Below are 53778 nucleotides of genomic sequence, written 5' to 3' on the forward strand. Positions count from 1 at the left end.
GTATCAGCCATTGAACCGCTGACTGACACACCGCATTCGCGAGCAAGCCCGCTCCCACAGAATCTTGCCAGCATTCATTAGCGTGCAATCCGTCAGGTCATGACGGCTTGTCGCGCCCCCCGCAGCTTCCCGGACTACCTTTAATGCGTTCCCACTCACGCATTTCCAAAGGAGCCCAAACCATGGCCGCAAAGAAGATCCTGATGCTGGTCGGCGACTACGTCGAAGATTATGAAGTCATGGTGCCGTTCCAGGCCTTGCAGATGATCGGCCACACCGTGCACGCGGTGTGCCCGGACAAAAGCGCCGGGCAGACGGTGCGCACGGCGATCCACGACTTTGAAGGCGACCAGACCTACAGTGAAAAACCCGGACATCTGTTTGCCCTCAATCATGACTTCTCTGGGGTCGAGGCCGCAGATTATGACGCGCTGCTGGTGCCGGGCGGACGTGCGCCGGAATACCTGCGATTGAATGAAAAAGTCCTGCAACTGGTGCGCGATTTCGATCTGGCCGGTAAGCCGATTGCCGCGGTGTGCCACGGCGCCCAGTTGCTGGCGGCGGCGGGGATCCTCGACGGCCGCGAGTGCAGTGCCTACCCGGCCTGCGCCCCGGAAGTGCGGCTGGCGGGCGGGACCTACATCGACATCCCGGTGACCGAAGGCCATGTCCAGGGCAACCTGGCGACCGCGCCGGCCTGGCCGGCGCATCCGAACTGGTTGGCGGGGTTCCTGACCCTGCTGGGCACGGCCATCACGCTCTAGCCAAGCGGCGAACGGGACTGGCAGGGCGGGTACAGCGGGTCTTTACTGTCGGGGCATGCCTTGTACGTCAGGAGGGAAATCATGTCCGGATGGTATGAAATCAGCAAAAACAGCACCGGTCAGTTCCGGTTTGTGCTCAAGGCCGCCAACGCCGAGACCATCTTGACCAGCGAGCTGTACGCCACCCGCAGCGGTGTCGACGGCGGCATCGCTGCGGTGCAGAAAAACAGCCCGCTGGCCGAGCGCTATGAACTCAAGGACACCCGGGACGGCCACCCGTATTTCAACCTCAAGGCCGCCAACCACGAGGTGATCGGCAGCAGCGAAACCTACTCGTCCGAAGTCGCACGGGAGAAGGGCATCGCCAGCGTCAAGGCCAATGGGGCGACGACGATTATCAAGGACAAGACTTTGGTTGCGCTTTGAACTGCCAAGTCCACACAGGTCGTTTTTGTGGCGAGGGAGCTTGCTCCCGCTGGACCGCGAAGCGGTCCCCTTCGATTTCAGAAGTTTGCAAAATGACGGCTGCTTCGCAGCCGAGCGGGAGCAAGCTCCCTCGCCACATGGACCGTGTCGGCTTGAAGGTTGAGCCTCTCTCTGCAGGGGCCATGTTGGCTTGAAGGGTGAGGGCCCTGTCGGCCTGAAAGCTGAAGTTAAACCTCCACCGGCACCGACAACTTCACATCACCCAGCGGATGGCTCTTGGCGTCGAAGAACCGCAGTTGCACGGCAAGTCCCTCGAACACCTTGGCGTAATGGCGCTTTTGATGCTGGATGAACGCCGCGCTGCGGGGATAGATGGAGATCGCCACGGTCTTGGGGGCGGCCTGGCGCAGGGCATGGACGATGTGCCGGTCCTGCTCGCCGAGGGCATGGCCGAACAGGCACAGGTTGTCGCCGTGGTGCAGCAACTGCTCGTAGCAGAACGACAGGTAATCAGAGCTGCGGATGGTCTTGAGTTTGTCCTCGCTGGGACCCTCATTGACGAACAGCGGCACATCGTCGAGGGTCTTCAAGGTGTTGTTGATCGCGAAATTGCCCAGCAGCGTGCCTTCGGTAGACGTGAGCTTGCGCGCCGTGCCGTCCTGGTTGCGCACCAGGTGCAGGCCACCGTGCAGGTACAACAGGCGTGGTTTATCGGTCGCCACCTGGCTCAGGTCGAAACTGTGGTCGTTGCCATCGAACAGGTCCGTGATGGTCCCGGGCGCGTGCTGGATCGCCCAGTAATTGAGCAAGTCGTAGTTGGTGGTGAACACCGTGGAATAACTGCTCAGTTCCTGATGGAGCGTCGCCAGGGTTTGCAACTGAATCAGTCGCCACGGAATATGCACCGCATGCACGGTGTTGATCAGCGCTTCCTTGATGGCGTAGTAGCGATTGCGCGGGGCGGCAGAGCTGACGGCCAGGGCCTTGTTGACCCGGCTGGTGGTCTTCAACGCACCGAGCACCTGTTCGAAACTGCGGGTCTGCATCGCGTCGAACACACTCAGTTCCGACGGGCTCAGGGGTTTTTCCTCGACGGTGCGGGCGTTCTCGAACAGCGAGTCATAGCCGAAATCGTCCCACACCGCGCGACTGGCGCCGTTGCCCACCAGCAGCCCGCTGAAGGCAATGCTGGCGCGCAGGGTCGGCCAATCTTCGAGATGGGCGTCGTATTCCTGGAAATCGGTCATGGCAAGGGTCTTCTCAAAACGTGGCTTCTTGAACGTGGCTTTTCAAAACGTGGTTTTTCAAAAGTGGCAAAGGGGCAGGGCGCGACTTTATCACGACCCAGTCTTGAGCCAGATCAAGATGCGTCGTGACTAACCGGTCAATCCTGTAGCTCCGTGCCGACCCGGCCTCTTTCAGGAGCGTGTATCCATGAGCAGCACTTTCTTCATCCCCGCCGTGAATATCATGGGGCTGGGTTGCCTCGACGAGGCCATGACCGCCATTCGCAACTACGGTTTTCGCAAGGCGCTGATCGTCACCGACGCGGGGCTGGCCAAGGCCGGGGTTGCCGGCAAGGTGGCCGGGTTGCTGGCAGCGCAGGACGTCGACTCGGTGATTTTCGACGGCGCCAAGCCTAACCCGAGTATTGCCAATGTCGAGCTTGGGCTGGGGTTGCTCAAGGAGAGCCGGTGCGATTTCATCGTGTCGCTGGGCGGCGGTTCGCCCCACGATTGCGCCAAGGGTATTGCCCTGTGCGCCACCAATGGCGGGCACATCCGTGACTACGAAGGCGTTGACCGTTCCAGCAAGCCGCAATTGCCGCTGATCGCCATCAACACCACGGCCGGCACCGCCAGCGAGATGACCCGTTTTTGCATCATCACCGACGAAACCCGGCACGTGAAAATGGCAATTGTCGATCGCAACGTGACGCCGCTGATGTCGGTGAATGACCCGGCCCTGATGGTGGCGATGCCCAAAGGCCTGACGGCTGCCACCGGGATGGACGCGCTGACCCACGCCATCGAGGCCTACGTGTCCACTGCCGCCAACCCGATCACCGATGCCTGCGCCCTTAAGGCCGTCACCTTGATCAGCAACAACTTGCGGCTGGCAGTGCGCGATGGCAGTGACTTGGCGGCGCGCGAGAACATGGCCTACGCGCAGTTTCTTGCCGGGATGGCGTTCAACAATGCTTCGCTGGGCTTCGTGCATGCAATGGCCCATCAGTTGGGTGGTTTCTATGATCTGCCCCACGGCGTGTGCAACGCGGTGCTGCTGCCCCACGTACAGAGTTTCAACGCGTCGGTGTGCGCGGCCCGCCTGGCCGATGTGGGCCGGGCCATGGCGGTCGACACGTTCGGTTCCAGCCCCGAGGAGGGCGCCCAGGCCGCCATTGCGGCGATTCGCAGCCTGGCCCAGGACGTGGACATCCCGCCCGGCCTGCGCGAATTGGGCGTACGCCTCAACGACGTGCCAGTACTGGCCGCCAACGCCCTGAAGGACGCCTGCGGCCTGACCAACCCACGGGCAGCGGATCAGCGGCAGATCGAGGAAATTTTCCGCAGTGCGTTCTAGGGTTTGTACCAAAAGTCGCCGAGCGGCGATCAGGCAAGGTGAAAACAGGCGAGGAACGGCCGGGGTCGCGCCCGACCTGACTGGTTGTCAATGAGCATTCCGAGCCTGTTTTCAACGCAGCATGATCGCAGGTATTGAATGCGACGATCACGCCGTAACCGAGTCCACCTGCGACGCAGCGGCGCCAAAGTCCCGGGCGATATCCGGCAAGGCGGGCAGATAAATGATCATGCCCAACTGTGCCAGGAACACCGTGGAGCAGGTGACGATCAGGGTGGTACGGTTATTCATCAAGTGGCTCGTATCAAGTGCGGATGTCCCGTCCGTGGGTCAGCAGCAGGTCGGTGACTTTCTGGCAGAAATCGCGGATCACGTCCGGCTCCATGTCGGCACGCAGGGTGATGCGGATCGCCGCCTGGCCTTGCGGCACCACGGGAAAGAACACCGCAGAGGTGAAGTATCCCCGCTCGGCCAGTTCGACGGCCACGCTGTTGGCCAAGGTGGCTTCACCGCAGCGCACCAGACGGATCGCCATGGCATTGCCCTGCTGCTCGGTTCGTACGAGGCTGTCGAAGAGCCGGATATTAGCTTGCAGGCGCTCTTGCAGGGCGATGAATTCCCGGCTTCGGTGCAGGCGGATCGAGGCCATGCCGGCGCCGATGGCTGCGGCGTTCAAGCTCTGGGACCAGTTGCTCGGCCCGCCGTAGCGTTGCACCAGGGCTTTGTGCCGTTCGCAGCCAAACATGATCAGCCCGCCACTGGCGCCGAAGGACTTGGCCAGGGACGCCACGATCAGGCTGCGTTCGTCCATGGCGTGCAGGCGTGGGCGAACCAGGCCGGCGCCGCGCTCGCCGACCGCAGACAGCGCGTGGGAATCATCCAGATAAAGGAACAGGCCGTAACGCTGCTTGAGGTAGAGCAAGCTGTCCAGATCCGCCAAACCGCCCATGCTGTAGGCGCTGTCGGCCACGTACGCTACGTCGCGCTGGTGTCTGCACAGGTCTTCGATGAAGTCCATGTCGTTGTGGGGGCAGGTGATGACCCGGGTTTCATCCGCGCAGCTGGCCTTGATGTGGTTCATCGAGTAATGGGCGTGTTTGTCGAACACCATCACAGGCGCTCGATTCTCGGTGAAAGCGCCACTGGCCAGCAGCGGCAGCACCCCAGCGCTCGCAGCGCTGCACGACAGGGCGCTGAGGCAGCTGGCGCCAAACAGCTCCGAAAGCTGGGTTTCGTATTGGTCCAGGATCGCCAGTTTGCAGCGGTTCTTCGAGTTGGCGACACGCAGGGTCCCGGTTTCCCACACGGCGGTCATGGCACCGTCCAGCAGCGCGGGATGATAATCCAGGCCCAGGTAGGACGTGCTGCAGAAGTGGTGGAGGGTCCGGCCATATTGGTCGAGCAGGACGTTAGGAGTCTTGACCTCGACATTGAGGCCTGAGATTTTCCCGGCTTCTGCGCTCTGCCAGTCCGGGTCGGCGAGGGAAATGACTTTGCGATAGTGGGTGAAGTGATGGGCCGGCGGTGCAGTCTGGTTCATGGGCGATTACATTCCTTGGTGGGTGGTGCTGTCCGTGGGGTGTCGCGATAGTTGCGTGTCCAGACTTTACAGATCTTCCTGCACGACTTTGAATCGTCCGTTTCCGGCATGTTTGAGTGTTACTGGAGAATTCTGCGTAGGACTTTGCCTAAGGGCCTGGGCGGCGAATCCCTAGAGGGCGTCGGAGCCCTAAACACTCTGCGCCGCGCCCCAGCTGCGGGGCGGGTTTGTCATTTTTGGAGGTTGTTCAATGCTCTCCGGTCTCAATCACCTGACCCTTGCCGTTACCGATCTGGACCGAAGCCTGGTTTTCTATCGCGAGCTGTTGCAGCTTCGCCTTGAGGCCAGGTGGGACCGTGGGGCTTACTTGTCGCTGCCCGGATTGTGGCTGTGCCTGTCGCTCGACCCGTCGCGCAAGACCGAGCCGGCGACGGACTACACCCATTACGCCTTCAGCATCAGCGCCGAGCACTTTCCGACGCTGGTGGAGCAGTTGGGCGCAGCGCAGGTGAAGTCATGGAGGGACAACCGCAGCGAAGGGGATTCGTTCTATTTTCTCGACCCGGACGGGCACAAGCTCGAAGTACATGCGGGCGATCTGGCGTCGCGGCTCAAGGCCTGCCGGCAGGTGCCCTATGCGGGGATGGAATTTTTTACGCAGGCGTGAAAGGGTAGCGCTGTGCCGTCAATGTGACCCAGTGCACCTTCAAGTATCAGGTAACAGTCGGATCGCTACGCTATCCTCATTCCTACTGCGGGTACGCCTCGCTTGCGCATCCAGTGCAGCACGCGATCGCCTGCTTCGTTCAAGGCTGTATTACCGGGATAACTCCAGCCCCATGGACATTCGAAGTTCCGCGCCGCTGGCCAGTTACATTGACCTCATGTTGGACGCGGTGTGCGCTGTCGACGGCGAGGGGCGTTTCGTGTTCGTCAGTGCCGCCTGCGAGCGCATTTTCGGTTATACCCCGCAGGAGCTGATCGGCCGGCAGATGATCGACCTGGTGCACCCGGCCGACCGCCAGCGGACCCTGGAGGCGGCGCGGGAGATCATGGGCGGTGAGCCCAAGCTCAATTTCGAGAACCGCTACCTGCGCAAGGACGGGGCGGTGGTGCACATTCTCTGGTCCGCGCGCTGGTCGCCGGCGGATCAATTGCGCATCGCCGTGGCCCGGGACATCACCGAACGCAAGCTGGCCGAGTCCCGGCAGGCGGCGTTGTATGCGATTTCCGAGGCGGCCCATGCCGCGGCGGACCTGCTGGCCCTGTTCAAGCGCATCCACCTGATCATTGGCGAGTGGCTGCCGGCGCTGAATTTCTCCATCGCGCTGTACGACGAACAGTGCGCCGAACTCAATTTCGCTTATCACGTCGATGATCTGGAGCGGCAGCCCGAGCTGCCGGGCACTGTCACCGGGCGTTTGTGCGCCGAGGTGATCCGCAGTGGCCAGCCGATCCTGTTGACGGCGGGTTGCAGCTCGTTGCCGCCGGGGTTCGGTGATCTGGTGGCGCAGCCGAATTCGCCTTGCTGGCTGGGCGTGCCGCTGAACTCCCAGAACGGCACGATCGGCGCGCTGATCGTCAAGAGCGCGCCCGACAACGTGCGCTATACCGAGCAGGACAAGGAACTGCTGCAATACGTCTGTGCCCAGATCACCATCGCCATCGAGCGCCAGCAATTGCACGCGCGGTTGCAGCACATGGCGCAATACGACCAACTCACCCAGGTGCCCAACCGCGAATTGCTGCGCGAGCGGTTCAAGGCAGCCCTGGCGACTGCCCGCGCCGCGGCAGGGCGAATGGCGTTGTTGTATATCGACCTGGACCGTTTCAAGCAGATCAACGACACCTACGGCCACGGTGTTGGCGACATGCTGCTACAAGCGGTGGCGAATCGTCTCAAGGGCTGTATACGCGACACCGACACCGTCGCGCGCATCGGTGGGGACGAGTTCGTGGTCCTGCTCCATAGTATCCAGACCCTGGACGACGCCCAGCGTGTCCAGCAAAAAATCCGTCACGCTTTGTCCCAGCCGTTGCGGCTGGACGGGCACTGCCTGAGCATCGAACCGAGCATAGGCGTGGCCTGTTTCCCCGATCATGGCACTGAAGACGTGGCGCTGTTCCGACATGCCGATGAAGCGATGTACGCCGCCAAACGCCACAATCACCGGGCGTTCGGCATCTGATAGCGCGCCACCGTTCGTCGTGGCATCGGTGGTTTTTTCAAACCTTTCAAGCCCGATTCCTTTCGAATATCAGGCGGACCCCACTCGCCGGAAACATTGCCAGTGATCGAACCAAGGTATCTGGAGCGGGTCGCAGACAGTGGGAGAACCACCCTCAAGACCGTCTTTATAGTCAACCAGGTGGTTCAGATTCAACGGTGAGAAACCACCGCCATTTATCGAGGAGGGCGCGACCATGAGCCGTATAGCCACCTTTTTCCACACCACCAGCCTTGTCGTATTGATGGGGCTGGGCGCTAACAGCGCCTGGGCCCAATCGCCCGTCGAATTCATCAACGATGCGTCGGCCAAGGGCATGGCCGACATCGAGGCCAGTCGCATGGCCCACGGCAAAGCCGAATCCAGGGAGGTCAAGGACTACACCATCATGGTGATCAACGACCGCACCACCGCCAATCAGCATCTGGCCAAGATCGCCAAGAAGCTCGACTTGCCGGTCGCGCCCCGGGAGGAAGTGGCTGACAAGGCCAAGAGTCTGATTCCACAGGTGCAGGAGGGCGAGTCGTTCGAGGCCGCGTATGCCGCCAGCCAGGTCAAGGCCACCGAGGAAGCGATCGCGCAGATCCAGCAGGAGGCGCAGACCACCGAGGTGCCGGAGATCAAGGCCTTTGCCGACGAAACCCTGCCTAAGTTGCAAACCCATCTCGAGATGGCCAGGGCACTCCAGGCCAGTCGCTGATTCGCGGCACTTCATACCTTCAGGCCGGGGGTGTTTGCTCCCCGGCTCATCTTGCCCGCCGAAAAGGAGAACCTCGATGTCCACACGCCGAGAACCCAACCAATACGCGATGCAGAACCCGTTGACCCAATATCCGCGCCCACCGTTTCCCGACCAACCGCAGTCACCACCTGGCATTGACCAGGACATGGTGCCCAAGCCGGATCACGGCGAAAAAACCTATCAAGGCTTCGGCCGCCTGGAAGGGCGCAAGGCGCTGATTACCGGAGGGGACTCGGGCATTGGTCGCGCCGCCGCCATCGCCTACGCCCGGGAAGGGGCCGATGTGGCAATCAACTACTTGCCCAGTGAAGAGCGCGATGCGCGCCAGGTGATCGAGCTGATCGAAGCAGAGGGTCGCAAAGCCATCGCCATCCCAGGCGACCTCAAGGACGAAGCGTTCTGCATCCAACTGGTGAAAAGTGCGCATGAGCAACTCGGCGGTCTGGATATCCTGGTGAATGTGGCCGGCAAGCAAGAGGCACAGAAAGACATCGCCGACATCACCACCGCCCAGTTCGACGACACCATGAAAACCAACATCTACGCGATGTTCTGGCTCTGCAAGACCGCGGTGCCGCTGATGCCGGCGGGGGCGACGATCATCAACACCGCGTCGATCCAGTCCTACGATCCGTCCGCGACGCTGCTGGACTACGCCACCACCAAGGCAGCCATCGTTGCGTTCACCAAAGCGCTGGCCGGGCAGGTCGTCAGCAAAGGCATCCGGGTCAACGCCGTGGCACCGGGGCCGATCTGGACCGTGCTGCAACCCAGCGGCGGACAACCGCAGGAGAAAATTCCGACCTTTGGTTCCCAGGTGCCGATGAAGCGCCCCGGTCAACCGGCCGAATGCGCACCGCTCTATGTGCTGCTGGCTTCGCAGGAATCCAGCTACATCACCGGTGAGGTGTTCGGTGTGACGGGAGGCAATCCGTTGCCTTGATGGCGGCAGGTTGAAGCGGGTGGTGCACGCACACCACCCGCGCTCCGCTCAACACTGGTTCAGGTCAATCTTGCTTTTCTTCTCAAGGCCTTCCAGTGTCTGGGCCTCGTCTTGCCCCATGGCCTGGTAATGCTTGCGCAGGGCTTCCAGTTGCTTGAGGTCCAGCGACTCGAGCCCGAGCATCGCGTTCTGCGCTTCCTTACTGGCGCGCAATAATTCATCGATCTTCAGATGCAGGATATCGGTGTCGCGGTTTTGCGTGTTCTGGATCAGGAACACCATCAGGAAGGTAATGATCGTCGTGGATGTATTGATGATCAGCTGCCAGGTGTCGTTGAACTGGAAATAAGGGCCGCTGGCGGCCCAGAGCACCAGCAACACGAGGGCCCCCAAAAATGTCTTGGGGCTACCTGCCCAAAGAGCCAGTTTCTGAGCGATTTTTGCGAAGGTCATTGCTGTGTTTCCTTATGGGATGCACCTGTCTGGTGTGACAGCAACGAAGCGGTGAAAATTCTGCTTACATTCTCACTTCACCGCCGGTCGCACGCTTCATCGTGCAAGCCCAAAGTTCATCGCAACCATTGCCCCAGCCGCAGGTCACTCCTTAAAGCCCTCAGCTGGAGTACACCATGAACCTCACACGCACCTTCTGCCTCGCTTGTTGCCTGCTCGCCCTGCAAGGCTGCTTCGACAACTCGGGCAACGAGACCAAGGACAACACCGATGGCGCCAAGTCCTCGGTGCAGATGAAAGAGTCCGGGGCGGAGAAAAAATAGCAGCCTGTCTATTTGTTCACCGACCTTGTGGGAGCGGGCTTGCTCGCGAAAGCGATCATTGAGCAGCATCCGTGTTGCTGACCCACCGCCTTCGCGAGCAAGCTCGCTCCCACAGTTGATGTCTGTGTTACGCAGATTCAGCGTTGACGCAGGTCTATTGTGGGAGCGAGCCTGCTCGCGATAGCGGTGTGTCAGTCAACACCCTTGCTGCAGCACTTTCAATGCCGCCGAAGCCAGAAACCCTGACCGGCTTTTCTCCTCAGGATGGCGCAGCACATACTCATCGATTCGGTTCAGTAGGTAGCCTGGCAACGTGATATTGAGTTTCTGCGCCTTACCCAGATATTTGGTCACATCAATGTCCACCAGCGCCCAGGCGCAACCGGCATATTGTGGATTGGCCGCATGCAACGTGACGGTACTGGCCGGAGGAATCGGCGAGCCGTCCTCAGCCAAAATTTCAAAGTGCCCCTCAATGGCTTCACGCGCCATTGCCATGGCGTCGTCCAAGTCGTCGCCAGCAGAAAAGCAACCGGGAATGTCAGGTACTTCAACACCCCATGCGTGGTTTTCATCACCCATCGAGATTGCAATCGGGTACAGCATGTTCATCGTCCTCCGGGGGAGCAGGGCAACGGGCTGGTAGGAGTAGAGCCTGTTGCAAAATACTGATGGCGGTTTTCTTGAGCAGGTCCTTCTTTGGGTGAGGGACGGTCACCAGTCCCGGTTTGGTGGGGTGTTTGAAGTGATGATGGCTACCTCGGACCCGCACCAGATACCAACCGTCCGCAATAATCTGGATTATCAAGAATCGACTATTCACTACACCTCCGTGTGGCGTGCATGGTGGTTACTATACCTGCTGAAATTAAATGATCAACACTATAACCACCAGGACGGCACTGGTGGTGGGTGAGTTGATGCACGCAAGTGTAGAAGCCGCGCCCGATAAGGCCTGCGGGGGAGAGGGGGTGAGTTATTTCGGGATGTGATGAGGGGGATGCTGACTAAAACTGGGGACATGAAAACCGGTCACGATGGACCGGCTCTATCTGAGTGTTGATGGGGGGCGGTCCATCGTCACGTATCAGGCAACGTCCGCCAGCAGGCTCTCGTAGGGGATTCGCAATCCATCGTGAAGGCGTTTAATCATCGCCAGGCTCAGTTTGCGTTTGCGGTTCAGCACTTCAGATACACGCCCGCTTGAACCGAGGAACGGTTCCAAGTCGCGCGCGGTCAAGCCTTGCTGATCCATTCGGAATTTGATGGCCTCAATTGGGTCGGAAGGCGGCATTGGGTAGTGCTCGTCCTCATATTTTTCGATTAGCAAAGCAAGGATTTCCAGCTCATCACCTTCAGCCGAACCGACGTCAGCACCCCAGAGTTGCTCGATGCGCGCAAAGGCTGCATTCAGGTCGTCTTGGCTGCGAATGGGTTTGATGTTCATCATACGGTCTCCGCATTGATTTGGTCGTATTGGGAATGGGGTTCCGACGAACCGGACAAACCCGAGCTGGCGCTGATAGTCGATTGCCAGAATGATTCGGTATTTGTTACCGCCAATGTTGAATACAACCCTACTGCTTTTGAGAATGCTGGCTGTTCTGAGTTCTGCCTTAATCTCTTGAGGCGTGTGATAGGTTGCTTTCTCCATGTGTCGATACCATTCAACCAGTGGAATCTGAGAGTCGGCATAAGCCGGATTACTTTCCCAAAATTCCCGCAAGGTACCTCTCGCAATAATCCGCACCTATTACCTCCCATTTTGGGAGGAGTCTAGTCTGAGCATCCCACCATTGCAAATGGTGCTTAGTGGAAAGGCGGGTGAGGTGGCGGTGAAAAAAGGTCTCTCGACCCCTAGTACCCCATGCTGGTGCGCTATCTCCAATGGCGAAGAATTACATTGGAAAACGCCACATTCGATTTTCCGAGTCTGGAATGTGATGGCGACAGAATGATGCTACGTGGCGAGGAAGCTTGCTCCCGCTGGGCTGCGTAGCAGCCTCTGTATCACCCGGTTCGCTTGGCCCCAAGCGCCATTCCAATCAGCTTATCCACAGGCACTAAGTCTGCTGCACAAACGTCAGCCGCACTGCAAACCCAATCAAAAGACTCCCAAACAACCATTGCTGAACACGCTGGGCCGAAGGCGAGCGCTGAAGCCAGCGCCCGAGTGCGACACCTGCCAGCGCGTAGGCGCAATCAAACAACAAACCCACGCCGACCAACACCACGCCCAGGGTCGCAAACTGTTCCAGCACCGGTCCGCCCTTTGGATCGATGAACTGCGGCAGCAACACCGAGCAAAACAGCAATGCCTTGGGATTGAGCAGATTGGTCAGCAGCCCACGTCGAATCGCCTGGTACCAACGCCGCTTTCCGGCCTCGATACCGGCTCCTTCAAAACTCGACAACAACGTGGTTCTTAGGCACTGAAAACCGATCCATAACAAATATGCAGCCCCGGTGAGACGCACTGCATCAAACGTCCAGGGCGCGGTCTTGAACAATGCCGAAAGCCCCAATGCGGCCAGCGCGACATGACATCCCCGGGCAACGCCCAGGCCCACCGCCGTCGCCAACGCTGCGCCCCTGCCCTGACGGGCACCGGTTTGCAGCAGCACAATCATGTCCGGCCCGGGCAGCAAGTACGCCACCGTCAACGCCATCAGGAACAACCAGAGCTCTGCCATGCCACACCTGCCTTATCGATGAATGGGAGGTGCCAGTCTAGAACCGATGGGCAGGGCAGGTGCTTGCTAAGTCAGCTTCTAAAGCCGTTGAAATTGGCATAATCTGCCATTATTTCAAAGAATAAAATCGGGAACTACCAACTCATGAAGCTTGACACCTTCGACCGCAAAATCCTCGCCGCGCTGCAACGCGACGGCCGTCTGAGCAACGTGCAACTGGCCGAAGAGATCGGTTTGTCCGCCTCGCCGTGCCTGCGTCGGGTGAGGATGCTCGAAGAAGCCGGCGTAATTCGCGGATACCAGGCCATCCTTGATCGTGATGAAGTCGGCCTGGGGCTGACGATTTTTGTCGGGGTCAAGGTTGAACGGCACAACGACGAACGAGCCGAAGCATTTCGCCAGGCGGTCACGGCATTGCCGGAAGTGATTTCGGCGTTCCTGGTGTCAGGCGAGTCGGACTTTCTGCTGCAAGTCGTGGTGCCGGACTTGCGCGCCTATGACCGTTTCGTCACCGGGCACTTGTTGAAGCTGCCGGGCATAAGTGACATCCGCAGCAACTTCGCGATTCATACGGTGAAGACACCGGGGGCGTTGCCGCTGGGGCATTTACCTGGGGGCTGAGCAATGTATGACACAAGGCAAGATACAAAAAGCCCCGCTGCGAAAACGCCGGGGCTTTTTGTTTGTCGTTAGGTGGGAATCCTGCGGCTCCCATTCTCAAACGTACTGTCTTATCTATTGTTTCTCGGCTTTTTTTCTAACTTCAACTTCAGGTCTCGGTGTAATGACTTTCACAACGTCATCAATCACCGCCTTGCTCATCTCCAACAAAAAGTGCGCAGCCCAGGCGTAGCGGTCGGTGCTCTTTTCAAACGCCGCGTCTTCGGCAAGCCGGTGAGCGAGATGCAAAAGGTCCGATGCCCGTTCCAATGCCTCTTGGATAGGTACGCCGCCGTTGACACGGAACAGTGCTCGATCAGCGGAATAGTTGAAGGGGGTGTAGCCGATGGTTTTTAGCTCAGTGTTTTCGTTCATGGCCTGCCTCCATAGATGACGAGGCAGTGAGGCCGAGAGTTGAACGAATGTCTGAAAAGCGAGTTGCTGTGCATTGTCTAGCTCCTTGACGTTTGGAGCTGCCACTTTCGTTCCAAGCGAATGGGTGGCAGCTATGCGCAGGTTGGAAACCGGGAGTCAAGGAAACCGGCACGCCAAAGGCGTCCCACGCACAGCCGCCAAAAGCACAAGTCTACAGGCGTAAAACTACCTCTGCACTTGTGAAGGCGTGCGGTTTCGTGACTCACGGGTTTCCAAGCCCGATCGCTGATTTGCAGCGACGTATGGAGAGTAGCCATCGAAGGACAAGGGCGACAAGGCGAAAACTCGCCGAAAAATAAAATAAGCACACCCCCTACGCAATTCTCGGATTTTGCCTACAAATCTCCCGGGGCCATGCGATACGTGGCGAGGGAGCTTGCTCCCGCTGGGCTGCGCAGCAGCCTCTCTTGTGAGCGCTTCGCACTCAAGCGGGAGCAAGCTCCCTCGCCACGGGACTCATTTATCTCATTGCTATGCCTGGAAATGGGGACGTATTTATTTTGGACGGAAACGGGGGGGAGCTATCTATCTACGCTCGGAGATCACCTCTCACTTCCCCAGATATCAGCCATAAAAAAACCGGCCACCTGGGCCGGTTTTTTACATCCCCCGTCAAAACCACCCGACGCAGGACCAGAATTCAATTGGAGCGGGTGAAGGGAATCGAACCCTCGTTATCAGCTTGGGAAGCTGGAGTAATGCCATTATACGACACCCGCTCAGAGCGGCTGACTTTGTACCAGATGTGGGCGCGGATTTGAAGTTTTTCTTTACTCGCGATGCGCTCGTCCGTCTACACAAGCCCTAAACCAGAGCGGTCGTTCGCGAGCAAGCCCCGTTGCTGAAGTGCGGGGCGGGGCTTGTTCGCCAGGACTCGGTCAGATTGCCAGTGCATGGTAGCCCTGCACGTAGTTGTAGCGCGGCCGGCTTTCGTAGTGGGCCGGGACGAGGAAGTCCATCAGCGCTTTGCGGCTGTCGCGGCAGGCGGCTTTGTGTTCCATGTCCAGGAAGTGCCCGGTGGCTTGCACCGTGCTGAAGCTGCTGTGGCGGACATGGTCGGCGAAGAGCCTGGCATCGGCGGCCGAGGTGTATTCGTCCCATTCACCGTTGATGAACAGCACCGGCACGTCGATTTTTTTTGCCACGTTGACATAGCACTGTTGGTCGCTGCGTAGTACATCGCTGATGTGGAAGTGCATCTGCCCGTATTCGTGTTCGGCCAAACTGCTCACGTGGCGATAGTTGAAGCGCTTGAACAGCGGCGGCAGGTGTTTACCGATGGTGTTGTTGACCAGATGCCCGACGCGGTCGCGGTCCAGGCTGCCCAGGTAATCCACCCCACGCTCGAGGTAGTCGCGCATCGGCGCATTGAGCACCGGTGAGAACGAGCTGATCACGGCTTTTTCGATGCGCCGGGGACGCTGGGCCAGGGCGCTCAATGTGGCGGCGCCGCCCCAGGAGAACGACAGCACATGCTCGGCGGCGAAGTGATCGATCAGCTCCAGCAGGATCTGTCCTTCGATCTCTTTGGTCAGCATTTTCTCATGGCGGTTGTGAGCCTTGGACTTGCCCGCGTAGGGCTGGTCGTACAGCACGACATTGAATTGCGGGTGGAGGTTTTTGACGGTCTGTGCAAACGACGCAGTGGTGGCCATCGAGCCGTTGACCAGAATGATGGTCTTTTGTGCGGCGTCTGCGCGATAGAACTCCGTGTAAACCCGATACTGACCCTGTATATCCAGCACAGCGATTTCTGGCCTCATGTCATAAGACTCCTGGCAAGCGGGTATGCGCGCAAATGAGATTGCACGGGCAATGTGACAGGTAGGCATACGCCTGGAAGATAAGGCCCATGTCGATCCAGAAACTGGTCGACGGGTGTTGTTATAGGCGGGCAGTTTGCCGGAAGGATACGGCGGAACCTGTGGGTTCTGGCCGGCAAAAAGTTTCTTGGAAGTATGTGGTGACTCATCGGTCACATTTTGGCCGACGACCTGATTCAAGCAGGCGGTTGGCCGTTGCGCAAGTGCCGTTTGGAAAATTGTTCGACAGTTCTGCCCAGCGGTAGTCGGTTCAGATCAAGCGGATTTCATCGGCGCTCAACGCGCGGTACTGGCCCGGCGCAAGATCGGCGTCCAGTGTCAGTGGGCCCATGCACTCGCGGTGCAGGCGCAAGACCTTGTTATCGAAGTGGCCGAACATCCGCTTGACCTGGTGGTAGCGCCCTTCAACGATGCTCAAGCGTGCGGATTTCGGGCCCAGCAGCGTCAGCCCCGCCGGTTGCGTGGTGAGGCCTTCGAAGGCGAAGTACAGGCCTCGGGCGAAGGTGTCGGCGTACTCGGCGGTGATGATTTGCTCGGTTTCGACGTAATAGACCTTCGGCAGCTTGGTCTGCGGTTGGGTCAGGCGTCGCGACCAACTGCCGTCGTTGGTGATCAGCATCAAGCCGGTGGTGTTGAAGTCCAGGCGCCCGGCGATGTGCAGGTCGTCCTTGTCCGGCTCATCCAGCAGGTCGAGCACGGTCGGGTGTTGCGGATCGCGGGTGGCGCTGACGCAACCGGGCGGCTTGTGCAGCATGAAGTAGCGCGCCGCTCGGCCGGCCTGCAGCACCTCGTTGTCGACTTCAACCCGGCTGAACTCGCGCACTTGTGCGTGCGGATCGCTGACGGTCTGGCCGTCGATCCGCACCCGGCGTTCAACCAGTAGCAGGCGCACCTGTTGGCGATTGAAGCGTGGCAGATTACTGAGGAAGCGGTCGACGCGCATGGGCTGTACAGGCAAGGGAGCAGAGGGCGGGCATCTTACGCGTTCGGCTGAAGTTTGGCTCGCAACTGGGCTTCGACTTGCGCGCAGCGCGGGCACAGGCAGGCGCTGTCGCGCAGCTCGGCCGGCAACGCTTGGAGCACGACCGGATCGATGCTCACGCCGTAGCACCAGCAGCCTCGGTCGACGGTTTCCGGATCGGCCAGTGTGCAATCGTTGGCATTGCCGCATGCCGGGCAGAGGTCGGGTTTACTCATAACTGGAGTGAGGCATTTCCACGCAGGTTCGGTTGTCCCCGGTTTGCCGGGCGCGTTGCAGCGCATGATCGGTCCGCGACAGCAGGCTGTGCAAGGTGTCTTTGTCTTGCAAGGTGGTGAGGCCGATGCTGACAGTCACCAACAACTGCTTCCCACTGCAGAAGTACCGCTGTTTCTCGATGTACTGGCGAATTTTCTCGGCGATTTTCAGACCGGTCTGTCCATCGGTGTCCTTGAGTAGCACGACAAACGCTTCGGCGCTCCAGCGACACACGATGTCTGAATGTCGCAGGTTTTCAGTCAGGTCGCGGGCGACCCCGGTCAGTAATTGGTCGCTGGCGATGTGGCCGTGGGTGGTGTCGAGTCGCTTGAAGTCGTCCAGTTCCAGCAATAGCGCAGTCAACGGCTTGGGTTCGCGTTGCGCCTCGTGCAGGGCTTGCACCGCCAGCAGGTCGAAGCCACGGCGGTTCGGCAACTCGGTCAGACCGTCGAGGATGGTCTGGGCGTCGATGCGGCGTTGGTAACCGTTGAACAAGCGATACAGGATCGCCAGCGCGGACAGGGTTACGAGCAGGCCGATCAGCAGGTTCAAGTACAGCGCTCGAAGGATGTGGTCCCGCATGGCGGGATGGGCAGCGTAATAGCCGAGCAAGGCAATGATCAGAAATCCGCTAGCGAGCAGCAGCGCCACGACCGCAAGCGGTTTGCGCTGGGGGGACAACGGCGAACGGAGCGACATGGCGATTCCCTTGGCGCAGACCCAATGAAATCAGTTTAGTGACCTCCCAGGAAAAGGTGCTCGGATTTGTAGGGTTTGTAAATTGTGGCGAGGGAGCTTGCTCCCGCTGAGATGCGGCGCGCCCCCAATGCGTCTGCGTTGCAGCCGAGCGGGAGCAAGCTCCCTCGCCACGGATTCAGCGTTATCCCAGGCTGTGCAGGTAAGCCCGCCACCCTCCCAAATGACTGATGTCCTGCGCGTCATGCAAACCATACGGCTCGCAAATGAATCCGCTTTCCCAGCGTCCATCGGCCAGTTGCACCTTGCCCAGCCCCAGCGGGGCGGGGATGCCGGTCAGGAACGAACCCAGTTCGCTGCTCGGCAGCTCCCAGACTTCCACCTCGATCGCCACGCCACCTTCGCTGACCCGCAGCATGCCGGGGCGCAAGGGCGGGCCGCCGGCCAACGCGTAGAGCTGATAATTGGGAGAACTGTGGGTCGCCTCGACCAGCTGAGCACCACGTTGCCTGAGCTGCCAGTTCAACGCCAATCCGTCCAGGTGCGCGCCGCACACCACCAGCCGTGCCCGGTCATGGCGCGCCGGGTTGGTTGGTGCAGGCAGGGTCTTGTCCTGCTGGCGCTGCAAGGCATCGGCCAGGCTCAACAGGTATTGATCGGTGAAGGCCCGACCGAACAGCGTCACGCCCCAAGGCAAGCCGCTAGCCATGACCGCGCTGGGAACGGCTACGGCGGCGTAATCCAGCAGGTTCATGAAGTTGGTGTAGTACCCCAGTTCGGAGTTGCGCAACACCGGTTCGGCGGCCAGCTCGGCGAGGGTCACCGGGAGGCCGATGGTCGGTGTGAGCACGCAATCGAGGGTTGCCATGAGGCGGTCGCATTGGCTTTTAAGCGCTTGTAGACGGTACTGGGCCCGGAAGGTTTGAACGCCGTCGACGGCAGGCGCCTTCGCCAATACGGCACGGATGACCGGCAGTACCGCGTCAGGGTCACGCTCCATCAGTTCGCCGGCAACGCTGTAGCGCTCGGCGACCCAGGGCCCTTCATACAACAGGCGTGCCGCCTCCAGGAACGGCGAAAAGTCCAATTCCACCGCTTCGCCACCCAGCTGTTCGAGCCGTTCGATGGCGTCCAGAAACAGTTGCGGGCTTTCGTCGCAGCCGAAAAAGACCAGGTCCTGCGGGCGCGGCACGCCGAAGCGAAAGCGCCGCGGGGCGCCGAAGGCTGAGGCGTCGTTCCACAGCGGATTGCTACGGCTGTATTCGTCGCGGGAGTCGAGCCGAGCCGTCAGCGCCAATAGCTGGCTGGCTTCCCGCGCCGTCGCGGTGAACGTGGTGACGCAGTCCAGGGTGCGACACGCCGGAACCACGCCCGCCGTGGAAATCAAGCCTTTGGTGGCTTTGAGTCCCACCAGATTGTTCAGCGCCGCCGGTACCCGACCGGAGCCGGCAGTGTCGGTACCCAAGGCAAAACTGGCCACGCCCAGGGCCACCGCCAACGCCGAGCCGGCGCTCGAACCGCCCGCCGGATAGTCGGGTAGCACGCTGTTGCGACAGGCGCCGTAGGGCGAACGGGTGCCATTGAGCCCGGTGGCGAACTGGTCAAGGTTGGTCTTGCCCAGCGGGATCGCGCCCAGCGCCAGCAGTTGCTCGACGACGCTGGCCGAACGTTGCGGCAGGTAGGCAAACGCCGGGCAGGCGGCAGTGGTGGGAATGCCGGCCAGGTCGATGTTGTCCTTGATCGCGAAGGGCACGCCATACAGCGGCAGGCTTTCCAGGTCGCGGCCTTCCAGCGCGACCAGGTAGGGCTCCAGTTCCTCGAGCGTCAGCAAGTGAATGAACAGGTGATAGTCCGGGTTCAGCGCCGCGGCTTTTTCCCGCAGGCTCAGCAGCAATGCCCGAGGCGTCAGCTGGCCGCTGCGATAGGCGCGACGCAGGTCGTCCAAGCGAAGAGAAAGGTTCATGGCATTTATCCTTTGATTGAGTTCAGTCACGTTCCAGCACCACTACGCGCTGTCCGGCGCGCACCGCCGATCCTGGCTGGACACGCACTTCGCGCACCACCCCGGCCACGGGTGCAAGCACCGGGATTTCCATCTTCATCGACTCCAGGATCACCAGCGCATCACCGGCGGCGACCCGAGCGCCAACCTGTACCTGGACCTGCCAGAGGTTGCCGGCGATATGGCTGTCGACGCTGAGTTGGTTCTCCCTCAGGCGTGTGTCTTCAATGGGCGCGGCGGTGGGTTCTACGGTTTCGAAATGCGCTTGGCCGCTGGCGATCCAGCGCTCGCGTTCGGCATTGAAGGCGCCTTGTTGCTGTTGGCGGAATGCCGCGATGCTGTCGGCCTCGCGCGCCAGGAACTGTTGGTAATCAGCCAGGTTGAGCTGGCTGTGCTCGATCTGCAGATCGAAGCGGCCCAAGGGGAAATCCCGACGGATGCGTAACAGTTCTTCGGCACTGACCGGGTAGAAGCGGATCTGGTCGAAGAAGCGCAGCAACCAGGGTTTGCCATCGAATGCGGCGACGTCCCGGTAACGATTCCACATCTGCAAGGTGCGCCCGACGAACTGATAACCCCCGGGGCCCTCCATGCCGTAGACACACATGTAGGCACCGCCGATGCCCACCGAGTTTTCCGCGGTCCAGGTACGGGCCGGGTTGTATTTGGTGGTCACCAGCCGATGCCGTGGGTCCAGCGGTGTGGCGACCGGTGCGCCGAGGTAGACGTCCCCGAGGCCCATGACCAAGTAGCTGGCGTCGAACACCGTGCGCTGCACTTCGTCGAGGTTGGGCAGGTCATTGATGCGCCGGATGAATTCCAGGTTGCTCGGGCACCAGGGTGCGTCCTTGCGCACGGTGGTCATGTATTTTTCGATGGCCAGTTGGCAGGCCGGATCGTCCCAGGACAGCGGCAGGTGGACGATGCGTGAGGGGACTTGCAGGTCTTGCGCGGCGCACACCGCGTCCCACTCACCGGCGACAAGCGCCAGCAGATCGGCCAGGGGCAGTTGCTCGGGTTGGTAATGCACTTGCAGCGAGCGAATCCCCGGGGTCAGGTCGATCACGCCACGCAGCTGCTTTTGCTCCAGGGCTTGCATCAAGGCATGGGCGCGAAAGCGCAGCACCAGGTCCAGTTCAGGGGCGCCGATCTCCAGCAGCAGGTGGGTGTCGCCGGCCAGGCGAGCCACCAAGCGGGTATCGTCCTGACCGATATCCAGCACCACAGGCGACCCAATCTCCTGTGGGAGCGGGCTTGCTCGCGAAAGCGATGGCGCATTCAGCATTGAGGTATCTGATAGACCGCCTTCGCGAGCAAGCCCGCTCCCACATTGATCCCATTCCAAGGCCAGTGAGCGGGCGGTCGATATATCCACCGGCACGAACTTCACCTTGTCCCCGGCCTTGAGCTGCCCCAACTGCCAGAGATCCGCTTCGATCACCGTCACCGGGCAGACGAAGCCGCCCAGGCTCGGACCGTCGGGGCCGAGGATCACAGGCATGTCGCCGGTAAAGTCCACCGCGCCGATGGCGTAGGGGTTGTCATGGATATTGGAAGGGTGCAGCCCGGCTTCGCCACCGTCGGCCCGGACCCATTCGGGTTTCGGCCCGATCAGTCGTACGCCGGTGCGGCTGGAATTGAAATGCACTTCCCAGGCGGTGTCGAAGAAGGTCTGGATGTAGCGCTCGGTGAAATATTCCGGCGCGCCGTGAGGACCGTAGATCACGCGGATCTGCCGCACGCTCGGCAGCTCAAGCGCCGGCACGCTCGTTTGCGCCGGCATCGTTTGCTCAGCCAGCGGGTTGAGATGCAACACATCGCCCGTGCACAACGCCCGCCCACCATGGCCGCCGAATTGTCCAAGGGTGAAGGTGCTCTTACTACCCAGGTAGTCCGGTACTTGCAAGCCACCTTGCAGGCACAGGTAACTGCGCGCCCCGGCGCCAGTGACGGTGCCGATCGCGAGGGTTGAGCCAGCCCCGATCGACAACACGGCGTTCATCGGCACGGCTTCACCGTCGAGGGTCAGGGCAATCGCCGCGCCGGTCACGGCCACCCGGGCATCGCAGTTGAAGCGCAACAGCGGCCCATTCATGGTGATCTCCAATGCGGGCGCGCCTTCTTCATTGCCCAGCAGGCGATTGCCCAGGCGCAGCGAACGGTTGTCCATCGGCCCTGACGGCGGCACGCCTACCGCCCAATAACCGATACGCCCGGGATAATCCTGGACGCTGGTCTGGGTGCCGGGGCTCAGGACCTCAAAAGTGTTGGCGCGATAGACCAACGCCTCCAGGCAGCGGGTCCAGGGTCGGCCGTTGGCAAATGGCGCATCGAGAAGAATCTGTTGCAGGTATTGGCGGTTGGTTTCCACGCCATACAGCAGGCTTTCATCCAGCGCTTGATGCAAGCCCAGGCGTGCCTGTTCGCGGGTTGGCGCCCACCGGATGACTTTGGCGATCATCGGGTCGAAGTACGGTGGAACCTGGCAGCCGGCCTCGACCCAGGTGTCGATGCGCAGTTGCTTGCCGTCGGCCGCGGGGAACTGCACAGCGGTCAGCAGTCCGGGGCTGGGTTGGAAATCCCGGCCTGGATCCTCGGCATACAACCGCGCCTGAATGGCGTGGCCCTCGGCTTTCAAACCCTGGCTCAGTTCGCTCAAGGGGGGCAGATCGCCAGCGGCCAGTTGCACCATCCAGCGCACCAGGTCCACGCCCCAGACTTGCTCGGTGACGCCGTGCTCCACCTGCAAGCGGGTGTTCACTTCCAGGAAGTAGAAACGTCCGGCGTCGCTGTCGAACACGAATTCCACGGTGCCGGCGCTGCGGTAGTTGACCGCCCTGGCCAGTTGGATCGCCGCTGCGCAGAGTTCGTCGGCCATGCCTTCGGGCAGGTTGGGCGCCGGGGTTTCCTCGAGGACTTTCTGGTTGCGTCGCTGCACCGAGCAGTCGCGCACGCCGAGGGCAATCACCTGGCCCTGGCCGTCGCCGAATACCTGTACCTCCAAGTGCCGCGCGCGTTCGATGTACTTCTCGATGAACACCCCGGCATCGCTGAAGTTGTTCTGGCCCAGGCGCTTGACGGCTTCGAAGGATTCGCTCAACTCTGTGGCGCTGCGGCACACGCGCATGCCGATGCCGCCGCCACCAGCGGTGCTCTTGAGCATCACCGGATAGCCGATCTGTGTCGCGGCCAATAGCGCGGCCTCAAGGCTGTCGAGCAGTTCGGTGCCTTCGAGCAGGGGAACGCCGTGCTGCCGGGCGAGGTCGCGGGCGGTGTGCTTGAGGCCGAAGACGCGTAGTTGCTCTGGCGTCGGACCGATGAAAGCAATATCGGCCGCCTCACAGGCTTGCGCGAAGGTGGCATTCTCCGAAAGAAAGCCGTAGCCGGGATGGATTGCCTTCGCACCGCTGCTTTTGGCGATCGCCAGGAGTTTGTCCACCGCCAGATAGGTACCGGCTGCCGCGCCTTCGCCCAGGCAATGGGCCTCATCGGCGTGCAGGATATGCAAACTGGCGGCGTCGGCCTGGGAATAGACCGCCACGCCTTTGACCTGCAATTCGCGCAGGGTCCGCAGGATGCGGCAGGCGATGGCGCCACGGTTGGCGATCAGGATTTTGTCGAACATGGGATACCCCTCAGGCCTCATGCTGGCCTGAACTGGGAGGCGGGCCGTCCCGCGGTTTTCGATGGCCGGTGGGGTCGTCCCCAGCGGCGAACAATCAACCCTCAAGACACCACTGGACCTTGTGGGAGCGGGCTTGCTCGCGAAAGCGGCGGGTCAGTCAATATCAATGTCGCTGTCAGACTGCCTTCGCGAGCAAGCCCGCTCCCACATTGGAACGCGGGCGTTCGGTAAACACTATTTAATGCACTGCCCCGACCGGCTCTGGCACAACGCAAACAACCAGCGTCGCAGGCGTATGAGTTTCAGTCCCATATCAAGAGCTCCGCAGGGGTGGGGTTGTAGGCGTTGCACGGATTGTTCAGTTGCGGGCAGTTGGAGATCAGCACGATCACGTCCATTTCCGCGCGCAGGTCGACGTATTTGCCCGGTGCCGAGATGCCGTCTTCGAAACTCAGGCCGCCGTCGGCGGTGACCGGTACGTTCATGAAGAAGTTGATGTTCGGTCCGATGTCGCCCTTGCCCAGGCGACCGTCGTGGGCACAGGCCCGCAGGTAGTTGTCACGGCAGCTGTGCATGTAGCGTTTTTCCAGGGCGTAGCGCACGGTGTTGCTTTCCTGGGCGCAGGCGCCGCCGAGGGTGTCGTGACGTCCGCAGGTGTCTTCGACGATGGTCAGCATCGGGCGGCCGAGGTTGGAATACAGCACGCTGCCGGTGCTCAGGTAAACGCTGTTCTGCCGACGCAGGGTGCGTTGTACGTCATAGCGTTCCTTGGGGTTGGCCAGGCTGTAGAACAGCGTATCGACCGCCTGGTTGCCTTCCAGGTCGAGGATGCGCAGGGTCTGGCCTGCCTTGACCTCAGTGAGCCAGGGTTCGCCGGCGGGAATCGTGGCGCGATAGAGGGCGGTGTCGGGTTGTTTTTCTGCGGTGGCGATGGCGAGTGACATGGCAACGATCCTCAGGCGAACAGGCGGTCGGTATTGATGAAGCCGCGCTGGTTTTCCGGGCGAGAATGGCGGCACTGCTCAGCGACGCTGGCGTCGGCGTTCATCCAGCTGAGCTTGAGCGGTTGCGGGGCGTATTGCGGGTTCGGGTCCATCGGGTGTTGCAGCGCGGTCAGCACCACCAGGGTATCCATCGGTGCGTACAGCTCGATGTAGTCACCGGCCTTGGAATGGCCTTCAACGAAGTGAAACCCTCCGCGCCCATCGACATCGACCCGGCTGAACAGGTTGAGGGTCATCAGCAGGTCGGACAGGCCCAGCCCCCATTTGCCCAATTCCACCAGCAGGTTGTCGGTGCCGTTGCGAAAGAACCCGTTGCGCAGTTCCTGGTAGCGGCCCTGACCGTATTTTTGTGCGACCTCCTCGGCGCAGAGCACGCCGCCAAGGCTATCGCTCCAGCCACAGGTGTCGGCAGTGATCGCCGCCAGTACGCGACCCATGTCCGAGTACAGGCAATGGCCGGTGGTGAGTTTGGCAGTGTGTTGGCACTTGAGGCTGTCCGGCAGGTTCAGGCGTTCGGTTTTCTCGTTGGCATTGAGCAATGTCAGGCTCACATTGGCCCCGCCGTGCAGGTCGGTCAGGCGCAGCAGTTGGCCGCGTTTGAGCACGAAGGAGCGGTGGCCACCGCCAGGCAGCAGTTCTTCGGCGAAGGGCGGATACAGTTGGGTCGAATCGGTCATGGCTAAACTCCGTTCAAGCGATACGCAATGTGCCGGCCAATGCGGCGGGCAGGACGTCGACGGCGGCACGGGCGGTGCGACGGTCGCTGTTCAGTGGAATGTCATAGGTGATGCGTGCGCCATAGGCGCCCGGGGCGTGCGGGTCGGCGCGGACTTTGTCGAACACCAGCAGTCGGGTGCCAAGGCTGAAACCTTCGGACAGGTCATGGGTGACCATGAACACCGTCAACCGGGTTTCGCGCCACAACTCCAGCAACAGGCTGTGCATGTCTTTGCGAATGCCCGGGTCAAGGGCGCCGAAGGGTTCGTCCAGCAGCAGGACACGCGGTTTCATGATCAGTGCCTGGGCGATGGCCAGCCGCTGTTGCATGCCACCGGACAACTGCGCCGGGTATTTGTCCAAGGCATGGCCGAGGCCGACCTTGGCCAGCAACTGCGCAGCCTGTTCCCGCACCTGGCGCTTGGCGCTGCCCAACAGACGACCCAGCAGCGGCGCGCGCGGCAGTTCCAGGCCCAGGGCCACGTTGTCCAGCACTGTCAGGTGTGGGAACACCGAATAGCGCTGGAACACCACGCCGCGGCTGGCATCCGGCTCGCTGGCCAAGGGCTGGCCGTCCAGCAGAATCTGCCCGCGACTGGCGTGCTCCTGGCCCAGCAACAAGCGCAGGAAGGTCGATTTGCCGCAACCCGAGGCGCCCACCAGCGTGCAGAACTCGCCCTCGGCGACGCTCAGGTTCAAGCGCTCGATGACCACTTGATCGCCATACTGTTGCCAGACGTTGTTCACGGTAATGAAGCTCATGCTTTCGCCCCCTCGTACCAGGGGAATGCTTGCCGGGTCAGGCGCTTGAGGCCCCAGTCCATCAGCCAGGCGAGCAGGGTGATCCACACCACGTACGGCAGGATCACGTCCATCGCCAGGTAACGACGCACCAGGAAAATCCGATAGCCCAGCCCGTCGGTAGAGGCGATGGCTTCGGCGGCGATCAGAAACAGCCACGCCGAACCGAGCATCAGTCGCAGGGAAATCAACAGGCGCGGCAGCAGTTGCGGCAAGACCACCCGCAGCATCAGGGTCCAGGTCGAAGCGCCGAGGGTCTGGGCCTTGATCAGCAGCTCGGGCGGAATTTCCCGGGCGCGTTGCTCCAGATCCCGCGCCAGGCAGGGCGTGATGCCGATGACAATCAGCATGACTTTGGACAATTCACCCAGGCCGAAGACGATGAACAGGATCGGCAGGATGGCCAATGGCGGGACCATCGACACCACCGTGAGCAGTGGTGACAACGGCGCGCCAAGCAGCGGCAGCGTGCCGGCGGCGATGCCCAGGCACAGCCCGGCCAGTGCACTTATCCCCAGGCCGATGGCCAGCCGTTGCAGGCTGGATGCCGTGTCTTGCCAGAGCAGATAATCACCGCTGCGGGCGTCAGGGATGAACGCCAGGCGCTTCACCGCATCGGCCATTTGCACGGCGCTGGGCAGCAGTTTGTCGTTGGGATTGTCCGTCAACCGTTCGGCCGAGCCCATGAAATAGGCGAACAACACCAGCGCGAAGGGCAGGATCACCAGCAACAGGCGGCTGGGACGATCCGGGTAGCGGTTGATCAGGCGCATGCCAGGTCTCCGGTTTACAGCTTGGCGTCGACGGCCTGCTGGACGTAGGTCGGGTCAAAGCGCAGCTTGAGGTTGGCCTTGTCGCCGTGGGTCACGCCACCGGCAAACGCGATACCGACCGCTTCGGGGCTCTTGGCGCCTTCGCCCAGCAATCCGTGCTGGAACGAGAACTCGGCCACCTTGCCCATGGTCGCGGGCAATTGTTCGCTGGTGGCAAAGCCCAAGGCTTCGGCAGGCGTGGCGAACAGCTTGGTGGTGTCCAGTTGCGATTGGAAACCGGCCAGATCAGTGCCCGAGGCTTTAGCCATGTGTTCCAGTGCGGCCTTGCTGGCCGCATTGTTTGCGTTCATCAGTGCCACCACTTCAAACCAGGCACCGGTCAGCGCTTTGCCCAGGGCCGGGTTGTCATGAAGGGTCTGGGTGTTGACCACCATCATGTCCATGATCTCGCCGGGCACTTGGCTGGAATTGAACACTTCGCTCACACCGGGCTGGGTCTTGATGTCCGAAAGCATCGGGTTCCAGGTGGTGACGGCCTTGACCTGGGCGGTGTTGAAGGCCGCCGAAATATCGGCGTCGGAGGTGTTGACGACTTTCAGGTCTTTTTCGGTGAGGCCTACCGAATCCAGGGCGCGGGCCAGCAGGTAATGGGAGACCGAGAGCTCCACCAGGTTGACGTCCATGCCCTTGAGGTCGGCGACTTTCTTGCCTTCGCCCTTGAGCACGATGCCGTCGTTGCCGTTGGAGAAGTCGCTGACAATCAGCGCGGTGCTGTCCACGCCACCGGCTGCCGGAATGGTCAGGGCGTCCATGTTGGTCATGGTGCAACCGTCGAACTGGCCGGCGGTGTACTGGTTGATGGATTCGACGTAGTCGTTGAGCTGCACGACATCGATCGTGATGCCGTACTTCTTCGCCCATTTATCGACGATGCCTTGGCTGCCGGCATATTCCCAAGGCATCCAGCCGGCGTAGATAGTCCAACAGACGCTGAAATGGTCTTTTTGCGCAGCGGGGGACGAGAGGCTCACCAGGGCCGAAAAGGCGGCGACGAGCAGGGTGGACAGACGGAGCTTGAGCATGGTGGATCTCCAGTTGATCAAGGGCGGACAGGAGCAACGCGGCACCGTGAACGGTGGCTTGTCTCCCGGGCTTTTGTCCCGCCGTGTAACCTCAACTGGAGGTCGCCAACTCTCGGACCAGTCACTCGCCAGAGGCGAGCCGGAACCCTAGTCAGCCATTGCAAATTGTGGTGCCGCGAACCTGTGATGACTCCTGCACGAAGTTTTGCAAAGCGAGAGCCGTGCCAAGTCCACCAAAGGCACGGGGCAGAGCGTGCGGGTCTTGAGGGCGGATGATCGAGGGGGTATTTATGCCTGCTTGTGGTGCCGTCGCGCACCGGAACAGGGCGACGAGCTACATGTTTCTAGTTGTTGCCGAATCGCACCAGATTCCGATTTTGCTGTCTGAATATTCGTCAGTCACCCAATGTTGACTGCCGCCCATCAGCGTCGCTGATGTGGCCCATTCGCGGTCCAGGAGGCCGCCATGTATCGACGACTGCTGCTCCTTGCGTTTCTCGGTTTGACTCTTTCGGCTTGCGAGCCTTACTACGACGGAGACTCTTACTACCGCTCCGAGGTGTACACCTCACCGGCGCCTGCCTACTACGGCGGCGGGAGTTATTATTCGGCTCCGCGTGGCTACTACGCCCCGCGGTATTACCAACCGGCGCCGCGCTATTACTCGGCACCGCGCTACTACCAGCCAGCCCCACGCTATTACTCGCCACCGCGGGCGGCGTACTGGTCCCATCCGAATCGCGGTGGTTGGGGCGGCCGTGACCGGGGTGGCTGGAATGACGACCGGGGCGGGCATGATCATCGGGGACGGGGCGATCATGACGGAAGGGGACGAGGCGGCCATCGCTGATCGGCGGACAAAAAAAGCGGCGCATTGAGCGCCGCTTTTTTATGCCTGAAATAAAACAAATGTGGGAGCGAGCCTTGCTCCCGCAGGGGGCTGGGGTCGATCTCTGATTTCGACTCCACACCAACCCCATGTGGCGAGGGAGCTTGCTCCCGCTGGCCTGCGAAGCAGGCCCCCGCATTTATCCAGGCAAACCGCAGGGCCCGGTTCTGCGACTGCTGCGCAGCCGAGCGGGAGCAAGCTCCCTCGCCACGGGGTATGGGTGACTGGACTGACGCCGTCGCGAGCAGGCTCGCTCCCACAGGTTTAGATATCAGAACGACTCGTTAGCCAGATCCGCCAACGGATGCCGACCCTCCCACGCCTTGTGGAAATGTGCCTCGACCACCGCTTCGGGCACACGGTTGATATCCGGCCAGTGCCAATGGGGCTTGTGGTCCTTGTCGATCAGCCGCGCACGCACGCCCTCGCTGAATTCGGGATGGCGGCAGCAGTTGAGGCTCAGGGTGTATTCCATGCGTAACACACCGGCCAATGACAGATGCCGGGCGCGGGCGATCTGTTCCCAGACCAGATGAGCGGTCAGTGGCGAGCCTTCGGTCATGGTCCTGGCCGCCCGGGCGATCAGCGGGTCCGCATGATTGGCCTGCAAGCTGAGAACCTTCCAGGCACAGCTCACATCGCTGACATCCAGCCACTCGTCGATCATCTGCCGGCGCGGCAGCCACTGGGCTTCGGGCAGTTGGGCGATGGCTTCCTGTTGCAAGGCCTTGAGCAGGCTGTTGAGTTGCATCGCCGTCTGTTCCTGCCAGTTGAGCTGCAGCAGGCCTGCGATCAGGTCGTCCTGTTGTTCATCCAGCAGGAAACGGTCGGCCAGGCCCAGGTCAATGGCGTCGCGGGCGTTCATGTGGGCGCCGGTCAGGCCGAGGAACAGGCCGAGCTTGCCCGGCAGGCGCGCCAGGAACCAACTGGCGCCGACATCCGGGTACAGGCCGATGCTGATTTCCGGCATCGCCAGGCGACTGCTCGGCGTGACGATGCGCGTGCTCGCGCCTTGCAGCAGCCCCATGCCGCCGCCCAGCACATAGCCATGGCCCCAGCACAACAAGGGTTTGGGATAGGTGTGCAGGTTGAAGTCCAAACGGTATTCCGCGGCGAAGAACTGCGCAGCCAAGGGCGGGACTTCGCCGGGATTGGCGCGGCAGGCTTCTACCAGGCTGCGCACTTCACCGCCGGCGCAGAAGGCCTTGGCGCCGTTGCCACGCAACAGCACGCAGACGATTTGCGGATCCCTGGCCCAGGCATCGAGACGATCACGCAGGGCGTTGATCATCGGCAGGGACAGTGCGTTCAAGGATTTTTCAGCGTCCAGGGTCGCGATGCCGATGCGCGCTCCCAGGCTGGCGGTTAACTCTTCGAAGTGCAGATTCATCGTGACCTCGATCAGGAATTTGAATGGTCAGTATGACCGCTGCGTAGGAAAGTGCCGGTTCTGCGTCAGATCAATTGACAAGCCATGTAGGCTTTCCTAGGGTGCGCCCATTGTTTTTACCAGGTGCAACCATGACCGCTGACGACCGTATCAAACTCGAACCGAGCTGGAAGCAGGCACTGCGTGCCGAGTTCGACCAGCCCTACATGGCGGAGTTGCGCGAATTCCTGCGCAGGGAATACGCCGCGGGCAAGGAGATTTATCCACCGGCATCGTTGATTTTCAATGCACTCAATTCCACGCCGCTGGACAAGGTCAAGGTGGTCATCCTGGGGCAGGATCCGTATCACGGCCCGGGCCAGGCCCATGGCCTGTGTTTCTCGGTGCAGCCGGGCGTGCCGACGCCGCCGTCGCTGGTCAATATCTACAAGGAATTGAAGCGCGACCTGAACATCGACATCCCCAACCACGGCTACCTGCAAAGCTGGGCCGACCAGGGCGTGTTGCTGCTCAACACTACCATGACGGTCGAGCGCGCCAATGCCAACTCCCATGCGGGCAAGGGATGGCAGCATTTTACCGACCGGGTTATCGAGGTGGTCAGTGCTCATCAGCCGCACCTGGTGTTCCTGCTGTGGGGCGCCCATGCCCAGAGCAAGCAGAAGCTGATCGATGCCACCAAGCACCTGGTGCTGACTTCCGTGCATCCGTCGCCCTTGTCGGCTTATCGAGGGTTCCTGGGTTGCGGGCATTTCAGCCGGGCCAACAAGTTCCTTGAACAGCAGGGCGAGACGCCGATCGATTGGCGGGTGCCGCCGGTTTGATCGGTCGGCAATGAAGGCCGTGTGGGAGCGGGCTTGCTCGCGAAGGCGTCGGCACATCCTGCATGATGGGCGGCTGACCCACCGCTTTCGCGAGCAAGCCCGCTCCCACAAGGGCTTCGTGAGCCTTTCAGGGGCAACCTGATCTACAAATCAGGGCCCGCTTTGCGGGTCCAATACCGAAACAACGGCTCTGCCATAAACAACACGAACAACAGCCGCATCACCTGCAACGCCGTCACCAACGGCACCGACAGTTGCAGCGTCTCTGCCGTCAGGCTCATTTCGGCGATGCCACCGGGCATCATGCCCAGGGTCAGAGAGCGCAGGTCCAGGTGGGTCAGGCTGCTCAGGCCCAGGGCTGCGAGGCTGGCGATCAGCATCGTCAACACTGTGCCGACCAGGGTACGCCCCATGAACGAGGGCGCCCGACGGAAAAATTGCCGGTTGAAATGGCAACCCAACCCGCTGCCAATCAGCCACTGGCCAAACTGGCTGGCCCCGTTGGGCAGGCCGATGTGCAGATCCCAGCCGACGCTTACCGCCGCGCTCACCAGCAACGGCCCGAACAGCCATGGGTTGGGTTGACGCAAGCGTTGCCAGAGCCAGGCGAGCAGGGCGCCCGCTGGGAACAGCAGCGCCAGCCACAGCCAGTCGACTGTCGTGGCGTGCTGCACCGGAGTGCCTTCGCCCAGCAGGTATTTGAAGGCGGCCGGCACGCACAGCACCACCACCAGCACCCGCAGACTCTGGCCGGCCGCGACGCGGCTGAGGTCTGCGCCATTGCGCGCGCCCAGGTTGACCATTTCACCGGAGCCGCCCGGCATGCTCGAAAAGAAAGCCGTGGCGCGGTCTTCACCGGTGCGGCGCATCAGCCACACACCCACCACGCTGGACACGCTGGTGATCAGCGCGCCGAAAAAAATCAGGCCGAAGTGGCTCAGCACCTGCTCCATCACCACCGGGGTGAAGTGCAGGCCGATCCCGATGCCCACCACCCATTGGCCGCACTTGCGGCCGCCGGGGATTTCCATCAGTTGCCACGGCGTCAGGCAGCGCACCAGGATGATCGCCAGCAACGAGCCGACCATCCAGGGCAAAGGCCAGCCGATCAGGCTGGCCAGGTAACCGCCGGCCAGACCGACCAGCGGTGTTCCCCACCATTGTCTGAAGGTTGCTTCAGACATTGGCCAGGGCACGGCGTTGGGCACTGCGACGACGCCAGATCCGCAGCAATGGCATGAACAGCATGATCGCGGTCAATATCCAGCAACCGAAGGTGATCGGGCTCGACCAGAGAATCTCCAGCGCACCGTTGGAAATCGACAGCGCCCGGCGCAGGTTCTGTTCCATCAGGCCCCCGAGGATGAAGCCCAGCAGCACCGGCGACAATGGGAAATCCAGCTTGCGCAGGATGTAGCCGAAGATACCGATGCCGATCATCAGGAACAGGTCGAACGTGGTGGCGTGCACGGCATAGACACCGATCCCGGTAATGATCGCGATCACCGGCACCAGGGCCCAGTTCGGCACGGCCAGGATTCGGGTGAAGACGCGAATCATCGGGATGTTCAGGATCACCAGCATGACGTTAGCGATGAACAACGAGGCAATCAGGCCCCAGACGATGTCCGGCTGTTGTTGGAACAGCAAAGGGCCAGGGGTGATGTTGTACAGCGACAGCGCACCGATCATCACCGCCGTTGTCCCCGAACCTGGAACCCCGAGCGTCAGCATTGGCACCAGCGCACCGCAGGCCGCGCCACCGATGGCGGTTTCCGGGGCGGCGAGGCCACGTTTGTCGCCCTGGCCGAAAGTACCGTTCGCGCCGGCGATGCGTTTTTCGGTCATGTAGGCCACGGCGCTGGCCAGGGTGGCACCGGCACCCGGCAACACACCCATGATGAAGCCGAGCAGGCCGCAGCGCAGGTTCACCACAAAGACCGATGCCGCTTCCTTGAAGTTGAACATCATCCGCCCGGTCGCCTTCACCGCTTCCTGGCCTCGGTGGGTTTTTTCCAACAGCAGGAGGATTTCGCTGATGGAGAACAGGCCCAGCACCAGCACGACGAACTGGATGCCGTCGGTCAAATGTATGTTGTCGCCGGTAAAGCGATACACACCGCTGTTGGCATCGATCCCCACGCTGGACAGAAACAGGCCGATCAACGCCGCAATGAACGTCTTGAGCGGACGATCACCGGCCATGCCACCGAGGCAGACAATGGCGAACACCATCAGCACGAAATATTCCGCCGGCCCGAAGGCAATCGCCCATTTCGCCAGCAACGGGGCAAACAGCACCATGCCGCAGGTGGCGATGAACGCCCCGATGAACGAACTCCAGGCCGACAGCGACAATGCCACACCGGCCAAGCCCTGGCGGGCCATCGGGTAGCCATCAAGGGTGGTCATCACCGTAGAAGCTTCGCCCGGGATGTTGAGCAGGATCGAACTGATGCGCCCGCCGTACTCGCAACCCAGATACACCGCCGCCAGCAGGATCAGCGCCGATTCCGGCGGCAAGCCCAGGGCAAACGCAATCGGGATCAACAGGGCCACGCCGTTGATCGGTCCCAGGCCCGGCAGCAGGCCGACCACGGTGCCGATCAAGGTGCCGGTCAGCGCTGTGACCAGGTTGTAGGGCGTCAGTGCGACGCCGAAACCCTGGCCGAGATAATTCAGGGTATCCATATCAATTCTCCAGGACGTCGAGCAGGCCCAGGGGCAGCGGCACGTCCATCAGCTTGTCGAACAACAGATAAAGACCGATGGCCATCAGGCTGATGATCACCACGCTTGGCAGCCAGCGACCGCCATAGAGACGGGCCATCGGCACGCCGATCAAAATGCTCGAGAGAATGAAGCCCAGCGGTTCGAAGGTCCCGGCGAACACCAGCAGCAGCCCTACGCAGATACCGATTTTCTGCAGGGTTTCGCGATCCAGTTGCGGATCTTCGTCGCTGTGCACGATGGGTGCGGGACGAAACACCATGTACAGCAGCGCGACGCCCATCAGCCCCAGCATCAGCAGCGGGAAGGCGCGCGGGCCGACCGGTTCGTAGGAAAAGGCTGCCTGATAAGGCCAAGCCATCAGCGCGAGGCCGATGCAGACCAACAGCAGCACCGAAGCAAAAATACGTTGGATGGTGAGCATGACTAACTCCTGGGCGACGCGGGGGGACGCCAGCGCCGCCACGAGAACAGGGACAGTTACTGGATCAGGCCGAACTCTTTGGCCAGTACCTTGTAATCAGCCACTTGTTTCTTCACGTAGGTGTCCAGTTCCGGCCCGGTCATGGCGAACGGGAACAGCTCGCGCTGGTCACGCAGCTTGGCGAACTCTTCGGAGGCCAGCAGTTTGTCGAACGCGTCTTTCCACCAGGCGTAGTCTTCGTCGCTGACTTTTGGCCCGAGGTAGAAGCCACGCACCACCGGCCAGACGATGTCGTAGCCTTGTTCCTTGGCGGTCGGGATGTCTTTCATTTCCGGCTCGTCGAGGCGTTTTTCGGCAAACACCGCCAGCAGGCGCATGTCGCCGCTCTGGATGTGCGGCATGGAGTCGGAGATGTCCGTACTGCCGACCTGAATGTGGCCACCGAGCAGCGCCGTGGCGATTTCGCCGCCGCCTTCGAGGGCAACGTAGCGCAGGTCGCGGGGGTTGATCCCGGCGGCCTTGGCGATGAGTGCGGTCTGCATCCAGTCCTGGCTGCCCACGGTGCCGCCGGAGCCGATCACCACCGAGCCAGGGTCTTTCTTCAGGGCCTGTACCAGATCGTCGAGGGTCTTGTAAGGCGAGTCGCTCTTCACGGCGATGGCGCCATAGCTGGTGCCAACGGCCGCCAGCCAGCGCACGGCGCTTTCATCGAAGCGACCGAACTTGCCTTGGGCCAGGTTCAACAGCGAACCGCTGGACCACGCCACCAGCGTGCCGGCGTCCGCCGGGCGTTGGGCGACCACTGCGTTGTAGGCCACCGCGCCGACACCACCGGGCATGTAGGTCACACGCATCGGCTTGGTCAACAGTTTCTGGTTGACCAGAGCGCTTTGCGCCAGTTTGCAGGTCAGGTCGAAACCGCCGCCAGGGGAGGCCGGGGCGATGCATTCGGGGCGCTTGGGCTCTTTGGATGGATCGGCGGCAAGCAATTGTCCGGCGAACATCAGGCAACCGGCCGCGAGGGCTACTTTACGCAGTGATAGGCTCATTATTGTCTCCACAGGAGTTGTTGTTGTGTTGGGTTTGAAGCGCGTGTCGCTGGCCTTGCGGCCTGAACATCATCGATGGCTGACGCAAGTCGAAACTGCAATAGCAGGCATGGGAAACCACCAGGCCAAGAGGCGGCGCCGGTCGAGGAGATCTGATAGAAGCGGGAAGGGCAGGCAGGTGTCGGGACCTGAAGCTGCATGAACAGCATGATGAATACTCCGCTTTTATTGTTCTTATTAAGCCGAAAACGCTTCAAGGCGTTTTTCGTTTGCGTCAGGCAGCCGAAACTATCCGTGAGAGGACTCTAATGGCCGAACCTTTCGCTAACCTTTCAAAAGCTTTCAGCCGGTTTTTTGGCTTCACAGTGGCGCAAGCGGCTGTAAACTCCGCGCCAAAGAATGGCGCCGGCCATCCCTGAATCGAGGAAAAACCCATGCGTGTTCTGCTCGTCGAAGACCATCTGCAGCTCGCCGAAAGCGTCGCCCAGGCGCTCAAGAGCACCGGCTTGACCGTGGACGTGCTGCACGACGGGGTGGCGGCCGACCTGGCGTTGAGTAGCGAGGAATATGCCGTGGCGGTCCTTGATGTCGGGCTGCCGCGCATGGACGGTTTCGAAGTGCTGGCGCGTCTGCGGGCGCGGGGCAAGACCCTGCCGGTGTTGATGCTGACTGCCCGCAGTGACGTCAAGGATCGGGTCCACGGCCTGAACCTCGGCGCCGACGACTACCTGGCCAAGCCATTCGAGCTCACCGAACTTGAGGCCCGGGTCAAGGCGTTGTTGCGTCGTAGTGTATTGGGCGGCGAACGTCAGCAACGCTGCGGTGGGCTGATTTATGATCTGGACACCCGCCGCTTTACTCTCGATGACGAATTGCTGACCCTGACATCCCGCGAGCAAGCGGTGCTGGAGGCGTTGATCGCCCGGCCGGGACGGGTGATGAGCAAGGAGCAACTGGCCGCCCAGGTGTTCGGCCTGGACGAAGAAGCCAGCCCCGACGCCATCGAGATCTACGTCCATCGCTTGCGCAAGAAACTCGACGGCCATGCGGTGGCGATCGTGACCTTCCGCGGCCTGGGTTACTTGCTGGAAACCCGCGATGCATAAGCCTGACAGCCTGCGCTGGCGGTTGCTGTGGAACCTGGCGCTGCTGCTGGTGGTGCTGATGCTCGCCAGCGGCTTGAGCGCCTACTGGAACGGGCGTGAGGCCGCAGACACGGCTTACGACCGCACGCTGCTGGCTTCGGCCCGGACCATCGCCGCCGGCCTTTCGCAACGTGACGGCAGCCTCAGCGCGGACGTGCCTTACGTGGCGTTGGACACCTTCGCCTACGACAGCGCCGGGCGCATTTATTACCAGGTCAACGACATCAACCAGAAGCTGATCTCCGGGTACGAAAACCTTCCTGGCCCGCCGCCCGGCACGCCACGCACCGACGATTACCCGGCCCTGGCACGCTTCTATAACGCCAGCTACCAGGGCCAGAACGTGCGGGTGGTGAGCCTGCTCAAGGCAGTGAGCGAGCCGAACATGAACGGCATGGCGGAAGTGCGCGTGGCCGAAACCGAGGAGGCGCGGGTCCGCATGGCCCGCAGCCTGATGGCTGACACATTGCTGCGCCTGGGCATGCTGGCGGTCGGGGCATTGTTGCTGGTGTGGTTCGCGGTCAGTGCCGCGCTGCGTCCGCTGGAGCGTTTGCGCACGGCGGTGGAAGAGCGCCAGCCGGACGATCTGCGGCCGTTGCCCTTGGTTGAAGTGCAGCACGAGTTATGGCCGCTGGTACGAGCGCTCAATCATTTCACCGAGCGGTTGCGTGGGCAGTTCGAGCGCCAGGCGCAATTCATTGCCGATGCCGCCCATGAACTGCGTACGCCCCTGGCGGCACTCAAGGCGCGCCTGGAGCTGGGCTTGCGCGCCACTGAACCGCTGGTCTGGCGCGAAACCCTGGAAACTGCCGCCCAAGGCACTGATCGACTGACGCACTTGGCCAACCAGCTGCTGTCCCTGGCACGCGTCGAGAACGGCGCCCGGGCGATTGCCGAAGGCGGCGCGAAACTACTGGATCTCAGCCAACTGGCCCGTGAACTGGGCATGGCGATGGCGCCTCTGGCCCATGCCCGCGGCGTGGCGTTGGCCCTCGAAGCTGACGAACCGGTGTGGTTGCGGGGCGAACCGACCTTGCTCAACGAGTTGTTGAGCAACCTGGTGGACAACGCACTGGCCCACACGCCTTCCGGCGGCAACGTGATCCTGCGGGTCACCGCGCCGGCCGTGCTGGAAGTCGAGGATGATGGCCCGGGCATCCCCTTGCATGAGCGGGACCGGGTGTTCGAGCGCTTCTATCGGCGCAACCAGCAAGTGGCCGGATCCGGCCTGGGGTTGGCAATCGTCGGTGAAATCTGCCGCGCCCACCTGGCGCAGATCACCTTGCACGATGGGCAGGAGCGGGGTTTGAAAGTGCGGGTGAGTTTTGTTGCTGGGTAAACCCAAACCCTGTGGCGAGGGAGCTTGCTCCCGCTCGACTGCGTAGCAGTCGCATAATTCAAGGTCCGCTTCGCGGCCCAGCGGGAGCAAGCTCCCTCGCCACAACGGCGCAAGTTGGCTAGTAAAACATCGACCGCGCTTCTTCGAGATCCGCCAACCGATCCGGGTTCTCCAGGTCGATGCCCAGCTTCTTGAAGGCAGGCACAGCTGACAATTCAACCTTGCCGAGGGGATGGTCGGTGTCCTTGTAGCAGTACAGCGTCGCAACCTGCACCAGGTCGACGTAATCGATCTGCTTGGAATTGCGCTCGAAATCCAGGTACAGCCCCGGCAACTTCACCAGTCGTTCCGGAAACTCCCAGACGCTGAGCAACTTGTCCCCCAGCACCGGGTGAATCGTTTCGATGACATGGTTCAGGCTGACCGGGTCCGAGAGCAATTCGTTGTTGTCCTGGGCATAAGTCAGAATCGGCAACACACCGATCTGATGCACCAGCCCACCCAGCGCGGCCTGGTCGGGCTTGAGTTGGGTGTACGCGCGGCACAACGCATAGCTGACGCCGGCGATCTCCAGGCTCCTGCGCCAGACTTCACGCATCTTCTGCTCCACCACCTCGGAGCGGGCGTGGAAAATCTGCTCCATGACCAGGCCAATCGCCAGGTTACTGCTGTAGTTGACTCCCAGCCGGGTGATGGCCGTGTGCAGGTCGGTGACTTCCTGGGTCGCGCGCAGCAGTGGGCTGTTGACCACTTTTATCAGGCGGGCCGATAGGGCCGTATCGCGGCCGATCACTTTGCTCAGGTTGCTGACACTGATTTCCGGGTCTTCGGCGGCCCGGCGAATCTGCAGGGCCACTTCGGGTAATGTAGGTAGAACCAAGTCATCGTTGCCGATGGCTTGCACCAAATCCCGTTGGACCTTCTCCGCCAAATCGCTCATTTCGATTCTCTAGGGTGTTGCGACAAATGCTGCGATCAGCGCTGGATTTCGCGGTCGCGGTCCAGTTCGTAAGGCAGGTCCAGCAATTGGAGTACCGGGCCTTCCAGGGTGCCGAGGTGCACGTTGCCCTCTTCTGCTGCTTCGGCCTGCAAGACCGCCAGCAGTTCAATGTTTCGCTCGGCTTGAGCGGCGATCACCACTTCACCGATGGAGCTGCCGTGAACAGGGGAGAATAGCTCGGTGCCTGGCTCCGGCAACTGGCTGGCATCCAGTTGCAGGCGATACAGGCGCCGCTTGAGTTTGCCCAGGTACTGCATGCGTGCGACGATTTCCTGGCCGGTGTAGCAGCCTTTCTTGAAGCTCACGCCGCCAACGGCTTGCAGGTTGAGCATCTGCGGGATAAACAACTCACGGGTGGCCGGCATGACCTGGCCGATCCCGGCGCGGATCTGGCCCAGCAGCCAGGCGTTCAGGTCCGCTTCGGCCAGGGCTGCGCGCAACCGGGTTTGCAGCACCGGCGCCTGTTCGGCCGGGGCCCACAGTTCGGCACGGCCGGGCGAAACGCGAATGGCGATCAACGAGTCATGGCGAACCACGCTGTCGGTCTCGGCAGGCAGCTCAAGGCCCAGGTCGGTCAGGGCGTTGGCGGCGTCTTGCAGACCGAAGCGGACCCAGGCCGCGCTTTCATCGGTAAGCCTGGATTTGGAAAACACCGCGTATTTCTTCAGGTCGACCAGTTGCGGTTCGAGCAACTCGGTGGCCATCGCCATCAACACGCCGTCGCCCTCGAGCAGGATACGGAAACTCGATTGCATCCGGCCTTTCTGGGTGCAGCGCGCACCAAGACTCGATTGGCTGTCGCTCAGGTAGTTGAGGTTGCAAGTGAGTTGACCTTGCAGGAATTTGCCAGCGTCCACGCCGCGGACCGCGAGAACGCCTTCGTGGGACAGGGTGCAGAAAAAAGCGGAATCAGCCATGGGTCATCGCAGGTAGAAAAGTCTGGTGGACATCATAAGGGGGCGCCCTTGAAATGGGTAGTTCACAAAGGATCGATGGTGCCCGATAAAGCTGTCTGTTGCGCGGCGGCGGGGCCTGTATACTTGCGCTCTATTTGAGGAGCGCTCCATGGTCGAAGATGTTGAACTCAATCGTCTCTACTGGCACAGCCGCCGCGGCATGCTTGAGCTGGATGTATTGCTGGTGCCGTTCGTGAAAGAGGTTTACCCCCATCTCAATGAAGTGGACCGTGCCTGCTACGTCCGTCTGCTCGAATGCGAAGATCAGGACATGTTCGGCTGGTTCATGGAGCGCAGCGAATCCGAAGACCCGGAGCTGCAACGCATGGTTCGTATGATTCTGGACCGTGTCCAGCCCAAATAATCGCTTCGAATGCCGCTGGCAGGCCTGCGGGCAGCTGTTGGTGGCCTATCTCCTGGCCCAGGTATTTGCCTTGGGTTCGTTGTTTGTACTGACTGTCCCGTTGTGGCTCGCAGCGACGGGCATGTTTCTATGCCTGATCCATGGCGCCTGGACCCTGCCGCGACATCTGCTGCTGACCCATCCGCGGGCCTTTTGTGGATTACGTCGCGACGCCAGCGGTTGGCGGCTCTGGAACCGGGCGGATGGCTGGCAGCCGGTGCAGCTGTGCCCCGATAGCCTGGCGCTGCCGATGATCATCGTGCTGCGTTTTCGTCTGCGGGGCGAACGGCGGGTCCGCTCGGTGTGCGTGCCCCGCGGCGCGTTGGCGCCGGATGTCCATCGGCGCCTGCGGGTGCGGCTCCGGTTCAGCCGGCGTAGGTGGGCGGCACCAGAATAGTGTCCAGCGCCTCGGGGAGCAGGTTCGGGTAGTCGAGGGTGTAATGCAGCCCCCGGCTTTCCTTGCGCTCCATTGCCGAGCGAATCATCAGTTCGGCCACTTGGGCCAGGTTGCGTAGCTCGATCAGGTCGCGGCTGACTTTATAGTTGCTGTAGAACTCATCGATCTCATCCAGCAGCAAGCGCACCCGATGCTGTGCCCGTTGCAGGCGTTTGTTGGTGCGCACGATGCCGACGTAGTCCCACATGAAGCGCCGCAATTCATCCCAGTTGTGGGCGATGATCACGTCTTCGTCCGAGTCGGTAACCTGGCTGGCGTCCCAGGCGGGCAGGGCGGCTGGAATGGCGATTTGCGGCAGCTGCTGCAAGATGTCCTCCGCTGCCGAGCGGGCATAGACGAAGCACTCCAGCAACGAGTTGCTGGCCATGCGGTTGGCGCCATGCAGACCGGTGAAACTGGTTTCGCCGATGGCGTACAGGCCGGGCACATCGGTGCGGCCGTACTGGTCGACCATCACGCCGCCACAGGTGTAATGCGCCGCCGGCACCACCGGGATCGGCTGTTTGGTGATGTCGATGGAAAATTCCAGGCAGCGTTCGTACACCGTCGGAAAGTGGCTTTTAATGAACGCTTCAGGTTTGTGGCTGATGTCCAGGTAGACGCAATCGACGCCCAGACGCTTCATTTCATGGTCGATGGCCCGGGCGACGATGTCCCGTGGCGCCAGTTCGGCGCGGGGATCGAAGCGGTGCATGAAGCGTTCGCCGTTGGGCAGCTTCAGGTGTGCACCTTCGCCACGCAGGGCCTCGGTGACCAGAAAACTCTTGGCCAGCGGATGATAGAGGCAGGTGGGGTGGAACTGGTTGAATTCCAGGTTCGCCACCCGGCAGCCCGAACGCCAGGCCATGGCGATACCGTCGCCGCAAGCGCCATCGGGGTTGCTGGTATAGAGGTAGACCTTCGCTGCGCCACCGGAAGCCAGAATGACAAAGCGTGCGCCGTAGGTGTCGACTTCGCCGGTGCCGCGATTGAGCACATAGGCGCCAAGGCAGCGTTCGCCGTCCAGGCCCAGGCGCTTTTCGGTAATCAGGTCGACCGCAACACGTTGTTCCAGCAACTCGATGTTCGGTCGTTGGCGTGCCTGGGCAAGCAGTGTCTTGAAAATGGCCGCGCCGGTGGCATCGGCCGCATGAATGATGCGCCGATGACTGTGGCCGCCTTCGCGGGTCAGGTGAAACTCGAAACCACCGTCTTCGGTACCGGACTGCTCGTCACGAGTGAACGGCACGCCCTGGTCGATCAGCCACTGGATGGCTTCCCGGCTATGCTCGACCGTGAAGCGCACCGCTTGCGGGTTGCACAGGCCTCCGCCGGCATTGAGGGTATCGTCGACATGGGATTCAATGGTGTCGGTATCGTCCAGCACGGCCGCGACGCCGCCCTGGGCCCAGTAAGTCGAGCCGTTGGCCAGGTCACCCTTGCTCAGCACCGCAATGCGCAGGTGTCCGGGCAAGGTCAGGGCAAGGCTCAATCCGGCGGCACCGCTGCCGATTACCAAAACATCGTGTTGAAACTGTTGGCTCATTCGAATGATTTCCGCTCAAGGCGACCCGGGAAGGGTTGGTGTCGGACGCCGCTGCAAACGGGTCAGGCAACCACGCAGCCCACTAGTATATAGAGGGGGGGATCGGCACAATAGCCGGGCATTCATGGCAATGTGGAACCAGTGTGACAGAAATGCGACACGCTTCGTCGGATCGCACTTCTGGCGCAAGGACGATTAAACGACCATTTCGAGGATTAACGCTGCTTATCTCGCCACGGTCGTTCAATGTTCAATTCGCATCGCCAATAATAGTGGGAACTTTTGCCAAGCGGCTACGTTCAATAGACGGTTGTCTGCAAAAGGGAGCAGCGTCGGGTTGGTGCAGGATTTCGTTTGGAGTCCCCGCCGGCAGGCCCGGCGACAGATTATTCGCGCAGCCGGGGAATCTCGTGCTGCGTTTTTCGTGCGTGCCGGGATCAGAGCGCGCCGGAAACTTGCTTGAAAGGGGGAGAACTTTTGCGAAAAGCCCGAGTCTATGTTTGCAAGCCTGGTCAATTAGTAATGCCAGCCTCCTTCGAGCTTATCGAGGAGTGTTCATGCTAACCCAGGAAGAGGATCAGCAGCTGGTCGAGCGCGTGCAACGCGGCGACAAACGAGCGTTCGATCTGCTAGTGCTGAAATACCAGCACAAAATTCTCGGGTTGATCGTGCGTTTCGTGCACGACACCCATGAAGCCCAGGATGTCGCCCAGGAAGCCTTCATCAAGGCGTATCGGGCACTTGGTAATTTTCGCGGGGACAGCGCGTTTTACACGTGGCTTTACCGCATCGCCATTAACACGGCGAAAAACTATCTGGTTTCACGCGGCCGCCGGCCGCCGGATAGCGATGTGAGTTCTGAGGATGCGGAGTTCTACGACGGCGATCATGGCCTCAAGGACCTCGAATCACCGGAGCGAGCGTTGCTGCGGGATGAGATCGAAGGCACCGTCCATCGGACCATCCAGCAATTGCCCGAAGATTTGCGTACGGCTTTAACTTTACGTGAGTTCGACGGTCTGAGTTACGAGGACATTGCGAGCGTCATGCAATGTCCGGTGGGTACCGTGCGCTCCCGGATCTTCCGCGCCCGGGAGGCCATCGACAAAGCCCTGCAACCGTTGTTGCAGGAAAACTAAAGACAGCGGCGATAGCCAAGAGAGGAACGCCATGAGTCGTGAAGCCCTGCAGGAATCGCTGTCCGCAGTGATGGATAACGAAGCGGACGAACTGGAATTGCGTCGGGTATTGAATGCCTTTGACGATGTTGAAACCCGTGAGACCTGGGCTCGTTACCAGATCGCCCGGGCTGTCATGCACAAGGACCTGCTGCTTCCGCGTCTGGACATCGCTGCGGCCGTTTCTGCTGCATTGGCTGATGAAGCCGTACCGGCAAAAGCTTCCCGCGGACCATGGCGCAGCCTGGGTCGCCTGGCGGTTGCCGCTTCGGTTACCGTAGCCGTACTGGCCGGTGTGCGCCTGTACAACCAGGACGAGATTGCCGGCGTGCAGATGGCACAGCAGTCCAATCAGCCTGGCCTGGCTGCTCCGCAGGTCAAGGGCCCGGCGGTCCTGGCCGGTTACAGCGAAGGTTCGGAAGCGGCAGGTCCGATGGTCAACGGTGTTTTGCAAGGCCAACCTGGCTGGCATGATCAGCGCCTGCCAAACTACCTGCGTCAACATGCGCAGGAAGCTGCCTTGAAAGGTACCGAAAGCGCGCTACCCTACGCCCGTGCCGCCAGTCTGGAAAACCGTTAAGTAAGGAGCACCATTGCGCGCCATACCTCTGTTCACGCTTCTGTTGGGTGGCTGGTGTGCGTTACCAGCCTATGCCGATGAGGCTCAAGACTGGTTGAATCGTCTGGGCCAAGCCGAGCAACAGCAAAGCTTCCAAGGCACTTTCGTATACGAGCGCAACGGTAGTTTCTCGACCCATAACATCTGGCATCGCGTCCAGGATGGCAAAGTCCGCGAGCGGTTACTCCAGCTCGACGGTTCGGCACAGGAAGTCCTACGCATTGATGGACATACTCAATGCGTCAGTGGCTCCCTGATCGCGGGGTTGAGCAATCCGCCTGACAGCAACACCCGTACACTCGACCCGCAAAAACTCAAGAATTGGTACGACCTTGCCGTCATCGGCAAATCGCGCGTGGCCGGGCGCCAAGCGGTCATCGTTGCCCTGACGCCCAAGGACCAGCATCGCTACGGCTTTGAATTGCATCTGGACAAAGAGACCGGGCTGCCACTCAAATCCTTGTTGCTCAGCGACAAGGGGCAACTGCTCGAGCGTTTCCAGTTCACTCGCCTGAACATCGCCGTGCCCACCGATGCCGACCTTCAGGCCAGCGCCGATTGCAAGGCGGTCACGCAGGCGCCCGGCAAAGTCGCCAGAGTGAAAACTGCCTGGCACTCGGACTGGCTTCCGCCCGGCTTCGAGCTGACCGGCAGTGATTCGCGCAAGGATCCGGACACCCAGGTTCAGGTCAGTAGCCTGATGTATGACGACGGCCTGGCGCGCTTCTCGGTATTCCTGGAGCCATTGAACGGCGCAAGCGCCACCGATACCCGCACGCAACTGGGCCCGACGGCCGCGGTGTCACGACGACTCACGACGCCTCAGGGTGAAATGATGGTCACGGTGGTAGGCGAGATTCCCATCGGCACGGCGGAACGGATCGCGCTGTCGATGCGCTCCGACGTGGCAACTCAATAGCCTGTCGCCTGGATGGTTCGGTTGCGCAAGAGGCTGATTACGCCAGGGCTTGATCGAAATGCCGAAACTTCCTGTCAGCATTTTCATTTGCAAAACTTCAGCTTTTTTTCTATTAGGTCAGAGCCGCTCGGCTCTGGCCTTGCCTGTTTTTCCGGAACAGAAATACCGGCGTCTCATTCTCCGGGTATTCCTGGCTCCATATCGCTTAACCATGCTCGTCGTAACGGGAGCCGTATGTCGATACCAAGCTTGAAAACCTACCTATCCATCTTTGCCACCGTGCTGGTGCTCGGCCAGGCGGTTCCTGCCATGGCGGTCGAGCTACCTGACTTTACGCAGCTGGTCGAGCAGGCTTCGCCCGCGGTCGTCAACATCAGTACGACCCAGAAGCTGCCGGATCGTCGCGTATCGGACCAGCAGATGCCGGACCTGGAAGGCTTGCCGCCGATGCTGCGCGAGTTCTTCGAACGCGGGATGCCGCAGGCGCCGCGCTCGCCCGGCGGTGGTCGCCAGCGTGAAGCGCAATCGCTGGGTTCGGGCTTCATCATTTCACCTGACGGTTACATCTTGACCAACAACCACGTGATCGCCGACGCCGACGAAATCCTGGTACGTCTGTCCGATCGCAGCGAGCTGAAGGCCAAGCTGATCGGCACCGATCCACGTTCCGACGTGGCGCTGTTGAAAATCGACGGCAAGGATCTGCCCGTGCTCAAGCTGGGCAAGTCCCAGGACCTGAAAGCCGGCCAATGGGTAGTGGCCATCGGTTCGCCGTTCGGTTTCGACCACACCGTGACCCAGGGGATCGTCAGCGCCATCGGGCGTAGCCTGCCGAACGAGAACTATGTGCCGTTCATCCAGACCGACGTGCCGATCAATCCGGGTAACTCCGGTGGCCCGCTGTTCAACCTCGCGGGTGAAGTGGTGGGGATCAACTCCCAGATCTATACCCGTTCCGGCGGCTTCATGGGGGTGTCGTTCGCGATCCCGATCGACGTTGCCATGGACGTTTCCAGCCAGCTGAAGAGCGAAGGCAAGGTCAGCCGTGGCTGGTTGGGTGTAGTCATCCAAGAGGTGAACAAGGACCTGGCCGAGTCGTTCGGGCTGGAGAAACCGGCCGGTGCGCTGGTGGCACAGATCCAGGAAGGCGGCCCGGCAGCCAAGGGCGGCCTGCAAGTAGGTGACGTGATTCTGAGCATGAACGGTCAGCCGATCATCATGTCCGCCGACCTGCCGCACCTGGTCGGCGCCCTCAAGGCGGGGGCCAAGGCCAACCTGGAAGTGATTCGCGAGGGTAAGCGTAAGAACGTCGAATTGACTGTCGGTGCGATCCCTGAAGAGGGCAAGGAGCTGGATTCCCTGGCCAAGTCCGGCGCCGAGCGCAGCAGCAACCGCCTGGGCGTGGCTGTTGCCGAGCTCACCGATGAGCAGAAGAAGGCCCTGGAGCTGCAAGGCGGCGTGGTGATCAAGGAAGTGCAGGACGGTCCTGCCGCGCTGATCGGCCTGCAACCGGGCGACATCATTACACACCTGAACAACCAGGCTATCGGCTCCGCCAAGGAGTTCACCGATATCGCCAAGGCGCTGCCGAAGAACCGTTCGGTGTCGATGCGGGTCCTGCGTCAGGGACGTGCGAGCTTCATCACCTTCAAGCTGGCCGAATGACCAGTTAGTAGGGCAAAAAACCGCCTCGAGAGAGGCGGTTTTTTTATGCGCGGTGAATAGGGTGGGTTGCAGTGGCGAGCCAGTAAACCCTGCGGGAGCGGGCTTGCTCGCGAAAGCGGTTGGTCAGCTTGCAATGATGTTGGATGGGCTGGCCTCTTCGCGAGCAAGCCCGCTCCCACAAGGGATCTGTGCTGGGCCGCGAGTCTTTCGTTTCCCCATCACCCCATCATGTCCTTGACCATCCGCTCCTGCTCCATGAGCTCCCGCTGCCGGGCATCGATGCGTGACGAAAGCGGGAAGTTGGTGCCGGCCCGCCGCTTGGCAAAGTCCAGTTGCTGGATCGCCTGACGGTAATCGCCCACCAGGGCGAAGTACTCGGCGCGTGCCTGATGTAAACCAATGATGTTGCCCGACAGCCCGCGAGTCTCGGCCACCATGTACCAGACGTCCGGATCGTCCGGGCGGGTCTTGAGCAGGTTTTCCAAGGCTTTTTCGGCGTCGACTGGGCGGTTCTGCTTGAGCAGTAGGTCGACGCGCACTTGGTTGAGCGGATAATTGCCGGGGTACTGGCTCAGCATCCGGTCGACGCGAGACTGGGCGTCGGCCAGCTTGTTACTGGTGATGTCCAGATCCACCTGGGCCAGGTTGTAGATGATCTCGTTGGGCGATTTAGCGAGCAGCGGCTTGAGGTTCTCTCGGGCTTCATTGAGCTGCCCGCCCTTGATCTGCGCAATCGCCAGGCCATAGCGGGCCACGTCGTTCTTCGGGTTTTCATCCAACTGCGCCCGGAAGCGCTTGGCACCCAGGCCCGGGGTTTCTTCATAGGTCAGTTGGACCCGTGCGCGGATCAGCTGATAGCGCACGCTGTCCTCGATGCCGCCCGGCTTGGCCTGTTCGGCGCGGTTGCGGGTGTCGGCGATCCGCGATTCGGTCACCGGGTGGGTCAGCAGAAACTCCGGAGGTCTCGCGTCGAAGCGATACTGGCGCATCAGGCGCTCGAACATGGTTGGCATGGAGCGCGGGTCGTAGCCGGCCTTTTCCAGGTTCAGGATGCCGATACGGTCGGCTTCCTGCTCGTTCTGGCGAGAGAAGCGCCGTTGTTCCTGGATAGCGGCGGCCTGGGTCCCGGCAATGGCGGCGATCCCGGCATCACCGCCACCGGCTGCGGCGATCACGATACCGGTCAGCAGCGCGGCCATCATCGGCACTTGCATGCGTTGCTGGGCCTCGACGCCGCGAGCGAAGTGGCGCTGCGACAAGTGAGCCAGTTCGTGGGCCATGACCGAGGCATATTCGCCCTCGGTCTGGGCGTTGAGAAACAGCCCGCCGTTGACCCCGACGATGCCACCGGGCGCGGCAAAGGCGTTGAGCTGCGGACTGTTGATCAGGATGAACTCCAGGCGTCGGTCATTGACCTGGCTGGTTTCCACCAGCTTGTAGACGCTGGTTTCAACGTAGTCCTTGAGCTGCGGGTCGTTGAGCTGCGAAACCTGGCTGCGCAGCAAGGCCAGCCAGGCGCGACCCAGTTGGTGTTCCTGTTCTGGCGAGACGATGGCAGAACTGGCGTCGCCGAGTGACGGCAGGTCGTCGGCGAAGCCCGGTGAGGCAAGCAGGCAAGCAAGCGTCAGCAGGGTAGGGCGCAGAAATGTCATGCACGAAGCCTTAGTCGACAAAGACCTTACTGTAGCCGGACACCGGGCCCGGGACCAGATATTCTAGGCGGCCCAACGACCTGCGCGGAGCGAACCGATGACCGATGCTGTAGCCCACGATGCCGAACTGGACGCCAGCGGCCTGAACTGTCCGTTGCCGTTGCTCAAGGCCAAGTTGGAACTCAATCGCCTGGCCAGTGGCGCTGTGCTCAAGGTCATCGCCACGGATGCCGGTTCCCAGCGCGATTTCCGCACCTTTGCAAGGTTGGCCGGTCATACGCTGCTGCGCGAAGAAGACGAAAACGGTATCTACCGTTATTGGCTGAAAAAAGCCTGAAAACCGAAGGCGTTCCTTAAGGATTTTTAATGTTCAAAGTGTTACGCGACTGGATCCAGCGCTACTTCTCCGATGAAGAGGCCGTGGTCCTGGCAGTGCTGTTGTTCCTGGCCTTTACCGCGGTGCTTACCCTGGGCGGCATGCTGGCGCCGGTATTGGCGGGCATGGTGCTGGCGTACCTGATGCAAGGGCTGGTCACTACGCTTGAGCGCCTGCGGCTACCCGGCACCGTAGCGGTCGGGCTGGTGTTCGCCCTGTTCATGGGCTTGCTGGTGGTGTTCATGGTCGTGGTCGTGCCGTTGCTCTGGCACCAGTTGGTAACCCTGTTCAACGAACTGCCGGGGATGCTCGCCAAATGGCAATCGCTGCTGTTGCTGCTGCCCGAGCGCTATCCGCACCTGGTGTCCGATGAGCAGGTGTTGCAGACCATCGAAGTGGCGCGTGGCCAGATCGGCAAGTTCGGCCAGTGGGCGCTGACGTTTTCGCTGTCGAGCCTGCCCCTTCTGGTGAACATCATGATTTACCTGGTCCTGGTACCGATCCTGGTGTTTTTCTTCCTCAAGGATCGGGAGATGATCGGGCGTTGGGTCCGGGGCTACCTGCCCAGGGAGCGGGCGCTGATCACCCGGGTTGCCCAGGAAATGAACCGGCAGATCGCCAACTATATTCGTGGCAAGGTCATTGAGATTTTCATCTGCGGCGGCGTGACCTATGTCGGTTTCGTGGCCCTGGGGCTCAATTACGCGGCCTTGCTGGCGTTGCTGGTGGGGATTTCAGTGGTGGTGCCTTACGTCGGCACTGTGGTGGTGACCGTGCCGGTGGCCTTGATTGCGCTGTTCCAGTGGGGTTGGAGCGATCAGTTCATTTACCTGATGGCGGTCTACGGGATCATCCAGACCCTGGATGGCAACGTGTTGGTACCGCTGCTGTTCTCCGAGGCGGTGAACCTGCATCCGGTGGCGATTATCTGCGCGGTGCTGCTGTTCGGCGGGTTGTGGGGGTTCTGGGGGGTATTCTTTGCCATTCCCCTGGCGACGCTGTTCAAGGCGGTGCTGGATGCGTGGCCGAGCAAGGAGCCGGTGGTGGCGCCGTTGCTGTGAGGTGGGCCTGGTTACTGTGTGAAGCTGATGGCCTCTTCGCGAGCAAGCCCGCTCCCACATTGGATTTTCGACGTTAACAAATCCATGTGGGAGCGGGCTTGCTCGCGATAGCGCCAGTACTGACAACGGAAAACCTCAGGCCTTGTCGAGCGCCTGAGCCGCCGCCAACACCGCATCCACATGCCCTGGCACCTTCACGCCGCGCCATTCCTGGCGCAGCACGCCATCCTTGTCGATCAGGAACGTGCTGCGATCCACGCCCAGGTATTCCTTGCCATACAGCTTTTTCAACTTGATTACATCGAACAGCTGGCAGACGGCCTCGTCCTTGTCGCTGATCAGCTCGAACGGGAACTCCTGCTTGCACTTGAAGTTCTCGTGGGACTTGAGGCTGTCCCGGGACACGCCGAACACTTCGGTGTTGGCGGCCTGGAACTGCGCGTACTGGTCACGAAAACCCTGGCCTTCAGTGGTGCAGCCCGGGGTGCTGTCCTTCGGATAAAAATAGATCACCACCTGCTTGCCCTTGAGAGCGGCGAGGCTGACGGTTTGCCCGCTGGTGGCGGGCGCCTGGAAATCGCTAACCGGTTGGTCGATGGCAACGGCCATGAACGCTTCCTTACATTGGGTTTTGTGGGCGCCACGGTTCGATCAGGGCATCCAGGTTCATCGCGTCGGCGAAATCCAGGAACTGATCGCGCAGCCAACTGATCTGGGTGCCGGCCGGCAGGGTCACGGTGAACGTGGCGTTGAGCATGGTGCCGCCGGTCTGTGGCGCCTGATAGGTGTCGCAGGTCAGGTTTTCCAGCTCGACGTGGTGGTCCATGAAGAACTGGCACAGCTCGTTGATGATGTCCGGGCGGTAGGCCGAGCTTACATAGGCCACGTACGGCAGCGCCTGGGGACGGTTCTCCAGCGCGGCGCTGCGCACCACGTTGACGGTGAAGGCGTGCTTCTTCGCCAACACGGGCAGGCTACCTTCCAGGCGAGCCAGGGCGTCCCAGCTGCCGGAGATCTCGAGCACCAGCGCGCTGCATTCGCCATGGCGGGTCAGGCGTGAGGTCACGACGGCGCAGCGGTTTTCATGGCTGGCGCGGCACAGGACGTTAGTCAGCTCCATGGGGTTGGCGCCAAGGGCACTGATAACAAGGAATTGTTCGCGGACTGTGGGGGTGGACATGCAGCATTCCTAAAGCGATGAGCGGTCGGCACCTTCGCGGCTCGACACGGCGCCAGGCCCGCGTAGAACGAACGGCTCAAGCCCTGTGCCGGGGTTGCACTGCATTCCATGGCGGCGGAAATGCACCCGGACAAACGCAGGATCGGGGCTTGTGGCGACGAAAACGCAGGCTTGGAACCGGCTTGTGAGCTTATCGGTACCGATCAAAGCCTGAAGGGTAGCGAAAACCATCGCCAAGGGGAATGGTAGTTCGCTTGTACAAGCATCTTGGCGCCAGTACCATTACCGCTCTCTTTTTCCGGCAGGAGCGGTTTCATGATTGCGGGCAGTATGGTGGCATTGGTCACACCCATGGATGCACAAGGGCATCTTGACTGGGCCAGCCTCAGCAAACTCGTGGACTTCCATCTTGAGAACGGCACCCATGCCATCGTCGCAGTCGGCACAACCGGCGAGTCGGCAACCCTCGACGTCAATGAGCACATCGAAGTCATCCGTGCCGTGGTCAAGCAAGTCAACGGTCGCATCCCGGTCATCGCCGGCACTGGCGCCAACTCGACCCGTGAAGCCATCGAGCTGACCCGCAACGCCAAGGAAGCCGGGGCCGACGCCTGCCTGCTGGTCGTGCCGTACTACAACAAGCCGACCCAGGAAGGCCTGTACCAGCACTTCAAGCACATTGCCGAATCGGTCGACATCCCGCAGATCCTCTATAACGTGCCCGGCCGCACCTCCTGCGACATGCAGGCCGAGACCGTGATCCGCCTGTCCAGCGTGCCGAACATCATCGGCATCAAGGAAGCCACTGGCGACCTGAAACGCGCCAAGGCCATCCTTGATGGCGTCAGCAAGGACTTCATCCTGCTTTCCGGCGATGACCCGACTGCGGTAGAGCTGATCCTGCTGGGTGGCAAGGGCAACATTTCCGTCACCGCCAACGTCGCTCCGCGCGAAATGGCCGACCTGTGCGAGGCCGCGCTCAAGGGCGACGCCGAGACCGCACGGGCCATCAACGAAAAACTGATGCCGCTGCACAAGGACCTGTTCATCGAAGCCAACCCGATCCCGGTGAAGTGGGCGTTGGTTGAGATGGGCCTGATGCACGAAGGCATTCGCCTGCCGCTCACCTGGCTGAGCAATACCTGTCATGAACCGCTGCGGCAGGCCATGCGCCAGTCCGGCGTCCTGGTTTAATTGAGGAAGTACAACGCATGAAGCGAATGGCCGGACTTTCCGCACTTGCCTTGATTATCTCCAGCACCAGTGGCTGCGGGTGGATCTGGGGGCCGGAGGGTTACTTCCGCGACCGTGGTAGCGATTACCTGCAAGCGCAACAGACTGCACCGATGCAACTGCCGCAAGACGTCAACATCGCCAAGCGCCTGGATCCGCTGCTGCCGATCCCGCGTAACGTCGCCGACGACAGCGTCAAGGGCGAATACGTCGTTCCTCGTCCGCAACCGCTGTCGGCCGTGGCCGATGCCAGCGACTACACCTTGCAGAAGAGCGGTGATTCCAGCTGGGTCATGGGCCAGCATCCACCGGCCGAAGTCTGGCCGGTGGCGATCCAGTTCTTCCAGGACAACGGTTTCCGCCTGGACGAACAGCGCCCGCAAACGGGTGAGTTCACCACCACTTGGCAACGAGCCGATGAACTGTCCGCTGTCATGGCCAAGCGCCTGAGCGCCGCCGGTGTCGCCTCCGACAGCGAAACCCGCGTGCGGGTGCGAATCGAGCCGGGCGTGCAGCGCAACACCAGTGAAGTCTACGTGGTCAGCGCCGAGCGTCCTGCCGGCAGCACTGCCGACGTGGCATTCACCAACCGTTCGGTCAATACCGGCCTCGACGCCGCGTTGGTAGACGACATGCTCGCCAGCATGAGTCGCACCGCAGAGCAGGGCGGTTCCGTCTCGATGCTGGCCTCCAAGGAGTTCGATGCACCGAGCCGTGTCAGCCTGAGCGAAGACGGCAGCGGCAACCCGGTGCTCAACGTCGGCTCCGACCTGGACCGTGCCTGGTCAAGTGTTGGCCGTGCGCTGGAGCAGGGCGAATGGCGGGTTGAAGACATCAACCGCAGCCTGGGCCTTTACTACATCAACCTCGCCGAAAAGGCCGAGAAGAAAGACGAGAAACCTGGCTTCTTCAGTGGCCTGTTCGGCAGCAAGCCGGACAAGGAAGAAGTTGAAGCCCGCGCCGAGCGCTATCAGGTTCGCCTGAGCAAGGTGGGCGACAACGTCCAGGTAACCGTCGAGAAGAACATCAATACCGTGGCGCCGGCTGAAGTGGCGCGCAAAGTGTTGGGCGTGATTCAGGACAACCTGGGCTGATCCGATGCGTTTTGCCGTTCTCGGCAGCGGTAGCCAGGGGAACGGCACGCTGATCGCCAGCGCCGGCACGTACGTGTTGGTCGATTGTGGTTTCTCCCTACGGGAAACCGAGAAGCGCCTGTTGCGCCTGGGTGTGCACCCGGCGCAACTGAGCGCGATACTTGTGACCCACGAACATGCCGACCACGTGCATGGCGTGGGTTTGCTGTCTCGGCGCTACAATCTGCCGGTGTACTTGAGTCGCGGCACGCTGGGTGGCTTGCGCAAGCCCATCGAACCGGCCGGTTTCGTGGCCGGTGGGGAGCAACTGCGCATTGGTGCCCTGGACATCAGCGTGGTCAGCGTGGCACACGACGCCCGGGAGCCAACGCAGTATGTGTTCAGCGACGGCGAGCGGCGTTTCGGCTTGCTCACCGACCTGGGGTCTTATTGCGACCGGGTCATGGACAGTTACCGGGACCTCGATGCCTTGATGATTGAGTCCAACCACTGTCGCGACATGCTGGCGCGGGGTTACTACCCGTACTTCCTTAAGCAGCGCGTGGGTGGGGAGCACGGGCATTTGAACAACCACCAGGCAGCGTTCCTGGTGGCCGAGTTGGGCTGGCAAGGCCTGCAACACCTGGTCCTGGCCCATCTGAGCAGCAAGAACAACCTGCCGCAGCTGGCCCGGCAATGTTTTGTCGACACCCTCGGGTGCGACCCGGACTGGCTGCAACTGGCCGATCAAGATTCAGGGCTCGACTGGCGACATATCGCCTAGCCCACTACTTAGCAAGCGGAGCCCATCATGGAAAAACGTGAAGAACTCTACCGCGGCAAAGCCAAGTCGGTTTACAAGACCGACGAAGCCGACCGCTTGATCCTACTGTTTCGCAACGACACCTCGGCGTTCGACGGCAAGCGCATCGAACAGCTGGACCGCAAGGGCATGGTGAACAACAAGTTCAACGCCTTCATCATGCAGAAACTCGAAGCCGCCGGCGTGCCGACCCAGTTCGACAAACTGCTGGGCGACAACGAATGCCTGGTCAAGAAGCTGGACATGATCCCGGTCGAGTGCGTCGTGCGTAACTACGCCGCCGGCAGCCTGGTCAAGCGCCTGGGCGTGGAAGAGGGC

Annotated in this window: 53 protein-coding genes, 1 tRNA gene, 4 pseudogenes and 1 riboswitch (1 of these 59 only partly in view); of the genes and pseudogenes, 25 read left to right on the forward strand and 33 right to left on the reverse strand. The window is 61.2% G+C overall.

Annotated elements, in window-relative coordinates; all coding sequences use genetic code 11:
• Positions 1 to 182 precede the first annotated feature (182 nt).
• Together RGM2987_RS25215 and RGM2987_RS25220 are read left to right on the forward strand one after the other, a co-directional pair.
• Positions 183 to 764 (forward strand): DJ-1/PfpI family protein, encoded by a 582-nt coding sequence (locus RGM2987_RS25215; RefSeq protein ID WP_245145571.1) that lies wholly within the window; start codon positions 183 to 185, stop codon positions 762 to 764.
• 81 nt (positions 765 to 845) lie between these two features.
• Positions 846 to 1190, forward strand: a complete 345-nt coding sequence (locus RGM2987_RS25220; RefSeq protein WP_245145572.1) for a YegP family protein — start codon at positions 846 to 848, stop codon at positions 1188 to 1190.
• A 227-nt stretch (positions 1191 to 1417) separates the two neighbouring features.
• Here RGM2987_RS25220 and RGM2987_RS25225 read toward each other — a convergent pair whose 3' ends face one another.
• Positions 1418 to 2437, reverse strand: coding sequence for a DUF4917 family protein (locus RGM2987_RS25225; protein ID WP_245145573.1), 1020 nt, complete (start codon positions 2435 to 2437; stop codon positions 1418 to 1420).
• A 187-nt stretch (positions 2438 to 2624) separates the two neighbouring features.
• Here RGM2987_RS25225 and yiaY point away from each other — a divergent pair, with 187 nt between their 5' ends.
• Positions 2625 to 3773: an L-threonine dehydrogenase gene (yiaY, locus tag RGM2987_RS25230; protein WP_245145574.1), complete on the forward strand. Its 1149-nt coding sequence runs from the start codon at positions 2625 to 2627 to the stop codon at positions 3771 to 3773.
• A 165-nt stretch (positions 3774 to 3938) separates the two neighbouring features.
• Here yiaY and RGM2987_RS25235 read toward each other — a convergent pair.
• Both RGM2987_RS25235 and RGM2987_RS25240 read right to left on the reverse strand, forming a co-directional pair.
• A pseudogene (locus RGM2987_RS25235) lies at positions 3939 to 4064 on the reverse strand (MFS transporter); the annotation flags it as partial.
• A gap of 13 nt (positions 4065 to 4077) precedes the next feature.
• Entirely contained in the window at positions 4078 to 5313 is a 1236-nt protein-coding gene (locus RGM2987_RS25240) for an aminotransferase class I/II-fold pyridoxal phosphate-dependent enzyme (protein ID WP_245145575.1), read from the reverse strand.
• 250 nt (positions 5314 to 5563) lie between these two features.
• Here RGM2987_RS25240 and fos point away from each other — a divergent pair, with 250 nt between their 5' ends.
• From fos to RGM2987_RS25260, 4 genes are all read left to right on the forward strand, one after another.
• Positions 5564 to 5980: a fosfomycin resistance glutathione transferase gene (fos, locus tag RGM2987_RS25245; protein ID WP_245145576.1), complete on the forward strand. Its 417-nt coding sequence runs from the start codon at positions 5564 to 5566 to the stop codon at positions 5978 to 5980.
• 172 nt (positions 5981 to 6152) lie between these two features.
• Entirely contained in the window at positions 6153 to 7502 is a 1350-nt protein-coding gene (locus RGM2987_RS25250; protein WP_245145578.1) for a diguanylate cyclase, read from the forward strand.
• A gap of 235 nt (positions 7503 to 7737) precedes the next feature.
• Positions 7738 to 8241, forward strand: coding sequence for a DUF4142 domain-containing protein (locus tag RGM2987_RS25255; RefSeq protein ID WP_245145580.1), 504 nt, complete (start codon positions 7738 to 7740; stop codon positions 8239 to 8241).
• Positions 8242 to 8317: 76 nt separating this feature from the next.
• Positions 8318 to 9226: an SDR family oxidoreductase gene (locus tag RGM2987_RS25260; protein WP_245145581.1), complete on the forward strand. Its 909-nt coding sequence runs from the start codon at positions 8318 to 8320 to the stop codon at positions 9224 to 9226.
• A 48-nt stretch (positions 9227 to 9274) separates the two neighbouring features.
• Here the strand turns inward: RGM2987_RS25260 and RGM2987_RS25265 are convergent, their stop codons facing one another.
• Complete coding sequence (locus RGM2987_RS25265; protein WP_245145582.1) at positions 9275 to 9679, reverse strand: low affinity iron permease family protein; 405 nt, start codon at positions 9677 to 9679, stop codon at positions 9275 to 9277.
• A gap of 176 nt (positions 9680 to 9855) precedes the next feature.
• Between RGM2987_RS25265 and RGM2987_RS25270 the strand changes: the two genes are divergently transcribed.
• Complete coding sequence (locus tag RGM2987_RS25270) at positions 9856 to 10002, forward strand: hypothetical protein (protein ID WP_245145583.1); 147 nt, start codon at positions 9856 to 9858, stop codon at positions 10000 to 10002.
• 195 nt (positions 10003 to 10197) lie between these two features.
• Here the strand turns inward: RGM2987_RS25270 and RGM2987_RS25275 are convergent, their stop codons facing one another.
• From RGM2987_RS25275 to RGM2987_RS25295, 5 genes and pseudogenes are all read right to left on the reverse strand, one after another.
• Positions 10198 to 10608 carry a type II toxin-antitoxin system HicB family antitoxin gene (locus RGM2987_RS25275; protein ID WP_245145584.1) on the reverse strand — a complete coding sequence of 137 codons (411 nt, stop codon included), beginning with the start codon at positions 10606 to 10608 and terminating at the stop codon, positions 10198 to 10200.
• A 40-nt stretch (positions 10609 to 10648) separates the two neighbouring features.
• A pseudogene (locus RGM2987_RS25280) lies at positions 10649 to 10825 on the reverse strand (type II toxin-antitoxin system HicA family toxin); the annotation flags it as partial.
• A 264-nt stretch (positions 10826 to 11089) separates the two neighbouring features.
• Positions 11090 to 11449, reverse strand: a complete 360-nt coding sequence (locus tag RGM2987_RS25285; RefSeq protein ID WP_092204408.1) for a transcriptional regulator — start codon at positions 11447 to 11449, stop codon at positions 11090 to 11092.
• Positions 11449 to 11752, reverse strand: a pseudogene (locus RGM2987_RS27620) (type II toxin-antitoxin system HigB family toxin). The gene RGM2987_RS25285 and the pseudogene RGM2987_RS27620 overlap by 1 nt, the downstream one beginning before the upstream one ends.
• 313 nt (positions 11753 to 12065) lie before the next feature.
• Positions 12066 to 12695, reverse strand: a complete 630-nt coding sequence (locus RGM2987_RS25295; protein ID WP_245145585.1) for a LysE family translocator — start codon at positions 12693 to 12695, stop codon at positions 12066 to 12068.
• 144 nt (positions 12696 to 12839) lie between these two features.
• Between RGM2987_RS25295 and RGM2987_RS25300 the strand changes: the two genes are divergently transcribed.
• Entirely contained in the window at positions 12840 to 13316 is a 477-nt protein-coding gene (locus RGM2987_RS25300) for an Lrp/AsnC family transcriptional regulator (RefSeq protein ID WP_245145586.1), read from the forward strand.
• 114 nt (positions 13317 to 13430) lie between these two features.
• Here the strand turns inward: RGM2987_RS25300 and RGM2987_RS25305 are convergent, their stop codons facing one another.
• From RGM2987_RS25305 to RGM2987_RS25365, 13 genes and pseudogenes are all read right to left on the reverse strand, one after another.
• Positions 13431 to 13730 (reverse strand): DUF3077 domain-containing protein, encoded by a 300-nt coding sequence (locus tag RGM2987_RS25305; RefSeq protein ID WP_245145587.1) that lies wholly within the window; start codon positions 13728 to 13730, stop codon positions 13431 to 13433.
• Positions 13731 to 14435: 705 nt separating this feature from the next.
• Positions 14436 to 14509, reverse strand: a tRNA-Gly gene (locus tag RGM2987_RS25310).
• A 159-nt stretch (positions 14510 to 14668) separates the two neighbouring features.
• Positions 14669 to 15553, reverse strand: a complete 885-nt coding sequence (locus RGM2987_RS25315) for an alpha/beta hydrolase (RefSeq protein WP_245145588.1) — start codon at positions 15551 to 15553, stop codon at positions 14669 to 14671.
• A gap of 310 nt (positions 15554 to 15863) precedes the next feature.
• Positions 15864 to 16556 (reverse strand): pseudouridine synthase, encoded by a 693-nt coding sequence (locus RGM2987_RS25320; protein ID WP_245145589.1) that lies wholly within the window; start codon positions 16554 to 16556, stop codon positions 15864 to 15866.
• A 35-nt stretch (positions 16557 to 16591) separates the two neighbouring features.
• Positions 16592 to 16810: a cysteine-rich CWC family protein gene (locus tag RGM2987_RS25325; protein WP_245145591.1), complete on the reverse strand. Its 219-nt coding sequence runs from the start codon at positions 16808 to 16810 to the stop codon at positions 16592 to 16594.
• A pseudogene (locus RGM2987_RS25330) lies at positions 16803 to 17420 on the reverse strand (GGDEF domain-containing protein); the annotation flags it as partial. The pseudogene RGM2987_RS25330 and the gene RGM2987_RS25325, both read right to left, overlap by 8 nt.
• A gap of 310 nt (positions 17421 to 17730) precedes the next feature.
• Positions 17731 to 19509, reverse strand: a complete 1779-nt coding sequence (atzF, locus tag RGM2987_RS25335) for an allophanate hydrolase (RefSeq protein WP_245145595.1) — start codon at positions 19507 to 19509, stop codon at positions 17731 to 17733.
• Between the two features lie 22 nt (positions 19510 to 19531).
• Positions 19532 to 23173, reverse strand: coding sequence for an urea carboxylase (uca, locus tag RGM2987_RS25340; RefSeq protein WP_245145597.1), 3642 nt, complete (start codon positions 23171 to 23173; stop codon positions 19532 to 19534).
• 302 nt (positions 23174 to 23475) lie between these two features.
• Positions 23476 to 24117 carry an urea amidolyase associated protein UAAP2 gene (locus tag RGM2987_RS25345; protein ID WP_245145599.1) on the reverse strand — a complete coding sequence of 214 codons (642 nt, stop codon included), beginning with the start codon at positions 24115 to 24117 and terminating at the stop codon, positions 23476 to 23478.
• Positions 24118 to 24128: 11 nt separating this feature from the next.
• Complete coding sequence (locus tag RGM2987_RS25350) at positions 24129 to 24854, reverse strand: urea amidolyase associated protein UAAP1 (RefSeq protein ID WP_245145600.1); 726 nt, start codon at positions 24852 to 24854, stop codon at positions 24129 to 24131.
• A 13-nt stretch (positions 24855 to 24867) separates the two neighbouring features.
• Positions 24868 to 25656: an ABC transporter ATP-binding protein gene (locus tag RGM2987_RS25355; RefSeq protein ID WP_245145602.1), complete on the reverse strand. Its 789-nt coding sequence runs from the start codon at positions 25654 to 25656 to the stop codon at positions 24868 to 24870.
• On the reverse strand, positions 25653 to 26468 hold the full coding sequence (locus RGM2987_RS25360) for an ABC transporter permease (protein WP_245145603.1): 816 nt from the start codon (positions 26466 to 26468) through the stop codon (positions 25653 to 25655). The genes RGM2987_RS25355 and RGM2987_RS25360 overlap by 4 nt, the downstream gene beginning before the upstream one ends.
• A 14-nt stretch (positions 26469 to 26482) precedes the next feature.
• Positions 26483 to 27550: a putative urea ABC transporter substrate-binding protein gene (locus RGM2987_RS25365; RefSeq protein ID WP_245145605.1), complete on the reverse strand. Its 1068-nt coding sequence runs from the start codon at positions 27548 to 27550 to the stop codon at positions 26483 to 26485.
• Positions 27551 to 27610: 60 nt separating this feature from the next.
• A riboswitch (guanidine-I (ykkC/yxkD leader) is annotated at positions 27611 to 27712 on the reverse strand.
• Positions 27713 to 28016: 304 nt separating this feature from the next.
• Between RGM2987_RS25365 and RGM2987_RS25370 the strand changes: the two genes are divergently transcribed.
• The gene (locus RGM2987_RS25370) at positions 28017 to 28400 is read left to right on the forward strand and encodes a hypothetical protein (RefSeq protein ID WP_245145607.1); all 384 of its coding nucleotides are present in this window, start codon (positions 28017 to 28019) and stop codon (positions 28398 to 28400) included.
• Positions 28401 to 28710: 310 nt separating this feature from the next.
• Here the strand turns inward: RGM2987_RS25370 and RGM2987_RS25375 are convergent, their stop codons facing one another.
• A complete protein-coding gene (locus RGM2987_RS25375; RefSeq protein ID WP_245145608.1) occupies positions 28711 to 29829 on the reverse strand; it encodes an enoyl-CoA hydratase/isomerase family protein in 1119 nt (372 codons plus the stop codon).
• A gap of 131 nt (positions 29830 to 29960) precedes the next feature.
• Between RGM2987_RS25375 and ung the strand changes: the two genes are divergently transcribed.
• Positions 29961 to 30653, forward strand: coding sequence for a uracil-DNA glycosylase (gene ung / locus RGM2987_RS25380; RefSeq protein ID WP_245145609.1), 693 nt, complete (start codon positions 29961 to 29963; stop codon positions 30651 to 30653).
• Positions 30654 to 30796: 143 nt separating this feature from the next.
• On the opposite strand, the gene RGM2987_RS25385 is transcribed toward ung, so the two are convergent.
• From RGM2987_RS25385 to RGM2987_RS25400, 4 genes are read right to left on the reverse strand one after another with little or no spacing between them, the layout of a single operon-like run.
• Positions 30797 to 31837, reverse strand: coding sequence for an AbrB family transcriptional regulator (locus RGM2987_RS25385; protein WP_245145610.1), 1041 nt, complete (start codon positions 31835 to 31837; stop codon positions 30797 to 30799).
• The gene (locus tag RGM2987_RS25390) at positions 31830 to 33344 is read right to left on the reverse strand and encodes a tripartite tricarboxylate transporter permease (RefSeq protein WP_245145611.1); all 1515 of its coding nucleotides are present in this window, start codon (positions 33342 to 33344) and stop codon (positions 31830 to 31832) included. Before RGM2987_RS25390 ends, RGM2987_RS25385 begins: the two co-directional genes overlap by 8 nt.
• Position 33345: 1 nt before the next feature.
• Positions 33346 to 33807: a tripartite tricarboxylate transporter TctB family protein gene (locus RGM2987_RS25395; RefSeq protein WP_245145612.1), complete on the reverse strand. Its 462-nt coding sequence runs from the start codon at positions 33805 to 33807 to the stop codon at positions 33346 to 33348.
• Between the two features lie 56 nt (positions 33808 to 33863).
• Positions 33864 to 34856: a tripartite tricarboxylate transporter substrate binding protein gene (locus RGM2987_RS25400; protein ID WP_245145613.1), complete on the reverse strand. Its 993-nt coding sequence runs from the start codon at positions 34854 to 34856 to the stop codon at positions 33864 to 33866.
• Positions 34857 to 35290: 434 nt separating this feature from the next.
• Here RGM2987_RS25400 and RGM2987_RS25405 point away from each other — a divergent pair, with 434 nt between their 5' ends.
• Positions 35291 to 35962 (forward strand): response regulator, encoded by a 672-nt coding sequence (locus RGM2987_RS25405; RefSeq protein WP_041020823.1) that lies wholly within the window; start codon positions 35291 to 35293, stop codon positions 35960 to 35962.
• Positions 35955 to 37340, forward strand: a complete 1386-nt coding sequence (locus tag RGM2987_RS25410; protein WP_245145614.1) for a sensor histidine kinase — start codon at positions 35955 to 35957, stop codon at positions 37338 to 37340. The genes RGM2987_RS25405 and RGM2987_RS25410 overlap by 8 nt, the downstream gene beginning before the upstream one ends.
• Before the next feature lie 118 nt (positions 37341 to 37458).
• On the opposite strand, the gene RGM2987_RS25415 is transcribed toward RGM2987_RS25410, so the two are convergent.
• Together RGM2987_RS25415 and RGM2987_RS25420 are read right to left on the reverse strand one after the other, a co-directional pair.
• Positions 37459 to 38280, reverse strand: a complete 822-nt coding sequence (locus RGM2987_RS25415) for an HDOD domain-containing protein (protein WP_245145615.1) — start codon at positions 38278 to 38280, stop codon at positions 37459 to 37461.
• Positions 38281 to 38315: 35 nt separating this feature from the next.
• Positions 38316 to 39257, reverse strand: a complete 942-nt coding sequence (locus RGM2987_RS25420; protein WP_245145616.1) for a folate-binding protein YgfZ — start codon at positions 39255 to 39257, stop codon at positions 38316 to 38318.
• A gap of 148 nt (positions 39258 to 39405) precedes the next feature.
• On the opposite strand from RGM2987_RS25420, the gene RGM2987_RS25425 reads away from it, so the two are divergent.
• Positions 39406 to 39660, forward strand: coding sequence for a succinate dehydrogenase assembly factor 2 (locus RGM2987_RS25425; protein WP_003184348.1), 255 nt, complete (start codon positions 39406 to 39408; stop codon positions 39658 to 39660).
• Positions 39644 to 40096: a hypothetical protein gene (locus tag RGM2987_RS25430; RefSeq protein WP_245145617.1), complete on the forward strand. Its 453-nt coding sequence runs from the start codon at positions 39644 to 39646 to the stop codon at positions 40094 to 40096. The genes RGM2987_RS25425 and RGM2987_RS25430 overlap by 17 nt, the downstream gene beginning before the upstream one ends.
• On the opposite strand, the gene nadB is transcribed toward RGM2987_RS25430, so the two are convergent.
• The gene (gene nadB, locus RGM2987_RS25435; protein WP_245145618.1) at positions 40065 to 41681 is read right to left on the reverse strand and encodes an L-aspartate oxidase; all 1617 of its coding nucleotides are present in this window, start codon (positions 41679 to 41681) and stop codon (positions 40065 to 40067) included. The genes RGM2987_RS25430 and nadB overlap by 32 nt on opposite strands.
• Positions 41682 to 42238: 557 nt before the next feature.
• Between nadB and rpoE the strand changes: the two genes are divergently transcribed.
• From rpoE to RGM2987_RS25455, 4 genes are all read left to right on the forward strand, one after another.
• Positions 42239 to 42820 carry an RNA polymerase sigma factor RpoE gene (gene rpoE / locus RGM2987_RS25440; protein WP_003172477.1) on the forward strand — a complete coding sequence of 194 codons (582 nt, stop codon included), beginning with the start codon at positions 42239 to 42241 and terminating at the stop codon, positions 42818 to 42820.
• A gap of 31 nt (positions 42821 to 42851) precedes the next feature.
• The gene (locus RGM2987_RS25445; protein ID WP_245145619.1) at positions 42852 to 43439 is read left to right on the forward strand and encodes an RseA family anti-sigma factor; all 588 of its coding nucleotides are present in this window, start codon (positions 42852 to 42854) and stop codon (positions 43437 to 43439) included.
• A gap of 13 nt (positions 43440 to 43452) precedes the next feature.
• Complete coding sequence (locus RGM2987_RS25450; RefSeq protein ID WP_245145620.1) at positions 43453 to 44397, forward strand: MucB/RseB C-terminal domain-containing protein; 945 nt, start codon at positions 43453 to 43455, stop codon at positions 44395 to 44397.
• A gap of 234 nt (positions 44398 to 44631) precedes the next feature.
• Positions 44632 to 46062, forward strand: coding sequence for a DegQ family serine endoprotease (locus RGM2987_RS25455; protein ID WP_245145621.1), 1431 nt, complete (start codon positions 44632 to 44634; stop codon positions 46060 to 46062).
• Positions 46063 to 46280: 218 nt separating this feature from the next.
• On the opposite strand, the gene RGM2987_RS25460 is transcribed toward RGM2987_RS25455, so the two are convergent.
• Complete coding sequence (locus tag RGM2987_RS25460; RefSeq protein WP_245145622.1) at positions 46281 to 47714, reverse strand: M48 family metalloprotease; 1434 nt, start codon at positions 47712 to 47714, stop codon at positions 46281 to 46283.
• A 97-nt stretch (positions 47715 to 47811) separates the two neighbouring features.
• Between RGM2987_RS25460 and RGM2987_RS25465 the strand changes: the two genes are divergently transcribed.
• Positions 47812 to 48051: a sulfurtransferase TusA family protein gene (locus RGM2987_RS25465; RefSeq protein ID WP_245145623.1), complete on the forward strand. Its 240-nt coding sequence runs from the start codon at positions 47812 to 47814 to the stop codon at positions 48049 to 48051.
• A gap of 29 nt (positions 48052 to 48080) precedes the next feature.
• Entirely contained in the window at positions 48081 to 49151 is a 1071-nt protein-coding gene (locus tag RGM2987_RS25470; RefSeq protein ID WP_245145624.1) for an AI-2E family transporter, read from the forward strand.
• 135 nt (positions 49152 to 49286) lie between these two features.
• On the opposite strand, the gene RGM2987_RS25475 is transcribed toward RGM2987_RS25470, so the two are convergent.
• Positions 49287 to 49760 carry a peroxiredoxin gene (locus RGM2987_RS25475; RefSeq protein WP_245145625.1) on the reverse strand — a complete coding sequence of 158 codons (474 nt, stop codon included), beginning with the start codon at positions 49758 to 49760 and terminating at the stop codon, positions 49287 to 49289.
• 10 nt (positions 49761 to 49770) lie between these two features.
• Positions 49771 to 50331: a glycine cleavage system protein R gene (locus RGM2987_RS25480; protein ID WP_003184325.1), complete on the reverse strand. Its 561-nt coding sequence runs from the start codon at positions 50329 to 50331 to the stop codon at positions 49771 to 49773.
• 315 nt (positions 50332 to 50646) lie between these two features.
• Here RGM2987_RS25480 and dapA point away from each other — a divergent pair, with 315 nt between their 5' ends.
• The 4 genes in view from dapA to purC are tightly spaced (at most 27 nt apart) and all read left to right on the forward strand, a layout consistent with a single transcriptional unit that may run on beyond the window.
• A complete protein-coding gene (gene dapA / locus RGM2987_RS25485) occupies positions 50647 to 51525 on the forward strand; it encodes a 4-hydroxy-tetrahydrodipicolinate synthase (RefSeq protein ID WP_245145626.1) in 879 nt (292 codons plus the stop codon).
• Positions 51526 to 51542: 17 nt separating this feature from the next.
• A complete protein-coding gene (bamC, locus tag RGM2987_RS25490) occupies positions 51543 to 52658 on the forward strand; it encodes an outer membrane protein assembly factor BamC (protein ID WP_245145627.1) in 1116 nt (371 codons plus the stop codon).
• A gap of 4 nt (positions 52659 to 52662) precedes the next feature.
• Positions 52663 to 53421, forward strand: coding sequence for an MBL fold metallo-hydrolase (locus RGM2987_RS25495; protein WP_245145628.1), 759 nt, complete (start codon positions 52663 to 52665; stop codon positions 53419 to 53421).
• 27 nt (positions 53422 to 53448) lie between these two features.
• Positions 53449 to 53778, forward strand: partial view of a phosphoribosylaminoimidazolesuccinocarboxamide synthase gene (gene purC / locus RGM2987_RS25500; protein ID WP_245145629.1) — the start only. It continues 384 nt past the right edge of the window; only the first 330 of its 714 coding nucleotides appear in the window; the start codon lies at positions 53449 to 53451; its stop codon lies beyond the right edge, outside the window.

The sequence above is a fragment of the Pseudomonas sp. RGM2987 genome (assembly GCF_022952855.1).
In the GTDB taxonomy this organism is placed as follows: Bacteria; Pseudomonadota; Gammaproteobacteria; order Pseudomonadales; family Pseudomonadaceae; genus Aquipseudomonas.

What these genes read in the sequence shown, in the direction of transcription:
- RGM2987_RS25215 (WP_245145571.1), top strand. Translation starts at nt 183, where the DNA reads ATGGCCGCAAAGAAGATCCTGATGCTGGTCGGCGACTACGTCGAAGAT.
- RGM2987_RS25220 (WP_245145572.1), top strand. Translation starts at nt 846, where the DNA reads ATGTCCGGATGGTATGAAATCAGCAAAAACAGCACCGGTCAGTTCCGG.
- RGM2987_RS25225 (WP_245145573.1), bottom strand. Translation starts at nt 2,437, where the DNA reads ATGACCGATTTCCAGGAATACGACGCCCATCTCGAAGATTGGCCGACC.
- yiaY (WP_245145574.1), top strand. Translation starts at nt 2,625, where the DNA reads ATGAGCAGCACTTTCTTCATCCCCGCCGTGAATATCATGGGGCTGGGT.
- RGM2987_RS25240 (WP_245145575.1), bottom strand. Translation starts at nt 5,313, where the DNA reads ATGAACCAGACTGCACCGCCGGCCCATCACTTCACCCACTATCGCAAA.
- fos (WP_245145576.1), top strand. Translation starts at nt 5,564, where the DNA reads ATGCTCTCCGGTCTCAATCACCTGACCCTTGCCGTTACCGATCTGGAC.
- RGM2987_RS25250 (WP_245145578.1), top strand. Translation starts at nt 6,153, where the DNA reads ATGGACATTCGAAGTTCCGCGCCGCTGGCCAGTTACATTGACCTCATG.
- RGM2987_RS25255 (WP_245145580.1), top strand. Translation starts at nt 7,738, where the DNA reads ATGAGCCGTATAGCCACCTTTTTCCACACCACCAGCCTTGTCGTATTG.
- RGM2987_RS25260 (WP_245145581.1), top strand. Translation starts at nt 8,318, where the DNA reads ATGTCCACACGCCGAGAACCCAACCAATACGCGATGCAGAACCCGTTG.
- RGM2987_RS25265 (WP_245145582.1), bottom strand. Translation starts at nt 9,679, where the DNA reads ATGACCTTCGCAAAAATCGCTCAGAAACTGGCTCTTTGGGCAGGTAGC.
- RGM2987_RS25270 (WP_245145583.1), top strand. Translation starts at nt 9,856, where the DNA reads ATGAACCTCACACGCACCTTCTGCCTCGCTTGTTGCCTGCTCGCCCTG.
- RGM2987_RS25275 (WP_245145584.1), bottom strand. Translation starts at nt 10,608, where the DNA reads ATGCTGTACCCGATTGCAATCTCGATGGGTGATGAAAACCACGCATGG.
- RGM2987_RS25285 (WP_092204408.1), bottom strand. Translation starts at nt 11,449, where the DNA reads ATGAACATCAAACCCATTCGCAGCCAAGACGACCTGAATGCAGCCTTT.
- RGM2987_RS25295 (WP_245145585.1), bottom strand. Translation starts at nt 12,695, where the DNA reads ATGGCAGAGCTCTGGTTGTTCCTGATGGCGTTGACGGTGGCGTACTTG.
- RGM2987_RS25300 (WP_245145586.1), top strand. Translation starts at nt 12,840, where the DNA reads ATGAAGCTTGACACCTTCGACCGCAAAATCCTCGCCGCGCTGCAACGC.
- RGM2987_RS25305 (WP_245145587.1), bottom strand. Translation starts at nt 13,730, where the DNA reads ATGAACGAAAACACTGAGCTAAAAACCATCGGCTACACCCCCTTCAAC.
- RGM2987_RS25315 (WP_245145588.1), bottom strand. Translation starts at nt 15,553, where the DNA reads ATGAGGCCAGAAATCGCTGTGCTGGATATACAGGGTCAGTATCGGGTT.
- RGM2987_RS25320 (WP_245145589.1), bottom strand. Translation starts at nt 16,556, where the DNA reads ATGCGCGTCGACCGCTTCCTCAGTAATCTGCCACGCTTCAATCGCCAA.
- RGM2987_RS25325 (WP_245145591.1), bottom strand. Translation starts at nt 16,810, where the DNA reads ATGAGTAAACCCGACCTCTGCCCGGCATGCGGCAATGCCAACGATTGC.
- atzF (WP_245145595.1), bottom strand. Translation starts at nt 19,509, where the DNA reads ATGAACCTTTCTCTTCGCTTGGACGACCTGCGTCGCGCCTATCGCAGC.
- uca (WP_245145597.1), bottom strand. Translation starts at nt 23,173, where the DNA reads ATGTTCGACAAAATCCTGATCGCCAACCGTGGCGCCATCGCCTGCCGC.
- RGM2987_RS25345 (WP_245145599.1), bottom strand. Translation starts at nt 24,117, where the DNA reads ATGTCACTCGCCATCGCCACCGCAGAAAAACAACCCGACACCGCCCTC.
- RGM2987_RS25350 (WP_245145600.1), bottom strand. Translation starts at nt 24,854, where the DNA reads ATGACCGATTCGACCCAACTGTATCCGCCCTTCGCCGAAGAACTGCTG.
- RGM2987_RS25355 (WP_245145602.1), bottom strand. Translation starts at nt 25,656, where the DNA reads ATGAGCTTCATTACCGTGAACAACGTCTGGCAACAGTATGGCGATCAA.
- RGM2987_RS25360 (WP_245145603.1), bottom strand. Translation starts at nt 26,468, where the DNA reads ATGCGCCTGATCAACCGCTACCCGGATCGTCCCAGCCGCCTGTTGCTG.
- RGM2987_RS25365 (WP_245145605.1), bottom strand. Translation starts at nt 27,550, where the DNA reads ATGCTCAAGCTCCGTCTGTCCACCCTGCTCGTCGCCGCCTTTTCGGCC.
- RGM2987_RS25370 (WP_245145607.1), top strand. Translation starts at nt 28,017, where the DNA reads ATGTATCGACGACTGCTGCTCCTTGCGTTTCTCGGTTTGACTCTTTCG.
- RGM2987_RS25375 (WP_245145608.1), bottom strand. Translation starts at nt 29,829, where the DNA reads ATGAATCTGCACTTCGAAGAGTTAACCGCCAGCCTGGGAGCGCGCATC.
- ung (WP_245145609.1), top strand. Translation starts at nt 29,961, where the DNA reads ATGACCGCTGACGACCGTATCAAACTCGAACCGAGCTGGAAGCAGGCA.
- RGM2987_RS25385 (WP_245145610.1), bottom strand. Translation starts at nt 31,837, where the DNA reads ATGTCTGAAGCAACCTTCAGACAATGGTGGGGAACACCGCTGGTCGGT.
- RGM2987_RS25390 (WP_245145611.1), bottom strand. Translation starts at nt 33,344, where the DNA reads ATGGATACCCTGAATTATCTCGGCCAGGGTTTCGGCGTCGCACTGACG.
- RGM2987_RS25395 (WP_245145612.1), bottom strand. Translation starts at nt 33,807, where the DNA reads ATGCTCACCATCCAACGTATTTTTGCTTCGGTGCTGCTGTTGGTCTGC.
- RGM2987_RS25400 (WP_245145613.1), bottom strand. Translation starts at nt 34,856, where the DNA reads ATGAGCCTATCACTGCGTAAAGTAGCCCTCGCGGCCGGTTGCCTGATG.
- RGM2987_RS25405 (WP_041020823.1), top strand. Translation starts at nt 35,291, where the DNA reads ATGCGTGTTCTGCTCGTCGAAGACCATCTGCAGCTCGCCGAAAGCGTC.
- RGM2987_RS25410 (WP_245145614.1), top strand. Translation starts at nt 35,955, where the DNA reads ATGCATAAGCCTGACAGCCTGCGCTGGCGGTTGCTGTGGAACCTGGCG.
- RGM2987_RS25415 (WP_245145615.1), bottom strand. Translation starts at nt 38,280, where the DNA reads ATGAGCGATTTGGCGGAGAAGGTCCAACGGGATTTGGTGCAAGCCATC.
- RGM2987_RS25420 (WP_245145616.1), bottom strand. Translation starts at nt 39,257, where the DNA reads ATGGCTGATTCCGCTTTTTTCTGCACCCTGTCCCACGAAGGCGTTCTC.
- RGM2987_RS25425 (WP_003184348.1), top strand. Translation starts at nt 39,406, where the DNA reads ATGGTCGAAGATGTTGAACTCAATCGTCTCTACTGGCACAGCCGCCGC.
- nadB (WP_245145618.1), bottom strand. Translation starts at nt 41,681, where the DNA reads ATGAGCCAACAGTTTCAACACGATGTTTTGGTAATCGGCAGCGGTGCC.
- rpoE (WP_003172477.1), top strand. Translation starts at nt 42,239, where the DNA reads ATGCTAACCCAGGAAGAGGATCAGCAGCTGGTCGAGCGCGTGCAACGC.
- RGM2987_RS25445 (WP_245145619.1), top strand. Translation starts at nt 42,852, where the DNA reads ATGAGTCGTGAAGCCCTGCAGGAATCGCTGTCCGCAGTGATGGATAAC.
- RGM2987_RS25455 (WP_245145621.1), top strand. Translation starts at nt 44,632, where the DNA reads ATGTCGATACCAAGCTTGAAAACCTACCTATCCATCTTTGCCACCGTG.
- RGM2987_RS25460 (WP_245145622.1), bottom strand. Translation starts at nt 47,714, where the DNA reads ATGACATTTCTGCGCCCTACCCTGCTGACGCTTGCTTGCCTGCTTGCC.
- RGM2987_RS25465 (WP_245145623.1), top strand. Translation starts at nt 47,812, where the DNA reads ATGACCGATGCTGTAGCCCACGATGCCGAACTGGACGCCAGCGGCCTG.
- RGM2987_RS25470 (WP_245145624.1), top strand. Translation starts at nt 48,081, where the DNA reads ATGTTCAAAGTGTTACGCGACTGGATCCAGCGCTACTTCTCCGATGAA.
- RGM2987_RS25475 (WP_245145625.1), bottom strand. Translation starts at nt 49,760, where the DNA reads ATGGCCGTTGCCATCGACCAACCGGTTAGCGATTTCCAGGCGCCCGCC.
- RGM2987_RS25480 (WP_003184325.1), bottom strand. Translation starts at nt 50,331, where the DNA reads ATGTCCACCCCCACAGTCCGCGAACAATTCCTTGTTATCAGTGCCCTT.
- dapA (WP_245145626.1), top strand. Translation starts at nt 50,647, where the DNA reads ATGATTGCGGGCAGTATGGTGGCATTGGTCACACCCATGGATGCACAA.
- bamC (WP_245145627.1), top strand. Translation starts at nt 51,543, where the DNA reads ATGAAGCGAATGGCCGGACTTTCCGCACTTGCCTTGATTATCTCCAGC.
- RGM2987_RS25495 (WP_245145628.1), top strand. Translation starts at nt 52,663, where the DNA reads ATGCGTTTTGCCGTTCTCGGCAGCGGTAGCCAGGGGAACGGCACGCTG.